The 48,982-nt window shown below is 54.6% G+C and carries 54 protein-coding genes and 1 pseudogene; 23 read left to right on the top strand and 32 right to left on the bottom strand.

Going from position 1 to position 48,982, the window contains the following annotated elements; all coding sequences use genetic code 11:
* On the bottom strand, positions 1–406 hold a 406-nt coding region (locus TRICHSKD4_RS23170; protein WP_040617363.1), incomplete at its 3' end, for an MBL fold metallo-hydrolase.
* An 84-nt stretch (positions 407–490) separates the two neighbouring features.
* On the opposite strand from TRICHSKD4_RS23170, the gene TRICHSKD4_RS23175 reads away from it, so the two are divergent.
* The gene (locus tag TRICHSKD4_RS23175; protein WP_009469427.1) at positions 491–856 is read left to right on the top strand and encodes a helix-turn-helix domain-containing protein; all 366 of its coding nucleotides are present in this window, start codon (positions 491–493) and stop codon (positions 854–856) included.
* Positions 857–920: 64 nt separating this feature from the next.
* Here TRICHSKD4_RS23175 and metG read toward each other — a convergent pair whose 3' ends face one another.
* Positions 921–2,453: a methionine--tRNA ligase gene (gene metG / locus TRICHSKD4_RS23180; protein WP_009469428.1), complete on the bottom strand. Its 1,533-nt coding sequence runs from the start codon at positions 2,451–2,453 to the stop codon at positions 921–923.
* Positions 2,454–2,867: 414 nt separating this feature from the next.
* On the opposite strand from metG, the gene TRICHSKD4_RS23185 reads away from it, so the two are divergent.
* Together TRICHSKD4_RS23185 and TRICHSKD4_RS23190 are read left to right on the top strand one after the other, a co-directional pair.
* Positions 2,868–3,071, top strand: coding sequence for a hypothetical protein (locus TRICHSKD4_RS23185; protein WP_009469430.1), 204 nt, complete (start codon positions 2,868–2,870; stop codon positions 3,069–3,071).
* A 71-nt stretch (positions 3,072–3,142) separates the two neighbouring features.
* Positions 3,143–4,612 (top strand): radical SAM/SPASM domain-containing protein, encoded by a 1,470-nt coding sequence (locus tag TRICHSKD4_RS23190; protein ID WP_040617364.1) that lies wholly within the window; start codon positions 3,143–3,145, stop codon positions 4,610–4,612.
* Positions 4,613–4,649: 37 nt separating this feature from the next.
* Here the strand turns inward: TRICHSKD4_RS23190 and TRICHSKD4_RS23195 are convergent, their stop codons facing one another.
* The 3 genes from TRICHSKD4_RS23195 to TRICHSKD4_RS23200 are packed head-to-tail and all read right to left on the bottom strand — an operon-like array spanning position 4,650 to position 6,931.
* Positions 4,650–5,645 carry a YeiH family protein gene (locus TRICHSKD4_RS23195; protein WP_009469432.1) on the bottom strand — a complete coding sequence of 332 codons (996 nt, stop codon included), beginning with the start codon at positions 5,643–5,645 and terminating at the stop codon, positions 4,650–4,652.
* Positions 5,646–5,658: 13 nt separating this feature from the next.
* Positions 5,659–5,976 (bottom strand): hypothetical protein, encoded by a 318-nt coding sequence (locus tag TRICHSKD4_RS31365; RefSeq protein WP_009469433.1) that lies wholly within the window; start codon positions 5,974–5,976, stop codon positions 5,659–5,661.
* Positions 5,948–6,931: a cytochrome-c peroxidase gene (locus TRICHSKD4_RS23200; protein WP_009469434.1), complete on the bottom strand. Its 984-nt coding sequence runs from the start codon at positions 6,929–6,931 to the stop codon at positions 5,948–5,950. The genes TRICHSKD4_RS31365 and TRICHSKD4_RS23200 overlap by 29 nt, the downstream gene beginning before the upstream one ends.
* Before the next feature lie 51 nt (positions 6,932–6,982).
* Between TRICHSKD4_RS23200 and TRICHSKD4_RS23205 the strand changes: the two genes are divergently transcribed.
* Positions 6,983–7,465 (top strand): tetratricopeptide repeat protein, encoded by a 483-nt coding sequence (locus TRICHSKD4_RS23205; RefSeq protein ID WP_009469435.1) that lies wholly within the window; start codon positions 6,983–6,985, stop codon positions 7,463–7,465.
* 35 nt (positions 7,466–7,500) lie between these two features.
* Here the strand turns inward: TRICHSKD4_RS23205 and dctP are convergent, their stop codons facing one another.
* The 6 genes from dctP to TRICHSKD4_RS23235 are packed head-to-tail and all read right to left on the bottom strand — an operon-like array spanning position 7,501 to position 13,071.
* The gene (gene dctP / locus TRICHSKD4_RS23210) at positions 7,501–8,559 is read right to left on the bottom strand and encodes a TRAP transporter substrate-binding protein DctP (RefSeq protein ID WP_009469436.1); all 1,059 of its coding nucleotides are present in this window, start codon (positions 8,557–8,559) and stop codon (positions 7,501–7,503) included.
* A 26-nt stretch (positions 8,560–8,585) separates the two neighbouring features.
* Positions 8,586–9,875, bottom strand: a complete 1,290-nt coding sequence (locus TRICHSKD4_RS23215) for a TRAP transporter large permease (RefSeq protein WP_009469437.1) — start codon at positions 9,873–9,875, stop codon at positions 8,586–8,588.
* Positions 9,875–10,465 carry a TRAP transporter small permease gene (locus TRICHSKD4_RS23220; RefSeq protein WP_009469438.1) on the bottom strand — a complete coding sequence of 197 codons (591 nt, stop codon included), beginning with the start codon at positions 10,463–10,465 and terminating at the stop codon, positions 9,875–9,877. The genes TRICHSKD4_RS23215 and TRICHSKD4_RS23220 overlap by 1 nt, the downstream gene beginning before the upstream one ends.
* A gap of 46 nt (positions 10,466–10,511) precedes the next feature.
* Positions 10,512–11,027 (bottom strand): flavin reductase family protein, encoded by a 516-nt coding sequence (locus TRICHSKD4_RS23225; protein WP_009469439.1) that lies wholly within the window; start codon positions 11,025–11,027, stop codon positions 10,512–10,514.
* On the bottom strand, positions 11,027–11,917 hold the full coding sequence (locus tag TRICHSKD4_RS23230) for an aldo/keto reductase family oxidoreductase (protein ID WP_009469440.1): 891 nt from the start codon (positions 11,915–11,917) through the stop codon (positions 11,027–11,029). Before TRICHSKD4_RS23230 ends, TRICHSKD4_RS23225 begins: the two co-directional genes overlap by 1 nt.
* Positions 11,917–13,071: an LLM class flavin-dependent oxidoreductase gene (locus TRICHSKD4_RS23235; protein WP_009469441.1), complete on the bottom strand. Its 1,155-nt coding sequence runs from the start codon at positions 13,069–13,071 to the stop codon at positions 11,917–11,919. Before TRICHSKD4_RS23235 ends, TRICHSKD4_RS23230 begins: the two co-directional genes overlap by 1 nt.
* Before the next feature lie 105 nt (positions 13,072–13,176).
* Between TRICHSKD4_RS23235 and TRICHSKD4_RS23240 the strand changes: the two genes are divergently transcribed.
* Together TRICHSKD4_RS23240 and TRICHSKD4_RS23245 are read left to right on the top strand one after the other, a co-directional pair.
* Positions 13,177–13,911, top strand: a complete 735-nt coding sequence (locus TRICHSKD4_RS23240) for a GntR family transcriptional regulator (protein WP_009469442.1) — start codon at positions 13,177–13,179, stop codon at positions 13,909–13,911.
* Between the two features lie 9 nt (positions 13,912–13,920).
* Positions 13,921–15,042, top strand: coding sequence for a Gfo/Idh/MocA family protein (locus TRICHSKD4_RS23245; protein WP_009469443.1), 1,122 nt, complete (start codon positions 13,921–13,923; stop codon positions 15,040–15,042).
* Positions 15,043–15,105: 63 nt separating this feature from the next.
* Here TRICHSKD4_RS23245 and TRICHSKD4_RS23250 read toward each other — a convergent pair whose 3' ends face one another.
* From TRICHSKD4_RS23250 to TRICHSKD4_RS23300, 11 genes are all read right to left on the bottom strand, one after another.
* The gene (locus TRICHSKD4_RS23250; protein ID WP_009469444.1) at positions 15,106–16,383 is read right to left on the bottom strand and encodes an NAD(P)/FAD-dependent oxidoreductase; all 1,278 of its coding nucleotides are present in this window, start codon (positions 16,381–16,383) and stop codon (positions 15,106–15,108) included.
* Between the two features lie 50 nt (positions 16,384–16,433).
* A complete protein-coding gene (locus TRICHSKD4_RS23255) occupies positions 16,434–17,210 on the bottom strand; it encodes a c-type cytochrome (RefSeq protein ID WP_009469445.1) in 777 nt (258 codons plus the stop codon).
* Positions 17,211–17,296: 86 nt separating this feature from the next.
* Positions 17,297–18,406 carry a c-type cytochrome gene (locus TRICHSKD4_RS23260; RefSeq protein ID WP_040617509.1) on the bottom strand — a complete coding sequence of 370 codons (1,110 nt, stop codon included), beginning with the start codon at positions 18,404–18,406 and terminating at the stop codon, positions 17,297–17,299.
* On the bottom strand, positions 18,390–19,673 hold the full coding sequence (gene soxC / locus TRICHSKD4_RS23265; RefSeq protein ID WP_009469447.1) for a sulfite dehydrogenase: 1,284 nt from the start codon (positions 19,671–19,673) through the stop codon (positions 18,390–18,392). Before soxC ends, TRICHSKD4_RS23260 begins: the two co-directional genes overlap by 17 nt.
* A 26-nt stretch (positions 19,674–19,699) precedes the next feature.
* The gene (gene soxB, locus TRICHSKD4_RS23270) at positions 19,700–21,397 is read right to left on the bottom strand and encodes a thiosulfohydrolase SoxB (RefSeq protein ID WP_009469448.1); all 1,698 of its coding nucleotides are present in this window, start codon (positions 21,395–21,397) and stop codon (positions 19,700–19,702) included.
* Positions 21,398–21,591: 194 nt separating this feature from the next.
* Positions 21,592–22,458 (bottom strand): sulfur oxidation c-type cytochrome SoxA, encoded by an 867-nt coding sequence (gene soxA, locus TRICHSKD4_RS23275; RefSeq protein WP_009469449.1) that lies wholly within the window; start codon positions 22,456–22,458, stop codon positions 21,592–21,594.
* Positions 22,459–22,513: 55 nt separating this feature from the next.
* Positions 22,514–22,843, bottom strand: coding sequence for a thiosulfate oxidation carrier complex protein SoxZ (gene soxZ / locus TRICHSKD4_RS23280; protein WP_009469450.1), 330 nt, complete (start codon positions 22,841–22,843; stop codon positions 22,514–22,516).
* Between the two features lie 24 nt (positions 22,844–22,867).
* Positions 22,868–23,317: a thiosulfate oxidation carrier protein SoxY gene (soxY, locus tag TRICHSKD4_RS23285; protein WP_009469451.1), complete on the bottom strand. Its 450-nt coding sequence runs from the start codon at positions 23,315–23,317 to the stop codon at positions 22,868–22,870.
* 19 nt (positions 23,318–23,336) lie between these two features.
* Positions 23,337–23,801, bottom strand: coding sequence for a sulfur oxidation c-type cytochrome SoxX (gene soxX, locus TRICHSKD4_RS23290; RefSeq protein ID WP_009469452.1), 465 nt, complete (start codon positions 23,799–23,801; stop codon positions 23,337–23,339).
* A gap of 172 nt (positions 23,802–23,973) precedes the next feature.
* Positions 23,974–24,561 (bottom strand): thioredoxin family protein, encoded by a 588-nt coding sequence (locus tag TRICHSKD4_RS23295; RefSeq protein ID WP_009469453.1) that lies wholly within the window; start codon positions 24,559–24,561, stop codon positions 23,974–23,976.
* A 63-nt stretch (positions 24,562–24,624) separates the two neighbouring features.
* A complete protein-coding gene (locus TRICHSKD4_RS23300; RefSeq protein WP_009469454.1) occupies positions 24,625–25,359 on the bottom strand; it encodes a cytochrome c biogenesis CcdA family protein in 735 nt (244 codons plus the stop codon).
* Positions 25,360–25,471: 112 nt separating this feature from the next.
* Between TRICHSKD4_RS23300 and TRICHSKD4_RS23305 the strand changes: the two genes are divergently transcribed.
* From TRICHSKD4_RS23305 to TRICHSKD4_RS23315, 3 genes are all read left to right on the top strand, one after another.
* Positions 25,472–25,834, top strand: a complete 363-nt coding sequence (locus tag TRICHSKD4_RS23305; protein ID WP_009469455.1) for a regulatory protein SoxS — start codon at positions 25,472–25,474, stop codon at positions 25,832–25,834.
* Between the two features lie 113 nt (positions 25,835–25,947).
* Entirely contained in the window at positions 25,948–26,340 is a 393-nt protein-coding gene (locus tag TRICHSKD4_RS23310; RefSeq protein ID WP_009469456.1) for a helix-turn-helix transcriptional regulator, read from the top strand.
* A gap of 159 nt (positions 26,341–26,499) precedes the next feature.
* The gene (locus TRICHSKD4_RS23315) at positions 26,500–27,600 is read left to right on the top strand and encodes a YeeE/YedE family protein (protein WP_009469457.1); all 1,101 of its coding nucleotides are present in this window, start codon (positions 26,500–26,502) and stop codon (positions 27,598–27,600) included.
* 30 nt (positions 27,601–27,630) lie between these two features.
* Here the strand turns inward: TRICHSKD4_RS23315 and TRICHSKD4_RS23320 are convergent, their stop codons facing one another.
* On the bottom strand, positions 27,631–28,584 hold the full coding sequence (locus TRICHSKD4_RS23320) for an MBL fold metallo-hydrolase (RefSeq protein WP_009469458.1): 954 nt from the start codon (positions 28,582–28,584) through the stop codon (positions 27,631–27,633).
* Between the two features lie 456 nt (positions 28,585–29,040).
* Between TRICHSKD4_RS23320 and TRICHSKD4_RS32080 the strand changes: the two genes are divergently transcribed.
* Positions 29,041–29,421, top strand: coding sequence for a YeeE/YedE thiosulfate transporter family protein (locus tag TRICHSKD4_RS32080; protein WP_256377430.1), 381 nt, complete (start codon positions 29,041–29,043; stop codon positions 29,419–29,421).
* Positions 29,422–29,529: 108 nt separating this feature from the next.
* Here the strand turns inward: TRICHSKD4_RS32080 and TRICHSKD4_RS23330 are convergent, their stop codons facing one another.
* Entirely contained in the window at positions 29,530–31,056 is a 1,527-nt protein-coding gene (locus TRICHSKD4_RS23330) for an IS66 family transposase (RefSeq protein WP_009465942.1), read from the bottom strand.
* Between the two features lie 111 nt (positions 31,057–31,167).
* Here TRICHSKD4_RS23330 and TRICHSKD4_RS23335 point away from each other — a divergent pair, with 111 nt between their 5' ends.
* Positions 31,168–32,520 (top strand): IS1380 family transposase, encoded by a 1,353-nt coding sequence (locus TRICHSKD4_RS23335; protein WP_009466009.1) that lies wholly within the window; start codon positions 31,168–31,170, stop codon positions 32,518–32,520.
* Positions 32,517–32,747: a hypothetical protein gene (locus TRICHSKD4_RS32465; protein ID WP_009469461.1), complete on the top strand. Its 231-nt coding sequence runs from the start codon at positions 32,517–32,519 to the stop codon at positions 32,745–32,747. Before TRICHSKD4_RS23335 ends, TRICHSKD4_RS32465 begins: the two co-directional genes overlap by 4 nt.
* A 39-nt stretch (positions 32,748–32,786) precedes the next feature.
* Here TRICHSKD4_RS32465 and tnpB read toward each other — a convergent pair whose 3' ends face one another.
* On the bottom strand, positions 32,787–33,134 hold the full coding sequence (gene tnpB / locus TRICHSKD4_RS23340) for an IS66 family insertion sequence element accessory protein TnpB (protein WP_009465831.1): 348 nt from the start codon (positions 33,132–33,134) through the stop codon (positions 32,787–32,789).
* Positions 33,131–33,517, bottom strand: coding sequence for a transposase (locus tag TRICHSKD4_RS23345; RefSeq protein ID WP_009465943.1), 387 nt, complete (start codon positions 33,515–33,517; stop codon positions 33,131–33,133). The genes tnpB and TRICHSKD4_RS23345 overlap by 4 nt, the downstream gene beginning before the upstream one ends.
* A gap of 85 nt (positions 33,518–33,602) precedes the next feature.
* Between TRICHSKD4_RS23345 and TRICHSKD4_RS30410 the strand changes: the two are divergent.
* A pseudogene (locus TRICHSKD4_RS30410) lies at positions 33,603–33,956 on the top strand (YeeE/YedE thiosulfate transporter family protein); the annotation flags it as partial.
* 19 nt (positions 33,957–33,975) lie between these two features.
* On the opposite strand, the gene TRICHSKD4_RS23355 reads toward TRICHSKD4_RS30410, so the two are convergent.
* Positions 33,976–34,437 (bottom strand): Lrp/AsnC family transcriptional regulator, encoded by a 462-nt coding sequence (locus TRICHSKD4_RS23355; protein ID WP_009469463.1) that lies wholly within the window; start codon positions 34,435–34,437, stop codon positions 33,976–33,978.
* Between the two features lie 105 nt (positions 34,438–34,542).
* Between TRICHSKD4_RS23355 and TRICHSKD4_RS23360 the strand changes: the two genes are divergently transcribed.
* Both TRICHSKD4_RS23360 and TRICHSKD4_RS23365 read left to right on the top strand, forming a co-directional pair.
* Entirely contained in the window at positions 34,543–36,009 is a 1,467-nt protein-coding gene (locus TRICHSKD4_RS23360; protein ID WP_009469464.1) for an aminotransferase class V-fold PLP-dependent enzyme, read from the top strand.
* A complete protein-coding gene (locus TRICHSKD4_RS23365) occupies positions 36,009–36,788 on the top strand; it encodes a class II glutamine amidotransferase (RefSeq protein WP_009469465.1) in 780 nt (259 codons plus the stop codon). The genes TRICHSKD4_RS23360 and TRICHSKD4_RS23365 overlap by 1 nt, the downstream gene beginning before the upstream one ends.
* 16 nt (positions 36,789–36,804) lie before the next feature.
* Here the strand turns inward: TRICHSKD4_RS23365 and TRICHSKD4_RS23370 are convergent, their stop codons facing one another.
* The 5 genes from TRICHSKD4_RS23370 to TRICHSKD4_RS23390 form a co-directional block, all read right to left on the bottom strand.
* Entirely contained in the window at positions 36,805–37,425 is a 621-nt protein-coding gene (locus tag TRICHSKD4_RS23370; protein WP_009469466.1) for an HD family hydrolase, read from the bottom strand.
* A gap of 5 nt (positions 37,426–37,430) precedes the next feature.
* A complete protein-coding gene (locus TRICHSKD4_RS23375; RefSeq protein WP_009469467.1) occupies positions 37,431–38,006 on the bottom strand; it encodes a TetR/AcrR family transcriptional regulator in 576 nt (191 codons plus the stop codon).
* Between the two features lie 144 nt (positions 38,007–38,150).
* On the bottom strand, positions 38,151–38,819 hold the full coding sequence (locus TRICHSKD4_RS23380; protein ID WP_009469468.1) for a cupin domain-containing protein: 669 nt from the start codon (positions 38,817–38,819) through the stop codon (positions 38,151–38,153).
* A gap of 23 nt (positions 38,820–38,842) precedes the next feature.
* Positions 38,843–39,463, bottom strand: coding sequence for a glutathione S-transferase (locus TRICHSKD4_RS23385; protein ID WP_040617512.1), 621 nt, complete (start codon positions 39,461–39,463; stop codon positions 38,843–38,845).
* Between the two features lie 152 nt (positions 39,464–39,615).
* Positions 39,616–40,242: a chloramphenicol acetyltransferase gene (locus TRICHSKD4_RS23390; RefSeq protein ID WP_040617368.1), complete on the bottom strand. Its 627-nt coding sequence runs from the start codon at positions 40,240–40,242 to the stop codon at positions 39,616–39,618.
* 219 nt (positions 40,243–40,461) lie between these two features.
* Between TRICHSKD4_RS23390 and TRICHSKD4_RS23395 the strand changes: the two genes are divergently transcribed.
* The 8 genes from TRICHSKD4_RS23395 to TRICHSKD4_RS31375 all read left to right on the top strand — a co-directional run.
* Positions 40,462–41,811 (top strand): IS5 family transposase, encoded by a 1,350-nt coding sequence (locus TRICHSKD4_RS23395; RefSeq protein ID WP_009465529.1) that lies wholly within the window; start codon positions 40,462–40,464, stop codon positions 41,809–41,811.
* A 255-nt stretch (positions 41,812–42,066) separates the two neighbouring features.
* Complete coding sequence (phnC, locus tag TRICHSKD4_RS23400; RefSeq protein ID WP_009469471.1) at positions 42,067–42,903, top strand: phosphonate ABC transporter ATP-binding protein; 837 nt, start codon at positions 42,067–42,069, stop codon at positions 42,901–42,903.
* 53 nt (positions 42,904–42,956) lie between these two features.
* A complete protein-coding gene (gene phnD / locus TRICHSKD4_RS23405; RefSeq protein ID WP_009469472.1) occupies positions 42,957–43,880 on the top strand; it encodes a phosphonate ABC transporter substrate-binding protein in 924 nt (307 codons plus the stop codon).
* Between the two features lie 94 nt (positions 43,881–43,974).
* Positions 43,975–44,826, top strand: coding sequence for a phosphonate ABC transporter, permease protein PhnE (phnE, locus tag TRICHSKD4_RS23410; RefSeq protein ID WP_009469473.1), 852 nt, complete (start codon positions 43,975–43,977; stop codon positions 44,824–44,826).
* 10 nt (positions 44,827–44,836) lie between these two features.
* A complete protein-coding gene (gene phnE / locus TRICHSKD4_RS23415; RefSeq protein ID WP_009469474.1) occupies positions 44,837–46,174 on the top strand; it encodes a phosphonate ABC transporter, permease protein PhnE in 1,338 nt (445 codons plus the stop codon).
* A gap of 139 nt (positions 46,175–46,313) precedes the next feature.
* A complete protein-coding gene (locus tag TRICHSKD4_RS23420) occupies positions 46,314–47,519 on the top strand; it encodes a lytic murein transglycosylase (RefSeq protein ID WP_009469475.1) in 1,206 nt (401 codons plus the stop codon).
* Between the two features lie 103 nt (positions 47,520–47,622).
* The gene (gene parA, locus TRICHSKD4_RS23425; RefSeq protein ID WP_009469476.1) at positions 47,623–48,264 is read left to right on the top strand and encodes a ParA family partition ATPase; all 642 of its coding nucleotides are present in this window, start codon (positions 47,623–47,625) and stop codon (positions 48,262–48,264) included.
* Positions 48,265–48,372: 108 nt separating this feature from the next.
* Positions 48,373–48,982 (top strand): PAN/Apple domain-containing protein (locus TRICHSKD4_RS31375; RefSeq protein WP_040617369.1); only part of this gene is annotated, 610 nt, incomplete at its 3' end.

Raw genomic sequence — 48,982 nt, forward strand, 5'->3', positions numbered from 1 at the left:
AAGTGGCAAAGGTGACACCTTCCATGCTGGCAACACCGCCCCAATGGTCCGGGTGCTCATGACTGACATAAGCTGTATGAACTGGCTTGCCGGTTGATTTAATCAATGCGTTGACCTCGGCAGCCGTTGGCGGAAGCATTGTGCTGTCTGCCACAAGCAATTGATCACCGAGCTCAACCACATGGCTGGTCACATTGACCGCTTGCGCAGGCGAGACATAGCTGTGAAAGGTCACGCCGTTTTTGGTGAAACTATGGACCGTCCCGGCAGGCAATGCACCTTGAGCCTGAGCAGGTTGTGGTGCGAAGTTGGCCTTGAGAAGCGCAATGGCGCCAGCCGACAATGCAGCGCCTTTAAGCAAGCTACGGCGTGAGAGGTGATCAGGCATCTTGAAAATGTCCTTCATAATTTGATTTTCCAAACTTACGATGCGATATGTAAGTGATGAATAATATAATGAAGTCAAGAAGTTTCATTAAAGGCACTAGGTATGGTCAAGGATACCATTGAGCGTGATATGGAGATCGAGAACTGCCCAATCCGAAACATTCTGGATAGGGTCGGCGACAAGTGGTCAGTCTTGATTATCAGCATGTTGGCAGACGAGCCGAGGCGCTTTAACGAGCTGAAACGCATGATTGGAGACATAACACAGCGCGTGCTGACATCGACGCTCAGAAAGCTGGAAGCGGACGGCCTGATCTCTCGGCATGTAGAGCCCAGCTCCCCGCCCAAGGTCACTTATGCGCTGACAGATCTTGGACGCGATTTGCTAGAGACCTTGAAGCCCCTGATTATCTGGGCGAAGGATAATTTCGACGATATTCTGCTAAGCCGCAGCCAGTTTGAAGGTTGAGGTTGACGAAATAAAAAACGGCGAGCCTACGCCCGCCGCTCAATAATGAAGTTTAAAGGCGTTGTTACGCTTCGGGTGCTGCGACCCTTGGGAACAAAGAGGTCAGTTCGCCGAGAGTGTTGCCGCCTGGAAGCTTGTCGAGTTCCGCCTTCCAGGGAGCGGCTGGGGCTGGAACGTTCAGCATCGCAAGCGCCTTGGTTGCAGACGCAGGGATGACCTGCATCAGGGCCTCAAACAGGATGCGTTGGCAGTCCAGCGCCACATAGAGCACTGTCGCACAGCGCTCGCGGGTCTCTTCGTTCTTGAAGAGGGACCACGGAGCCTGTTGATCGATATACTCGTTCATGGCGTCCGCGGCGGAAACAAGCGCCTGAATGCGTGCCGGGATATCAGGCATGTTGATCCACTCACCAAAGCCCGAAGTCGCCTCCAGAACCTGCTTGCGCAGCGCTTCGTCTTCGGCGCTCAAAGCACCGGGTGTTGGCACCTTGCCGTCAAAGTTCTTGTTAGAGAACTTGGCAACGCGCGACAGGAGATTACCGATCTTGTTGCCCAGTTCGCCATTATAGGTCTGGCGGATCAACTCGACAGATATCTGGCTGTCGCTGTCAGCGCGCATGTGGCGGGCGAGATACCAACGCAGAGCATCCACACCCATCAGGTCCATGACTTCGTTCGGATCGACAACGTTGCCGATGGACTTCGACATCTTCACGCCGCCTTCACCCGTCCAGTGACTGTGAACCGAGAGTTTCTTCGGTAGAGGCAGACCGGCGGCCATGAGCATGATCGGCCAGTAAACCCCGTGGGGCTTGAGGATATCCTTGCCGATCAAGTGCTCACACTCGGCCCACCAGGCGGAATAGTCACCGTCCGGCCAATTGATATTGGTCAGGTAGTTTGCAAGCGCATCAAACCAGACATAGGTCACAAAGTCCGGATCAAACGGAAGGTTAACACCAAGCGTGACGCGGGCCTTGGGCCGTGAGATACACAGATCTTCCAACGGCTCGGATAGCATCTGCTTCAGCTCGTTGCGGAAGGCTTTCGGCTGCACGAAATCCGGATTGTCCTCAATGTGTTGCAGCAAGCGCTCGCGGAACGGTTCCATCTTGAGGAAGTAATTGACTTCCTTGCTTTCCTCGATCTCCATGGTCGGGTGCAAAGCGCATTTCCCATCCTCTGTCAGATCGGTGTCGCGCTTGAACTCTTCGCAGCCTTTGCAGTACTTGCCGGTGTATTCCTTCTTGACGATCAGATCCTTGTCGAAAATCGTCTGCTCCATGGCAGCAACGGCCTGTTTGTGGCCGTCGCGGCTGGTGCGCACGAAATAATCGTAGTCGACATCAAAGAGATCAAAAACCTCGCGGAATTCCTTACAGCGCATGTCGAGATACGCTGCCGCATCCATACCAAGAGCAGCTGCAGCTTCCTGGTTCTTCTGGCCGTGCTCGTCCACACCGGTGGACAGCATCATCTCATACCCCAAAGCGGTCCGGTTGCGCTTCATGATATCGGCGACAATCGACGTGTAGGCGTGGCCGATATGCGGCGAGCCATTGACGTAATAGATCGGGGTCGTGATGTAACTTTTCATCTGACGCTTTCAGGTTTGGGGAACGGCGACGAATAAGCCAAGTGCCACAAATGGGCATCGGCTTCAATGCAATCAACCGGTCCGGAAAATCTCGTGCTGGCTATATTCCATAGACAGCAGGCAATGAAAAGGTCCGCAATGGGTATGAGACTTGCTGATTACGGGTTATCGAGCGAACTGTGAACCTCTATTTTTGATTGAAGTACTTCGTTATTTAAATAGCCGAAATCAGTCACTTTTAGTTGGATGAAATCTGCACTATTCCAGAGGGTCTCCGGTGTGAATTTGCACACTCATTTCACAGTGAATTCACTTAGTATTTCTTGCGATGAGTGTTCCCATCATTGCGGGTTTTGAGTGGTTTAAAACCCATTCCTACCCGTTTCTCAATGGAAGTATTTTAGGAGAAATATTATGTCACAACGTGAGACACCGGATCTTTCACACCTGTCCGGACGCGAAGTTGAAAAAGTTGCTGAAGCAATAGGGGCCGGCCCGCTTCGGTCATTGCTTGCAAACAAAGATGCAATTGCTGCACTCAATGTAGACGATGTGAACAAGCTAGCCGAACTAGCAGCAGCATCACGGGCCAACTGTGGCGGTATTGGTTGCGGTTAATTGTGATGAGCGGCACCTGTTTCGGGTGCCGCTTTATTTTTGTAGGATCTTTTTAAGAATTTAGGTGTCCCATGTCTTTTGAAGTGAAAAATCCGCAAGGTATCGGTGAGAGATTCACTATTGTGTCCGCTGGCAATGATGATTTTTTATTCTTGCCTTCCGTCACAGGTCTTTACTCTTTGCCTTCGCAGTTAAAGTCTGAACTGGCGGGCTTTCGATCTGACAGTTTTTTGCAGAATTTGCCCGGTGAAAGAGAATACCAGGCCGGAATTCAAGCATTTTTTTCCGACTTTCTCGCTTCTCACAATGCGCCGAGTACCAATGACGTCTCGTGGCCAACCGAAAATAAAATAGAAGACTTGGTGCTCAACATCAGCCAGATATGCAATCTTGCATGTAGCTATTGTTATGCTGACGATTTGAATAGCGCAGGCAAAATAATGTCGAAGTCCGTGTGTCAGGAGGCATTGGACAGAGCTTATCAAATGAGTGACACCGGCCTGAAAAGCCTGAAATTTCTGGGCGGAGAGCCGACACTGGCTTTTGAAGAAATCAAGTATGCAGTTGAATATGCAGAGACCATATGCGCCGCTGAAGGTTATCGGCTGCCATCCTTTGTAATTGTTACAAATGGCACGAAAATAAATGCGGAAATGGCTCAGTTTTTTGCGAGCAAGAATTTCTATGTGCTGGTCAGCATGGACGGCCCACAAAGTATCCATAATCTTTTGAGGCCCTTTACTGGAGGGCGTGGTTCATATTCCAAGGCGTTGGATGCAATCGTTGAATTGAAGAAAAAGAATGTTGAGGTCGCCATTGAGGCTGTTTACACGCAAACGCATTACAAAAATGGTGTCTCAATCCGCTGCCTTCTCGACCATTTCCTCGAGATTGGCATTCGCGAGATGCAGATTACTTTGGCTCTTGGGACTTGGCATGGCGAGAATACGCAGTCGGAGATAAAAGAGGTTGCGTCTGACTTCGCGGCCGCTGCTCGCCGCTGTATCAGGTCTTTTCTGACAGATGATCCGTTTTTGCTACGCGGAATTCAATTCGTTATCGACGGATTTGCAAATAAAAAGAAGAATTCGCATGTCTGTGGAGCAGGTCGCACGTTTATGGCTGTAAACTACGATGGCGCCGCCTATCCATGTTACCTTTTGGAGACATCGGAAACGGCATATGGTTTCGTGGGTAAAGAATGGAATGAAGAACGCTACGCGCTCATTTCTTCGAAATTCATGGAAAATGGCAAAGAGTATCATGACACTTGCAAAAAATGCTGGGCGAAAGAGATATGCCAGTCCTGTTTAGGGTCGTCTTTTCTAATCGACAAGCAGATCTCTAAACCCCCAGCTTGGTTCTGTGCCACGCAAAAAACACTGATATCAAGCGTATTGGGTGAAATTGCTTCCGCTCTTCAAGGTGAGCAGAAAGAAGCATTTTTGGCAAACCTTTCCCATTTCTTGAAACCTCGTAAATTTGAGGAACGCGGAGAGGGTACAATTAAAGATCAAACGTTCGACAAGGCCATTGTTTAAAAAAATACTGCAGGAATAGGCGTTCGGTCATCCTTAGCTACCCAAACAGCCAGATGCCGCCGAGCACAAAGAGTGCAAGAAACGCGGTTTGTGTGATCACCAGCCAGATGGCAGGGCCGCCGACTTCCAGCAGTTTCGGGATTGAGGTTTTCATGCCGACCGCTGCAATGGCCGCCAATAAAGCCCAGCGGGAGATATGACTGGCCGCATCGCGTACGACTTCGGGGATCAGCCCGAAGGAGTTTAAAGTTGCAAGTGCCAGAAATGCCAGCACAAACACCGGAATGAGAGGCGGGCGCTTTGTGCCCGGCTCCACTTGGCTGCGCAAGAGAAGAGCTGCAATGAAAACCACCGGGGCCAGCAAGGTGACCCTGATCAGTTTCACCAAGGTTGAAAGGTCTCCGGTTTCTTCGGACACCGAAAAGCCAGCCCCGACGACCTGAGCCACATCATGGATCGTGCCGCCCAAAAAGACCCCTGTTTGTTCGATTGTCAGGCCCATTGAGGCGGTCAGGAGCGGGTAGATAATCATGGCAAGCGTGGAGAGTACCGTCACGGTGATGACAGTGAAGGCAAGGTCGCGCTCCGCATGTTCCCGTTTTGGCAGGATCGAACCTATAGCCATGGCCGCTGAGGCCCCGCAGATCGCAACTGCCCCGCCAGAAAGGAAGGAGAACAAGCGGTCCCGGCCGAATAAACCGCCGATGATAAGGGAAAAGCCGATGGTCGCTGCAACACCGGCAATGATAACCATCAACATGGGAAGACCGAGCGTTTGCACCATTTCCACGCTGATCCGCACGCCCAACAGTGCCACCCCGATCCGCAGCAGGGTCTTGCCGGAAAAGGCAATGCCGGCTGCGGTTTTTTGCCCCTCTTCGGAAAGAAAATTGAGTGGCATGCCCAAAAGGATGGCCATCAGCATGGCTGGCGCACCGTAATGCTCGTTTAGGAACTGCGCCGAAATCGCGACCAGTCCGGCAATGGCGATACCAGGAAAAAGCTCTGCTACCTGTTCTTTGAGGGAGGGCATGGATTGGATACCTTTACTCAGGCTGATCGATGGGCAGGCCGCTTGGCACCCGGGCAGGCACACCAAAGGGCGGTGTGTCGACTGTGGAACCGGTAAGACCATTCAGAAACGCAATCAGGTCGGCAATTTCCGGATCGGACAGGGCAACCGGATCTATGTCCAGTATGCGCTTCTGGCGCTCCATCTCCAACCGGTCCTTCCAGACCACGAAATCAATTGCCTCCAGCCACGGGCCGAGGCAATGCGCAAGTTCTCGTGTCAGCTTGCAAAGGCGTCTTTCGATCAAGGTGATGCGAGATACTTCAGCGTCGATAAGCGCCGTTGTGACCATAGGGAGCTGTCAGGGCCACGTTCCGCAGCATGGGTGTGCGAAAGCGGTAGGAGTCTTCCAACTGGTCACTTTCCCCCATGCGGCCCACATCGCGGACCATTGGGTCAAAACGCCGTGTGCGTCCCGGCCCAAATGGCGGCAAGCCGAGTGCATGAAATCTTTGATCACTCATGAGTTTACCGGAATGGCAGGCCGCGCAGTTGGCCTTGCCATAAAAGAGCAAGAACCCCCGTTTTTGTGCCTCCGTCAGAGCTTCCTTCTCGCCGCTGAGATACGCATCAAAAGGGCTGTCATAGCTGGTCCATTCCAGCGCCATGAAGGCAGCAAGCGCGTTGGCAATCTCGGTGATTGTCACCTGATCCGGACTGTTGATGTGATCGAAGGCTTCGACGAACATCTCACCATATTCAGGGATGACGCGCACGCGTTTGGCCAAGATTGGCCATGCTGCATCAATCCGGTCATGGATCGCTCCGGCGATCTCGTTTTCCTTAGGGTTGCCCGCCATTTCAAACTGGGCAACGAGCGGAAAGATCGCCTGTGTGGCAAGGATCGAATTGAAGCCTTCTGGAAGCCACTCTTCAGCTGGTGAGTTGAAGCCGTTCTCAAAGGTCTCCGCAACGGACAGGCGGCCATCATGGAAAAAGACCCGAAGATCTTTGGCGCCAAGGTTCCAAAGGCCCGGCGCATTGCGCGGGATGCGTTTTTTGATCCGGTCATCCCCTGTCCCGGCTGTGCGGGTGGGGCCAAGGCCGACACCGCCTTCACCAATTCCAAGGGACAGACCGTCAGACGTGCCGAATTCTGGATGATGGCAGGTCGAACAGGCGATATTTCTGTTTCCAGACAGGATCTTGTCATAAAAGAGAAGTTGACCGATCTTGGCTTGTTGTCTGTCAAAGGGAAGAAAGTCATCGGCGGTCAAGGGCTCGGGCAGGGAGGTTGCCTGAGCCATCGGGGCAGAAGTAAGCCCCAACGCTAAAATGCTGAGGAGGAGCGCCCAACAATGTCTGCCATTCGTCTGCTTTTTGCTGGAGTATTCCTGCTGTGGCTCGCGCCCGCTCATGCGGAAATCGAACATGCGCGTGATTTGATGGAAGAGGGGCAGTTTGAAAAGGCGATGGAAGAGCTTTGGCCCGCAGCCCGCTCGGGCAATGCGGATGCCGAAGAGCTGATCGGCGTGATGTACGCCATGGGGCTCGGCGTTGAACGGGACGATCAGCGCGCGTTTGACTGGTATTTGCGCAGCGCCATGAAAGGCCATCCGGGCGCGCAATCTGGTGTTGGCTGGTATTATGAAGTCGGACGAGGTTTGCCTGCACCCGATCTTGTGCGGGCTTACATGTGGTACACGCTCTCTGCCATCGGAGGTGATCCCGATGCCGCCGTTTCTCTTGAAGAAGTGGTCAAGAAGATGACCAAGGCCGAAATCGAGAAAGCGCATATACTGGTCGCAGATTACAAGGTCTGGATGTACCCGTTTCGATAAGGGGACAGCGGGAGGCCCGCTGTCCTTGTTTGATATTAGTTCAGATCGGCGTCGCGGGCTGCGTTGATTTCGCCTTCCGCTTCTGCGACCGCGTCGGTTAATGCGGTGAAGATTTCATCGCCGCGTGCAACATTGGATTTGAACCAGTCATAGACCGGTGTTGCCGCTTCCTTGAACGCTGCTTTTTCAGCCGGTGTTGGAACGTAGAGGTCACCACCACCTGCAACAAAGTCTTCATAAGCCTTGATAGACTTGCGCTTCGGTGAGGCGAAAGTTGCCTGTTGAAGGGCATAGAAGCCATCCACGACCACGCGGCGCATGTCTTCCGGCATGCCGGTGAACTTCTCGTTATTCATCCACCACAGCGCACCCATATAGGCGTGGCCATCAAGTGTTACATATTGAAGACCAGCATCCGGGAACTTCATGCCCATGATGTCTGTAATGCCATTCTTGGAGCCTTCAACAACACCTGTCTGGAAGGAGGTGAAGAGTTCCGGCCACGGGATCGGGGTTGGAGACGCACCAAGGGCCTTGACCAGCTCTTGCGGAAGATCGGCAACAACGGTCCGGATTTTCAGGCCTTCCATATCGGAGGGAGACGCAACGCGGCGCTTGGTGTTGGCAAAGTTCCGCCAGCCACCGGTGTTGCCGATGGTCATCAGGCGAACGGCCCCGCCAGAATCTTCCAGCGCCATGTCGCGCATTTTGCGGGTGAAGTCGCCCTGCAGAACAGCTTCTGCAACACGGTCATCCGCCATCAGATAGGGGAGGTCGAGCACCTGCACATAAGGGAAAATGCCTGAAGCGCCGCCAGATGTGGAGATGTAGATATCGATGGAGCCGTCAGCGATGCCTTGCAGGCACTCCGCGCCATTGGAGCAAAGCTGGGTGCCGATGAAGAGTTCAACTTCGATAGCGCCGTTGGACGCGGCTTCCACATAGTTTTTGAAAACAACCAGACCGTCATAGTCCTCGTCATTTTCGTTGGAGTTGGCCGTTGCGCGCAGGGTGTAGTCAGCCGCGGTCGCGCTCAAGGCGGAGCCAGCCAGCATGGCCGCCACCGTCAGGTATTTCAGGGTTGATTTGAGCATCTTGGTTCCTCCCTTGAAATGCTCGGTTAATCCGCAAATCCGGTCAAACGCGGAACTGTCATGGAAATGGCCGGGAAATAGGTCACGAGAAAGATCACCAGCACCTCCACAGCGAGAAATGGCAGAATCGCCTTGGCGATTGTCTCCACTCGCTCCTTGGAGACGGACGCTGCCACAAAGAGAACCAGACCCATGGGCGGCGTTGCAAGTCCGATCGTCAAATTGACACTCATGATGATGGCAAAGTGGATCGGATCAACGCCAAGGCTCAGGAAGATTGGCCCGAGAATGGGCCCAAGAATGATAATCGCCGGACCTGCATCCAAAAACATGCCCACGACAAACAAAAGCAGGTTGATCAGGAACAAGAGGATCAACGGATTTTCCGACAAGCTGAGAATGAAGGCAGCCAGCTGTTCCGGTGCGTGAGAAAGCGACACAACGGTCTTGAAGGCCATAGCAGCCCCCACAAGCAACAGCACAACCGCTGACGTGATGCCAGCCCGGTTCAGAACGTCCGGAATTTCGGAGATCTTCAGTGTTTTGAGAACAAACAGTCCGATCACAAGGGCATAGGCCACGGCAACAGCGGCCGCCTCAGTTGGCGTGAAGATACCGCCCAAAATGCCACCGAGAATGATGACGGGTGTCAGCAGCGGAAAGAACGCTTTGAGGCTGGCTTGACCGCGTTCGCCCCAAGTTGCCTTTTTGGTCGCAACGGGAAAATCATACTTGTCCGCCATCACCTTGACCATCAACATCAGTCCGATGCCAACCATGACGCCAGGCACGATACCGGCAAGGAACAGCGCTGCAACGCTTTCCCCCATGACATAGGCATAGATAATCATGATGCCGGACGGCGGAATAATCGGGCCGATGACCGAGCTGGCCGCCGTAATTGCCGCTGCGAATTTACGCGTATAGCCCTGTTTTTCCATGGCCGGGATGAGCATCGATCCGAGCGCGGAGGTGTCAGCAACCGCAGACCCTGAAAGCCCCGCAAACAACATGGAGGACAGCACGTTGACATGGGCCAGACCACCGCGCAGGTGCCCCATCATGGCTTGTGAAAATTCCACCAATCGCAGCGTGATCCCGCCTTTGTTCATCAGCTCGCCAGCGAGCATGAAGAATGGAATCGCCATGAGAGGAAAACTGTCCATCCCATTGTAAACATTGCGATAGAGAAGAGTGATGTCTTTCTCTTGGCCGTTGAGCCACAACAGCAAGCCGGGAGCGGCCAAAAGGCCAAAAAACACAGGTAGGCCGATTAGCAGGAAGAGGAGGAAGAGCGGAAGAAACCAAACCAGCATTATTCTGCCCCCGCCATGTCAGCATCTGCGATTTGAGGCAGTTTTTCAGAACCACCGAAGAGCCTAATAATTGAGCGCAGCACGAGTTCGATGTTCACAAGGATCAGCAGACCAACCCCCACAAACAGCGACATCATCATCCACTTGCGCGGAACCCGCATCCACTCGGAGAAAGTGACGTCGATGGGCACATAAAGAGAGGCTGTGGCAAAGCGCCCGCCGAAGCCGTTGACCTCAGACCAGCCGATTTGAAAGGCTACCACAAGCACAAGAAGGCTAATCACCAAGAGAAAGAGGTGGACCAGTTCGCCGAGGGCTTTGGGCAACAGATGTCCGAACATGTCGATGGCGACAAAGCCGCCGCGCCGGAACGCGGTTGGAGCCATGAGGCCAGCCATCCAGAGCATACAAAAGCGTGCAGCTTCGTCCGGCCAGGGAAGGGCGTTGTTGAGCACATATCTGAAGAACACTTGAATGAGGATCGCGACAACCATCATCGCAATCGCAAACACGCCTATGCCGCGGCCAATGCGAAGCAAAAACGCGTTCACTCCTCCAAGCAGCGAAACCGCTGCCAACAATGCCCCCATATGGGCTCCTCCCGTCCGTGACTGACTGTTTTGTCAGCCTACTTGGTTATTTCGGCGCGATTTGACCGATTTTACCAGCAAAAAATGTCAGCGCGTCTCCCTCGCGCATTTCTGCCCGTAGTACTCGGCCCAGAACAATCAGATGATCGCCCCCCTCGTAGGCCGCGACACGTTGGCATTCAAATCGGGCCAGACAGCTCCCAATCAGCGGAACGCCCTCTTCGTTCCGTGTCAGATCCAGTCCGTCAAAGGCATGCGCATCTTTCGCAAAGCCATGGCAGAGCGCAGACTGCTCGTTGCACAGCACATGGATGGCATAATGTTCGGCTTGCTCAAAATAGCGAAACCGCCGCGATCCCTTGTCCGGGGCCCAAAGCACGAGCGGCGGGTCCAAAGACACAGAAGAAAAGCTGTTTGCGGTAATCCCGACCGGACCGTCCTCGCTCTGCGTTGTGACGATCGTAACGCCCGTTGCAAATCGTCCGAAGGCATCACGCAGCAGGCGGGTGTTCTCCGCATCCGGTTGAAACGTGACAGGATGATCGGTGGTCTGCATATTCATCAGGGAACCTCTTTCCCAAGCGCGGCCTCATAAAGCCGGAACCAAGTTGGCCGATCCAGCTTGACCTTCAACGCATCGGAAATCCGCGCAATCCGGCCGATGTTGTTGGTGCCGAGAACGGGTAGAATGCCAGCCGGGTGGGCCAGAAGGAATGCGACCGCCACAGCGGCACGATCCACTCCAAAGGCGCCAGCCAATTCATCCAGCACGGATGCCACCTTGCCACTGCCGGTCATCAATGAGCCGCCACCAAGCGGCGACCAGGCCATCAAATGCGTCCCCAGCCGTTGGTGAAAGGCCAGATCGCCATTGGTGAAGGGTGAAATCTCCGAAAGGCTGATCTCGATCTGGTTGGTGACCAGTTTTGCGGTCATCGCTGATTGCAGCAGCTCCCAATCCCAGGGGCGGAAGTTGGAAACGCCGACATTCTTCACCTTGCCGCTTTTGATCACTTCACCCAGTGCAGCGCCGGTTTCATGATGGTCCATCAAGGGGTCTGGGCGGTGGATGAGCAGAAGATCGATTGTGTCGATTGACATCTCCGACAAAGAGGCGTCGACCGACTTCAGGATGTGCGCGCGGGACGTGTCATAATACTTGCCCGGTGCATCCGCATAACGTCCGGCAGGGGCAACGATATCGCACTTGGTGACGATCTCCATCTTGTCCCGCAAGGACGGATTTGCTTTCAGAGCTGTGCCCAGCACACCTTCCGCTTCATAGCCGCCATAGATATCGGCCTGATCGAAAGTGGTGATGCCCTGATCCAGACAGGTCTGGATTTTGCGCTCCACATGAGCGGCCGACGTATCGGTATCATCGCCAAGGCGCCACATCCCATAAACAAGGCGGCTCATTTCCAGCGACGGGGACAGCGAAACACGTTGCATTAGCGGCGAACTCCATTGCCGAGAGGGGTGGCCGGCGTTTGGGCCGGGACCCTGTTATACGCATGGGGCAGGGAACAGGTTTTCAGGTTTGGCAAAACGCGTTTGCCGAAATGCTCTGCCTCGTCAAGGTGAGGGTAGCCGGAGAATATGAAGGCACGAATACCCATCTTCTGATAGTTCTCGATCTTGCTCATCACCTGATCGGTGGAGCCGACGAGCGCAGCTCCACAGCCAGATCGGGCACGCCCCACGCCCGTCCAAAGATGCGGCTCGATAAAGCCGTATTCGTCGGCAATATCGCGGTTTTTCGATTGGTGGCTGACACCGAGAGACTTGGCATCCAGGGCGCGTTCGCGAATGCTGGTGCCTTTGTCATCGTCCAGCTTGGAGACGATGTAGTCGGCGTATTCTTTCGCCTCAGCTTCTGTGTCGCGCACGATCATATGCACACGAAGACCATAATCGAGGGTTCGTCCGTATCGTTCAGCCACCGAATGAACGGCCTTCATGCGGCCTTCCAGTTCCTCGACCTTTTCCGGCCACATGAGATAGACATCGCAGTGCTCGCCGCAGAGCTTCAGTGCATCAGGTGAGTAGCCACCGAAATAGAGCAGGGGGCCGCCAGTCTGATAGGGCTTCGCGGGATCGGCCGTCAGATTCTCGAACTGGTAGACCTCGCCCTTGTGGTTTATTTCGTCCTGGGTCCAGGCCTGTTTGAGGATTTCGACCACTTCGCGGGAACGCTGATAGCGGTATTTGCTATCCTCCTTTTCACCCGGAAAGTCGGATGAGATGATGTTGACCGTCAAACGGCCCTCCAGCATGTGGTCCAGCGTTGCAATAGTCCGCGCCAGCATGATGGGCTGCATCTCACCGCATCGAACAGCCGCCAGCATGTTGATCTTGTCCGTAATCGGTGCGCAGCCTGCCACAAAGGACAGGGTGTCCTGTCCGACCTGATAAGACGACGGGCACAGAATGTTCCTGAAGCCGAGGTCTTCCGCCTTTTTCACGATGGACGAGCAATGAGCCCAGGATGAGCGCAAGTCGCCGTCTGGAACACCGAGAAATTGATAGTCATCGGAGCAAAGCGCGGCGAACCAGGACACTTCTGCGGCATCCAGATCCGGTGATGTGACCGGTACGACCGTCATCCAATTTCCTCCAAAACGCCGTCTGCTTTTTTTCTTGCGTATCACCCGCAATGATGTAGATCAATAGTGTATCAATTTTTTATTTGGCCGCATCTGAGGATGCCGATGACTGACCAGAAAACCGCAAGCCATAATCCGAATGCGCTGCCCCTCTACGTTCAAATCAGCGAATTGTTGATCCGCGATATTGCTGCCGGGCGTCTGATTGATGGAGAGCGCCTGCCGCCAGAACGGGAAATGGCCGAGGGCCTTGGAATTTCTGTCGGAACTCTGCGCAAGGCTCTGGCTGATTTGACGAAACGCGGATTGTTGATGCGCATTCAGGGGTCAGGAAACTACATTCAGCAGGGTGGGGAAACCGACAGCGTTTACGGCATGTTCAGGCTGGAGTTGCATTCCGGTGGTGGCTTGCCCCGCGCGACTTATCTTGATGTGTCCCGGCAAAATATCCCAAAGGGGCTTGCGACGTTGGGGCCTACATCATTCGGTAAGGAAGCTTGGGGAACGCGCATCCGCCGCCTCCGTTTTCTGAATGATACGGTCATTGCGGTGGAGGAAATCTGGCTGGATGGCAGTGCCGGAGAAGTCGCGCCGGATCTCCTATCCGATTCCCTTTATCGCTACTATCAGAAACAACTCGGTTTCTGGATCAACCGTGCCGAGGATCGGGTCGCGATTGGGCAATCCCCGCAATGGGCGCCCAAGGAGTTCCCAAGGGCTGCCGGCAGTCCAACAGGATACATTGAGCGCTTGAGCTGGTCTGACGGCCCTGAGCCAATTGAATTTTCGAAAACTTGGTTTGACCCGGACAAGGCGCTTTATGTGCAGCGCCTCAAATAGGAGTACGGAATGTCCGCCACTGTGAATTATGGCGTCATCGGCTGCGGCATGATGGGGCAGGAGCATTTGCGCAATATTGCTCTGCTGGAGGGCGCGCAGGTGCGGGCAATCTATGAGCCTGACGCCAACATGGCTGCCGCTGCTGCTGCAATCGCACCGCAGGCTGAACTGATGTCCTCAGTGGCGGAACTTCTGGACACGCCGGACCTTGATAGCTTGCTGATAGCCAGCCCCAATCACTGCCATATCGATCAGATGGAGGAAATCCGCCGCAAGCGGCCCTTGCCGTTGCTGGTGGAAAAACCGCTTTTCACGGATGCTGCGGATGAGGCCCGGATCAAATCCTTTTCCATGACCTATCCGGCCCCTGTTTGGGTCGCGATGGAGTATCGCTACATGCCGCCTATCAGCGCCTTGATTAAGGAGGCAGGCGAGGCAACTGGCGGCGTTACGATGCTGACCATCCGTGAACACCGCTTTCCGTTTCTGCCCAAGGTCGGTGACTGGAACCGCTTTAATCGGTACACCGGCGGTACCTTTGTCGAAAAATGCTGTCACTTCTTTGACCTGATGCGGCTGATAATCCAGTCAGAGCCAGTGCGGGTCATGGCGTCCGCAGGGCAGGCGGTCAATCATCTGGATGAAACCTATCAGGGCGAAGTGCCAGACATTCTCGACCATGGCTATGTGCTCGTTGATTTCGAAAATGGGGCGCGTGCCATGCTGGAACTCTGCATGTTTGCAGAAGGCTCTCGTTATCAGGAAGAAGTGAGTGCAGTCGGCAGGAACGGCAAGATTGAGGCTTTTGTTCCCGGTCCCGGTCGCTTTTGGCCTTCTCATCTTGGACAGCCGCCCGTGCCGCAAGTCATTGTCAGTCCGCGTAATCCCAAGGGGCCTCGGCAGATGGATGTGCCCGTTGATCCAAATTTGCTGGAGGCTGGCGACCACAATGGGTCAACCTTTTATCAGCATGAGCAATTTCTCGCGCTGGTTCGCGGTCAGCGGACAACACCGGAAGTCAGCCTCGAAGACGGCCGCAAAGCCGTCGCGATGGGCCTTGCCGCACAAGAATCCGCCCGCACGGGCGAAGCCGTTCAGCTGAATCCGGACAGGCTGACTTCAGTAGCATAAAACAAATGCGGCGCCTGAATGAACAGGCGCCGCGTAATTATTAGAAGCGGTATGCTTGACGGATCAAGCGCCGAAGATGTCGGCGGTGATGCCGTTGTACCAGCCAACAGACTCTTCATACGTTCGCTGGCGAAGAGCTGTGTCTTCTCCGGTCTGGCTGATGAACTTCGACGTGGACGCGATTTTCTCGTCGGTCGGGGCGTATTGTGCGCCAACCTTCACACCGTCATTGGTTTCAATCAGGCTCCAGCAAGTGTTGGAGTATTTTGCTGGGAAGACACGAGAACCGGTCAGATCGCCGCGGATGGCCATAGCGGCAACCTTCGCCTGGCTGTTCGCGGAGAAACCAGATTTCGGCATATCGCCCGCGATACACGCGTCACCGATGACAAAGATGTTCTCATCATTTTGCGAACGCATGGACTTCGGATCGATCGGGCAGAATCCGCTGTCGTTGGTCAGACCGGCTTTTTGAGCAATCATGCCAGCTTTCTGAGCCGGAATGACGTTGACCAGATCGCCCTGGAACGTGTCCAGGTCAGTTTCGACTTCACCGGTCGACGGATCAACACCCACGATGCCGCCATGCACGTCCGGGCCGTACCATTCAATCATGCCTGCATAGTGTTTGTTCCAACCTTCCTGGAAGAGGGCCTGTTTGGAGAATTTCGGCTTCGGGTCGATCACGAAGATCTTGCTGTCGGTGAAGCCTTTCTCATTCAGGACGTGCGCAAACATGGACACGCGCTCGTAAGGTCCAGGAGGGCAGCGGTATGGGTTCGGCGGAGCTACCATCACGATGTTCTGGCCGTTTTCCAGAGCGTCCAGCTTGGACTTCAAAAGCTGTGTCTGAGGTCCGGCTTTCCAGGAGTGCGGCATGATTTGCGCAGCTTCTTCGGAATAGCCCTGAACACTTTCGTAAATCAGGTCAATGCCAGGTGCGACGACCAAGCGGTCGTAAGGAACCTTGGAGCCATCCGCCATGATGACTTCCTTGGCGTCCCGATCAACCATTGCCGCCATGCCATTGACGACAGTGATGCCGTAGTTTGACGCGAGCTTGTCATAGCTATGGGTGATGGACTCGTAAGAGCGATAACCACCGATATAAAGGTTGGAAAAGAAGCAGGTCGTGTAGGTCGAGTTTGCTTCAATCAGGGTGACATCAAGATCGTCACCGCCATCCTTGGCAAGATAACGGGCTGCTGTTGCACCGCCGGCACCACCACCGATCACAACCGCGCGCGGTTTGCCTGCGGCACGGGCATAAAACGGCATCGCAAGAGAAGCGGCCCCTGCACCGGCCAAAAGGCCGAAACTGCGTCTGGTAAGTTTGGTCATTCTTCTAGTCCTCCCATATATGTATGGTTGAGATACGAGTTCCATACATATTACTGCGGTTCAAGGGAACCGTAATAGGCAGCCAAAGCTGCAATTTCCTCATTTCCCATATTCACGGTCATGTTTTGCATCACCTGATTGGTGCGCAAATTGACCTTGTATTCAAACAAGGCCCGGATGAAGGCGTCCTTTGGCCAGCCCACAATGGAAGGAATCCCGTCGGCGCGTCCCGACGTTTGATGGCAAGTGACGCATTCGGTCGCAAGGTATTCACCGTAGGCAATATCACCCTCTAGCGCCATCGCAGCCGCTCCGATCTCAGGTCGGGCATCTGTCGCTGGAGCATTTGCCTCATCTGAGGGAGCTGCTTCCGTGCTTTGCTTGAGATAAGTGATCAAATCAGCGCGGTCTTCAGCTTTTTTCAGACCGAGAAAGGACATTCTGGTCCCGGGTACGAACCCACGCGGCTTTTCAAGATAGGCATCAAGACTGGTTTCATCCCAGACCAGACCTTCTTCGCCTTTTTTCTTGAGCGCTGACGAGTATTTGAAGCCTTCAAGGGTGCCTGCTGTCCGGCCAAACAGACCGTCAAGGTGAGGGCCAACCCCATTCTTGGCGCCCTCGCCAAGCTCATGGCAGGCGCGGCACTTCTTGTAGACCGATGCTCCGCGCTCGGCATCCGATGCTGATGCAGCATTCCCGGTTAAGCCAACTGCTGCAGTCACGGTCAAAACATGCAGCAGGTTTTGCGTCCGAATTTGCAGTTCGGAAAATCTGATGTCCGCAACCTTTCTGGAAACGGTCTCCGTCCATGCACCTAGCCTCATAAAGGCTTCCTCCTAGGTGTTTTCATGTGTGGCGGGCACGAAGTGTCCGCCACGATTGTCTTTGTGTTTGGTCCTTTTAGGACGGATCAATCGACTGCGCCAACACCGGCGCTGTCGTCACCCCCATCTTCAGGTGTCACATCAAGGATGGCAGCCCGCATGGTGATTTCGATCGGATCAGCCTTACAGTCTTTCATGCAGGGTTCGGACTTTTCTGCATAATGCGGTTCTTCATAGCGTGCGTCTGGAATGAAGTTTTCCTCATTCGGCAACCGCACTTCCAAGAAGTTCTCATTGGAGAGCACAAATTCCTCATCATCCACGATGTCGTTGAGATAAAGGAGGTAGGCGGTGATGGCGTAAACGTCATCATCAGACAACGACCGTGCATTGCCAAAGGGCATGGCGCGCCGCACGTAATCATAGACAGTCGACAGATATGGCCAATAAGAACCGATTGTCTTTTCAGGGCGATCATCAGTCAGTGTGTCATGTCCACCGGCCAGTATCGGCCAACGGCCAACGCCTTCACCGAAATCGCCATGACAGACTGCGCAGTTGTCTGTGTAGATCGGCTCGCCATCCGCAACGCTGCCCGATCCAACAGGCAGACCTTGACCATCCGGACGGATGTCGATGTCCCAAGCCGCAACCTCCGCATCGGTCGCTTTTCGGCCAAGGCCAAACACACCGCCCTCACGGGTGTTTGAGGTCGGCGCAGAGGTGGCAGCTGCGGTTTGAAGCGCTTCTTTTTCTGCCGTTGGCTCGGCACTGCTACTGTCCGAGCCGGATGATGGGGCCGCGCTGGAGAACGTTGCGAGATACGCAAGAATGTTCTCCATGTCTGCGTCTTTGCGAAGACCGGCAAAGGCCATTTTGGTGCCTTTGACGAAGTCCTTCGGCTTTTTCAGATATTGGGTCAGGCTATCTTCATCCCACACCAGACCATCAGTACCTGCTGCGATCATGGCCTTGGAATATTTGTAGCCTTCTATGGACCCGGCAGCACGACCATAGATTTCGTTCAGCTGCGGACCGACCTTGTTCTTCGCGCCGTCACCGACGGCATGACAGGCCTTGCATTTTTTAAAGACCTTTTCGCCTTTGGCCGCATCGCCTGCCGACGCCGAACCAGCGACCATCGCAGAGGCAACCAGAGCTGAGGTGAGGGCGAGTGACTTAACCAACTTCGACATTTTCAACCGTCCCGTCTTTTTGGACATACCACGTCTGGATGCCGTTATTGTGGTAGATCGAATTCTCGCCGCGGGCGGCTCTGAGTTCGTTTTTGGTGGGCTGATAGAAGCCATGCTCGTCCATCGCGCGGGACTGGAGAAGAAGTTCAGACCCGTCCCAGTCAATGTCGAGATAGAAGCGATGCAGGGACTTGGAGAGGCTTAGCCCGTCAATCCGCGCTGTAGTCCAGTTCCGACCCCCGTCAATGGAGACATCCACACGCTTGATACGGCCGTTCCCTGACCAAGCGAGGCCGGAAATCACCAGCGGACCCTTGCCGTGGGAGATCGGCATTTGCGGGCTTGGCGAGGTGATAACGGACTTTGGATCCATGACCCAGGTAAAGCGACGGGCTTTGCCGGTATCCAGAAGGTCGGTGTATTTGGAAGTCTCTTCGCGGTGATGCCAAGGCTGATCGCCCACTTCGAGACGTCGGAGCCATTTGACCCACATGTTGCCTTCCCAACCGGGAACAACCAGACGCAGTGGATAGCCCTGTTCCGGGCGCAGCGCTTCGCCATTCATTTTCCAAGCAACCAGACAGTCGTCCAGCGCTTTTTCCATCGGCACGGAACGGGTCATGTGTGAGGCATCCGCGCCTTCCGGCAGCACCCATTTGCCGTTGGTTTTGACGCCAGCTTCTTCCAAAAGCGTCTTCAGCTTTACCCCGGTATACATGACGTTGTGCACCATGCCGTGGGTGAACTGGCAGCCATTAAGCTGCGAGCCGCGCCATTCCATGCCGCCATTGGCCGCGCATTCGAGGAAGTAGACGTGGTTTTCACGTGGGAACCGCTTCAGGTCGTCCATGGTGAAAACAAGCGGCGTATCCACCAAGCCGTTGATCATCAGGCGATGATCTTGGGGACGGATTTGGGCAACCCCGCCATGGTGGCGCTCAAAGCACAGGCCGTTCGGCGTGATGATCCCGTCCAGCTCATGAAGCGGTGTGAAGTTGATGGAGGCAACTGCATCAGCGGTCAACCACGGAACATTCCGGCGCACCACTTCTGATTCAAACTCGGACGGCAGTCCGTAAGGGGCTGCATCAACGCCATCACCAAGATAGCGGTTCCAGTCCTGAATTTCGGTGATGACGGGATCGCCCTCAGCGCGGGCACCTGTTGCCGTGACCCCGGCAACAGCAGCGCCGCCAGTGGCAAGTCCGGCCTTGAGAAGCGACCGCCGGGAGAGGGACGGGGAGCCCTTGTCCTTTGTCTCAGTCATGTGTTTGTCCTCAGGTCTTTGAGAAATCAAATGCCAACCACCTTCACGGACTTGTTGTCCGGAAGCTTCACGGTCGGGTTCTTGGTGATGTGGTTTTCGACAACGTCCCAGATGGCCGGACCTTCCGTGCCTTCATTGACAGACGCCCAGCCAGCCACGACATATTCCTTTTGAGGGTCGATGGCTTCGCCGGTCGAGAGCAGGGTCATGTCGGTGATCCGCTCTCCGATATCCCTGTTCGGCGCAATCGTGTAACCCATGCCTCCAACGCGAACCATGTCGCCGCCCTGCTGATAATAGGGGTCCTTGTTGAAGAGGTTGTCGCCAACATCTTCCAGGATTTCCTTCAGCATCTGGCCTGTCATCTTCGACCGATAGGCCGCCGGATATGTCATGGCGCAGGCGTTGTGCAGGTCTTCAAACGTGATGTCTTGTCCCGGCAAGAGCGAGGTGCCCCATCTAAATCCAGGCGAAAGAGCAATCTGCGCGTCCCGCTCTTCAATCAGGGCCTGACAAATCAGATCATCAAATGTGCCGTTGAAGTTGCCTCTGCGATAAAGAAGGCTTTCGGTCGTGCCCAGCTTGCGAGCAAGATCGGCTTCATAAGGCGCGCGCACTTCATCGATCAGCGCTGCCATTTCCGCGTCAGGTGTGATGACGTCCGAGAAAATCGGGATCAGACGATACCCGTACCCGGCAACCTTGCCGTCCTTCACATCGAGGTCCACACGGGAGACGAACTTGCCGTTGGAGCCGGATGCAATGACCAGCGTGTTGTTCACAATCACTGGCTCTGGCAGGGCGTCATGCGTGTGGCCGGTCAGGATCACATCAATGCCATCCACCCGAGATGCAAGTTTGCGATCCACGTCGAAGCCATTGTGGGAGAGGAGAACCACAATATCTGCGCCTTCCGAACGGGCTTCTTCGACATGGGTCGCAATATCTTCCTCGCGAATGCCAAAGGACCAGCCGGGGATCATCCAGCGAGGATTGGCAATCGGAGTGTAGGGGAACGCCTGACCAATGACCGCGACCTTGGAACCGCCGCGTTCAAACATTTTCCAGGCTTCAAAGGCGGGTTCATCCCACTCATTGTCGTAAATGTTCGATCCAAGGAACGCGAAGGGAAGTTCGTCAATCACCTCCTGAACACGGTCCTGACCATAGGTGAATTCCCAGTGGCCAGTCATGGCGTCCGGGTTCAGCGCATTCATCACCGTGATCATGTCCTGACCTTCGGTGACGTTGGACGTGTAGCTGCCTTGCCAGGTGTCGCCGCCGTCGAGCAGCAGCACATTGTCGTTGCCGCGTTCGGCCCGAATGCGCTTGATGACCGTTGCCACACGGTCCATGCCGCCAACCTTGCCATAGGATTGGGCAAGCGCGGCAAAGTCGTCGGAGGTTAATGCGTGTGCATCTGGCGAGCCGGGCTGAATGTTGTAAAGTTTCAAAAAGTCCGCACCGGTCACATGCGGCGGCTTGCCTTCAACATCTCCAATTCCGAGGTTGATGGAAGGTTCGCGGAAATAGATCGGCTTCAACTGCGCATGAATATCGGTGATATGTATGAGTGTCAGGTTGCCGGTTGGCTGCATGGAAAGCAGCGCATCTTCGGTCAATCCCTGTTGCGCCATCAGGCGGGACCAGTTGCCAGCCATACCAGACCCTAGAAGGGCACTTGTGGCCGTCGCAGCCATCAGGAATTCGCGTCTTGAAAACATTCAAGCCTCCGGTCAATCGGCGCACCTGAAAGGGGAGGTTGGTCAGGCATACTTTTCCCGTTAGCGCATAACAAAATCAGCACCTGAAACGGAAAAACCGATGTGTGTTCAATAATTTGGGCTTTGTGCCCGGTTATGGGTGCGGCAGCCTTGCCGCCGCACCATGGACGCGTTTTAGCGCCCAATCTCGCTCGTTACTGGCGAACCGCAGGTGTTTCGACCGAAAGGCCGGCTCCTCGCCATGCCAAGTATAGTTCAAGTGCAGTAAACTCGTCGGAACCCCGCTTGTAGGGCACTGCACGGATGTTTTTCATGCACCCCGAAAAGCGGCGGTGGATGGAGCCGAGCCCTTGCCATTTCAAGCGATAGGTCGGGAACCCGTTGATCTGACCCTGACTTAGGTGGTCAGCCCGGATCATGTTGCCATAATTGTCTTCGTGACAATTGGAGCAAGCCATATCGAGCTGGCCGACACGCGTATAATAGAGGTCCTTGCCCTTATCGAACCACTCGGCAGCCGGACCATCAACCTTGACGTCAACCGCCATGCCTCTGGACTGAAGGCCCAGATACGCGGTCATCGCTAGCATCTCAGAGCTTTCCCATTTCCATGGCTCTGCGCCCTGATGTTCCTTGCGGGACCAGTTGATGTGGTCTTCGAGGGTCATCAAAGTGCCCTCGCCCTCATGCCATTTTGGCATAGATGCGCGAAGACCCTTCATGCTGTCCTCGGCAGCCCCGTGACAGGATGCGCAGGACTTGCCCGAAGACCCTTCAGCTGTGTCCCAGAGCTCTGCGCCATAGTCGACAGCAGTGAAACCTGGGTTGTCGAAGTCGTCTGTCTGCAGAGCCTGCGTTTCAACGGAACGAAACCGCCAGCCCGATAGAATTTCGTCCAGCGGATGATCTTCAGGTGCAGCCGTTTTCGTTACTATTTCCACCCCATCAATGCTGAGTTCAGCATTCTCATCCGACAATGCCGGTTGAACGATGAGCGAAGCGGTCAGCCCGGCGCAGATAAGGGCAACCCACTGACGTCCATTCTTCAAAAGTTTAGTCAAATCGTCTCCTCCCGATCTGAAGCGTCGTCGGGCCGCGTCCTGCCCGCCGCAATCGTCAGTTGACCTTGATGTTCTTTTCGGTCTCGTACACGGAGCCATCATCGTCCACCCAAGTGAACTTGAAGGTGCCGGCTTCGTTGACCTTTGCGTTGAACTGCAAATACGGATTCGCAGAAACCGCCGGATCGAGATCACATGAAAATACAATCTGACCGTTAAACTCGCAGGTGAACTTGTTGATGATTTTGCGTGGAATCAATTCGCCGGTTTTCTTGTCTTTGCGCTGCCCGGATTCCATTGGATGGCTGATCAGGGTCTTGATCGTGATGACTTCGCCCTTGTCTGCCTTTTTTGGGACCTTAACGCGCGGTTTTGGAGTTGCCATAACTTGGTTCCTTTATCCCTGTCCTTAGCCGCCGCAGCCGCCGATGGTGACCTTGACTTCTTTTCGGTCGATGAAGGTCGAACCGTCATTCATTTTCGCGACAGCAACGACGTTTTGCGTCTTGGCCAGACGAATACGTGTTTTCGCTTCGGCATCACCGCTTATGGCGCTGAAGTGGAAGGTAGCCACTGCCGGGTTCGGATTTCCGTCTGCCAGAATGAGTACAGATGCGACGTAGCTGTCGGCCGTCATTGGGCTGTCCACTGTGACGCCAACTGGAACGGTATTTCCGTTTTCAGCGATTTCAGGCGTATCGAGTGAGATTTTGCCTTCAGCAGGAGTTGCCCCGCCAGTGAATTCCATGATTGCAGCTTCGGTTGCGTCGGCATTAGCAAAGCTTACCTTCGTCCCGATGGCGAGGAAGGCTGCGGCACCGGCTGAAAGGCCGAGCGCTTCGCGTCTTGTGAGGGTCATCCCTTACTCCTTGTGAGCCTTAGTTTTCTTTCAGTGTGAGCAAGTAGGCCACGACGTCTTCCACCTCTTGAGCGGAAAGAATGGTCTTGCCCTGAAACTTGTCGGTTACGCGAACGCCGAGGTCTGTGGTGTAGAACCCTGGCATGATCGTCTGATCACCGAATACTTCCTTGCTATTTATCACAATGGCGCGCAACTGTTCTGCCGACCACCGGTCTGCCGCGCCGTTTAGTTCAGGGCCGACTTCACCATGAAACAGCTGTTCAGAAAGATCAGCATTTGCATGGCACGCCAGACAGTTACCTTTCTTTCTGTCCGCAAAGGTCTCGCGTCCGGCGCCAGGGTCACCAGCCGCGCCAGTTAGCGAAGCTTTCACTTCCATGTCGACGATCTCGACTGTGTCCGGCGCTACAGTTCCTGCCTGAGCGGTGAGCCCAAACGTCATTGTTGCGACGGCGAGCGAATAAATCAGGCTCTTTGTCATTGTGTCGGTTTTCCTCCTCAAAACGGATAATTGTCTCCGTTCCAATGCCGATTATTGAGTCTCGGCACTCTCCTCATTTAGAAAGATATGAAATTTTGAATGTGTTGTCGAGGCCCTTCGTTTGGCCGATGCGAACGCAGGTTAAACAACGCCCTATTTCTGCCAATCGGACTTATTCACCCGACAGTCGACCTTCTTCCCGCAATTGGTTGATGATGCGAGCATGGTACTTCTGGAAGTGCTCGTCGCTCTCATAGCCCTTTTCATTGACCCATTTGAACATGTTCAAGAAGGTCCATTTTCCGAAGGATCCGGGCATAGTTGCAACGGCCGCTTCGGCAACGGTCTTGTCCTCCGGAACGTCTTCCGGCAGAAACACGACAGTTGGCGTGAAGACAAAACCCCATTTACGAGCCGCCGATTTTTCGGAAAGTTCCGAGCCATCAAGGTCAATGACTTCCTCGTCGCCAAACATGTTGTATTGAACGACAATGAAGTTCTCTTTGATGTAGTCGGCGACTTCGGGATCGGAGAGGACTTTCTCATGCATCTTGGCGCAGTAGATGCAGCCCCGCTGTTCAAAGACCAGAGCTAGTCGCTTTCCATCTTCTTTCGCAGTTTCAATATCTTCAGCGATATCCTTGAATGTGATTGTGAACCAGTCCTGCTTGTGCAGTCCATCTTCGCCCATGGTCGCGGCGGACAACGGGCTGGCCACCACAGCAAATGCGAACATCAATCCAGCAAGTGTCTTCCACATCAATCAACCCTCCTCAAAGATCTGCAGTCGTTTGGACTGATGATCGGGTCTCCACAAAAGTCCTCAGCCGACCTGACTGAAGATCGGAAATGTATCGAGCAGCCAATAGGCAATTGCTGACATTTGACCTGTCACGAACAAGATGCCGGTGAGCACCAGAAAGCCGCCCATGATCTTCTCAACGGTGCCCATGTGCTTGCGGAAGTTGCCCGCCCATTTGAGAAATCGACCCGCGAAAGCGCCGGCAAGGATGAATGGAATTCCAAGGCCCATGGCATAAACGAACAGCAGCCCGGCACCATTCCAGATGGTCTCGGATGAGCCAGCGACAAAGAGAACCGCAGCCAGAACAGGTCCAACGCACGGCGTCCATCCGAATGCAAATGCAAGGCCCATCACAAAGGCTCCAACGAGCCCGGCAGGCTTACTATCCACCTGAACACGCGCTTCCCGATACAGAAGACCAATGCGAAAAACGCCGAGGAAATGAAGGCCCATGATGATGATGATGATGCCGGCAATGATTGAGAGCGTATCGAAGTGCTGGGCAATCGACTTGCCCACGACGCTTGCTGTTGCGCCAAGCGCCACGAAGACAACTGCAAAGCCGAACACAAAGGCGATGGACGAGTAAAGCACCCGCCGACTGGTCTCAGCTGTTGCCGCTTCTCCCTTGAGCTCTTCAACACTGACACCGGCAAGATAGCAGAGATAAGGTGGGACAATTGGCAATACACAAGGCGAGACGAAAGACAAAAGCCCCGCCAGAAACGCCGCCCAGATGGAAACATCCAGCATTTTGTGCCACTCCTCACGCACCACACACAATTGTATGAGTTCAAAATATTCAAAAACTAATATATATTGCAATCCAAGAATTGTTCCGGGCCGTAGAGGCTTGAAATTTCAAATGGCGACGATGATGCGAAACTGGATTTACGGACTGGTTTTTCTACTCTGCTCAAGTTTTGGTGCTGGCGCAGCTGAGTTGCTGATTCTGGAGCAGCCGGGATGCCACTGGTGCGAGCGCTGGGATGAGGAAATCGGTCAGGCCTACCCGAAAACCAACGAGGGGCAGGTTGCCCCTTTGCGCAGGGTGGATATCACAGACCCTTGGCCGGATAATTTGGCCGATGTTCGACCGGAGCGCATGACGCCTACCTTCATTCTGGTCGAAAACGGAAAGGAAGTTGACCGTCTGCGCGGATATCCAGGAGAGCATTTCTTCTGGCCGATGCTGCAGCAGATGCTGGCAAAGCTTCCGTCCAACTAGGTATTCGATGCGGCTGGCTCACCTCATAACCTTTGACGGGTAACGAACTGATCCGGCCACCTAGCATTATATTAATCGAAAGTGTTATAGTTATCGCCTTCGGAACAAACGATATGGACACACCGGCAAATCGTATGAACTTCCCCGTCCTGAACAAGGATATCGAGCCCGCAGAGTTTGACGCACTTGTCGAACAGGCTCGCAAGGCAAGTGATCTGTTAAAGGCGCTTTCTCATGAGGTGCGCCTGCTGATCCTGTGTCTGCTGTCCGAAGGCGAGAAGTCGGTTTCCGAGCTTGAAGATGTGCTGTCCATGCCGCAGGCCGCTGTCTCTCAGCAATTGGCGCGCTTGCGTCTAGAAGGACTGGTCAAGTCTCGCCGTGAAGGCCGGATGATCTACTACAGCCTTGAAAACAAGGAAGTCAGTTCGATCATCTCCACGCTCTACGAGTTGTTTTGCCGGGAAGTTAGGCAGCCTGCCGAAGATATGCCTCTGGCCGCAGAATAAGCGTAAAAACAGCCTCTTATCCAATCGTCTAAGCTGCACTGCACCACGGCAAATGTTTGCCGGGGGCATATCATCTTGCTAGTCTCCGCTACGGAATATTTCCACTGTCGGGCGTGAGGATGCCAGACAAGTGAATAGAGGAGGCGACAGGGCGCTGATATGGATTGGCTGGACCCTCTATATGTTTTGCCGTTCGCAGGAATTGCGGCAGGGGCCGTGATCGGGTTTCTCGCGCGCCGAAACCATTTTTGCACCCTTTCAGCCTTGGAGAGACACTGGTACGCAGGTGACAGCACAGGCCTGCGGACTTGGGTCTTGGCGGCCATGACCGCGCTGTTGACAACACAGGTGCTGGTGCATTTGGGGTTGGCCGATACAGCTTCTTCCTTTTACCTCTCTTCGTCGTTTCCCCTGACAGGTGCAATTGCAGGCGGTGTCATGTTTGGTTTTGGCATGGCGCTTGTTGGAACCTGTGGGTTTGGCGCGGTCATTCGCCTTGGAGGCGGTAGCTTGAGAGCACTGGTTGTGCTGACCGTCATTGGTCTTGCTGCTCTCGCAACACAGCGCGGTATTCTGGGCGTTGTTCGGGTTCCTCTGGTGGACGATATGGCGCTTGATCTGAGTTCCGTCGGCGGGCAATCAATGGGCAGCCTTGCGTCCTATATGGTGGGCGCGGACATAACGTGGCTCGTCGCTCTGGCGGTCTGCGCAGCTGGTTTTATCTGGATTTTTCGATCACGGACCTATCGATCAGAGTGGACGCATATCGGTACCGGCGTTGCAATTGGTCTGGCCATCTCATTTGGTTGGGTGGCAACGACTTGGGCATCAAAGTCAGCACTAGACCCCGTACAGATCGAGGCTGGCTCCTTTGTGGTACCGGTGGGCGATACGATCTTGCAATTGATCACGTACACGGGCGTCTTGCCCGACTACGGCGTCGGCTTGATTGTGGGTGTGCTTTTCGGCGCTGTCACCGCAGCCGTGTTGAAAAAGGATATTCGCTGGGAAGCTTGCGATGATGCGCGGGAACTGGGGCGGCACATTCTTGGTGGCACGCTGATGGGTATCGGTGGTGTTGTGGCGATGGGCTGCACAATCGGGCAGGGCATCTCAGGCTTTTCAACCCTCGCAATTTCGGCACCAATCGTGTTGCTCTCCATCGGGCTTGGGGCACGAATGGGGCTTTCTTGGCTTCTCGAGGGGTCAATTCTTGCAGCTTTCCAGCTAAACAGTGGGAGCACGTCAGCGGCGGAATAAACCGCCGCCTCACAGGCGCGGTCTCGCTACTCAACCAGCGACGAATTTATAAGCATCACCATTGCGCTCAGCATAGCCGTGTCCCGGATGGGGCAGGTGGTAGCCAATCAAGCGTGTCTTGTCGGCGGCAAGGCGGTCCAGAAGGACCTTGCGGGTTTGAATGCCTTGGGCGGTATCGTGATCTGAACCGGAGTTCCAACCGGGCTTTTCAAACGAAATGATAGCGTTGCTGATCGCATCGCCAATTACCATGGCACTCTCACTGCCGCCATGAATGACATAGGACATATGGCCGGGCGTATGGCCTGCAGTGTCCACCGCCTCAACGCCCGGAACTACTTCCGTGCCCGGTGGGACCATTTCAACTTGATCGGCAATGGCCTCAAAGCGGCTTTGAGCTCCAACCACGAATGATTTCCGTTCATCTGGCATGTTCTCCAGCGTGTTGGCATCCATCCAGAAATCCCATTCACCCTGTGGCACCCAGTATTGGGCTTCGTAGAACAGCGGGTCGTCAAAGTCATCCAGAACGCCCCAAAGGTGATCTGGATGAGCATGCGTGAAAATCACATCTGTCACGTCACCCGGATCAATACCAGCGTCTTCCAGATTAGCGAGAAGTTGACCGGCGGAGGACATGAAGTTTGCGCCGGAACCAACGTCAAACAGGACGAGGCGATCACCGCGGCGCATGAGTGTGACGTTACAGTCTGGCGTCAAGGTTTCAGTGCTCAGTACGTGCGGTGACAAAAGCTCTTTGATCTCTTCCTCGCTCCGGTCAGGCAGGATGAAATTCATGGGCATGCTCAGCGTGCCGTCACTGAATACGGAAATCTCCGCATCTCCGAGCGTCAAGGTCGGAGAAGAGGCGAGTGACGGTGTGCCGGAAAGCAGGCCAGTGCCAGCTGCCGCTACGGCTGTTGTTCCAGCAACACCTTTCAGGAAGTTTCGTCGGTCAAGCCGATAGGAATTGATATCTGACACGCTGCTCTCCTCCACATATTCAATTATTTGAATTTATCCATGCTTCCTTGAGGGACGTCAATGCGAAACCGGAGTTCAAGCGGGATGAATGCGCAAGAGCCGCAGCGTCAGGCGCGGTGCGCAATCATAACTGAGATTGAACAATGGACCTCACATATTTCCTTGAACATTATTCCGAGCCCCAAATTCTGGCTGCCGGTGGATTGCTTGTCGGGATTGTGTTTGGCGCGTGTGCCCAGCAGAGCCGGTTCTGTTTGCGGGCAGCCGCGCTGGATTTCGCGCATGGGGTCTTTGGAATACGGCTGTCGATCTGGTTGCTCGCGTTCTCATCTGCCGTGCTGGCCACGCAGGTTCTCGTCGCAACCGGTTTTGCGCAGGTGCACGAAGCGCGCCAGCTTGCATTCCCACAAAGCCTGTCAGGTGCTGCCATCGGCGGGCTGATGTTCGGGGGCAGGGATGGTTCTGGCGCGCGGATGCGCAAGTCGGTTGCTTGTGTTGTCCGCAACTGGAAACTTGAGGGCGCTACTGTCCGGTTTGGTGTTTGCAGTGGTGGCTCAGGCCAGTTTGCGGGGGATTTTGAAGCCGGGACGCGAATGGGTCGCGGGATGGTGGACGACAGCAGATATAGGTGGCAATGACTTGGCGGCCCACCTCTCATTATCCTCCTCCTTCACCATTGGGTTTGCGCTTGTTTGGTTTGCTACAGGAGTGTTCTTCGTTTTGCGCGCCAAGACCCCGTTCTGGCAGGCTGTGGCAGCGTGTGGGGCAGGTCTCGCCATTCCCCTTGCGTGGAGCTTCACATCATCCATGGCGTCGCAAGCTTTTGATCCTGTGTAGGTCGAAGGCGTGACCTTCACTGGCCCATCGGCTGATACACTCATGCTCTTTCTGTCTCCACCGTGACCGTCCGGCGAAGGCGCTCTGGCGCGACACCGATGCGGCCTGTTACGCTGCCTGAGCAGCGTAACGCCAGGGCAGAAGTTCGTCGAGGCGTGTGATTTTGTGGTCGGCGACTTGACCGAGGACCCAGGTCAGCCAGGCCTGAGGGTCAACACCGTTGAGCTTGGCCGTTTCGATCAGGGTATAAGCGATAGCCATGGCTTTGCCGCCGCCTTGGGAGCCTGAGAACATCCAATTTTTGCGTCCGATGGCGACGGGTTTAACGGCGCGCTCGGCGGTGTTGTTATCCAATTCCAGATGGCCGAGCTCAAGGTATGGGCGTGCTTTCGGCATTCGGCCCAAGGCATAGCGGATGGCCTGCGCGAGTGGTGACTTTCCCGAGATTTTGGGCAATTGCGTCTGCAACCATTCTTCCAAGGCGTCAAAGATCGGTTTTGCCCTAGCCTGCCGGATGGTAGCGCGGTCTTCGGGGGGCATGCCCCTGATCTCTTTCTCGATAGCGTAAAGCTCAGCAATCCGGCGGATGACTTCTTCGGCAATGGCGCTGCCCTGCGAGGAGAAGACATCCACGAACTTGCGTCGTACATGCGCCATGCAGGCCATCTCATCGGCTTTGTCGTCACCGAACACACCGTTGAACCCGGAATATCCATCCGCATGGACCCAGCCCTTGTATCCCGACAAATGAGCAACGGGATGCTCTCCTTTGCGATCCACCGTGAACTGATACCATGCACAGGGTGGCGATTGGCCAGACCAGGCACGCTCATCCCGCACATAGGTCCAGACCCGCGCCGTTTTGGTCTTCTTGTTGCCGGGGGCCAGCATTTTGATGGGCGTATCGTCGGCAAAAAGCGCAGGTCCTTGCCGCACCATCCGTCCGATGGCATCGGCAAGAGGTTCCAGCAGGGCCGTCGAGCGACCAACCCAGTCGGCCATGGTCGAGCGGTCCAGATCGACGCCTTCACGGGCAAAGATCTGGCTCAGGCGATAGAGGGGTAAATGATCGGCATATTTGCTTACCAGAACATGGGCCAACAATCCCGGTCCGGGCCGCCCACGCTCAATGGGGCGCGATGGCAGCGGCGCTTGCACAATCGCCTCGCACCATGAACAGGCTTTGCGGGGCCGGATGATCCGCTTCACCTTGAAGCGTCCCGGCACGTATTCCAACTCTTCGGTGACATCCTCACCCAGGGTGCGCAAGTTGCCACCACAACGACCGCATTCATCACCGGGAGAGAGCTCCTCGTCTTCCCGATCCAGATGATCCGGCAAGGGCTTGCGGCTGTGTTTGCGCTTCGGCTTTGGATCAACTCCCTCCTGCGACGGGGCGGGCTGTTTTGCCTGGTCTTCAGCGGCCTCAACAATCTCGGCGTCCTCGAGCAGATCGAGATTGAGCTGATCCAGACCCTCAGACTTGGAGCCGAACCGATGCCGATTGGCCCCGTGCAACTGGTGTTGAAGCTGCTCGACCTTGAGGCTCAGAGCCTTGACCTCGTCGGCCAGAAGGCGGTTCACCGCCCTCAATTCGGCGGGGTCCTCCGGGGTGATATCAAGGTCCTTCAGCATCTTCGATCTTATATCAGCCCGGATTTCCCAAGTAGTCAGCTGATTTAGCTTCTTCTATCCTATTTTTCTCTTTATATTACAGCGTGTTACTTGATGACGGAGGGCTGAAAAATGGCACACCCAACGGGTGCGGGTTCTGAGAGCGATTTTCGGCTGGATTTTGACCCTCGGGTGCGGTTGGAATTCCACGGTTCAAAGATCAGTTCTGATGGCGGTCTTCTGCTTTACCGGGAGCTTGATGACGCCCTTGGCCTTTTCGGCAAAGCGGTTCGGTTCCTTCGGGATACCCGCAAAGGTAAGAATGGCGTTCACACCTTGATGGGCCTGCTGCGCCAATCGATATTTGGTCGCCTTGCGGGCTATGAAGATGTGAATGATGCCGTGCGTCTGTCGCGTGACCCGGTAATGCGCCAGATTATCGGGGGCCGTGCCGTTGACACTCAGGCGGCATCCTCCTCCCAGATGGGCCGCTTTGAGACTGAGGTGCTCGCGACTGCCGCCAACAGGGAAGCCTTGGCCGATATGCCCGGTCAATGGATTGATGCGGTGCATGGTCGCCAAGGACTGAACTACATCACCTTGGACATGGATAGCTCTGTCAGCCCCACCCATGGCGCTCAGGAGGGAACCGCATGGAACGGGCATTTCGGCTGCAACTGCTATCACCCATTGTTCATCTTCAATCAGTTTGGCCACTTGGAACGCTGTGCCCTGCGCAATGGCAGCGTCCACAGCGCGGATGACTGGAAGGCTCTTCTGATACCCGTCATTGCGCGCTATGCAGAGCGCGACATCATGCGCTTCTTTCGCGCTGATGCCGCCTTTGCCATTCCGGAACTTTACGAGACTTTAGAGGCTGAAGGGTACCGCTACGCCATCCGCCTCAAAAAGAACGCTGTGCTGGAAGAGAAGATCAGCCATCAGCTGACCCGCCCCGTGGGACGTCCCTCAAAGACAAAGATCAAGCGCTTCTATGAGGTTTTTGAGTATCAGGCTGCTTCATGGAGCAAGCCCCGTCAGGTGGTTGCCAAGATCGAATGGTATCCCGGTGATCTATTCCCTCGCGTGGGTTTTGTCGTCACCAACTTGCCGATGGAGCCGGAATGGATCATCCGCTTCTACAATCAGCGCGGCACAGCCGAACAGCACATCAAAGAAGGCAAGAACGCCATCACTTGGACCCGCCTGTCCTGCAAGCGGTTCTGTGACAATGAGGTCCGGCTTCAGCTTCACGCATTGGCGTATAACCTTGGTGTCTTCCTGCAAGGGCTAGACCTCCCGGAAGAGGTCGCCGACTGGTCGCTGACAAGTATCCAGAGCCGCCTCATCAAAATCGGGGCAAAGGTCGTACGCCATGCGCGCAAAATCACGTTCCAACTGGCAGAGGTGGCTGTATCAGGCTACGTCTTCGGACGAATCCTCGCCGCAATCCGCGCCCTCAAGCCCCCGCCGAGGCCTGCATGACGCTCCAAACAACGAAACCAACACAAATGCGGCTCCACAGCTGTGTCTTGTCGCAGCCCAAACGGGATAAAGTCCACGAAAAGCTCAAAAACCGCGCTTACGTAACCGTCAAAATCGATAATCGCCCCGACAACGCTGCCGTCAGAGTTGCAAACGTCCGTGAAAACGGTCAACCTCGTCGCAACACACAGTTACTTGGGAAATATCCGATCAGATCAAGGGCGTAAGTTGAATCCCGAGAGGCGCGCAAACGCCAATATATTGGCCTATCCGACGCTCAGGGGCCGCCATGTTTTTTGCGGCATCCGCCAGTCTATGCCTTCAAGCAACATCGACAATTGCGCGGGCGTCACGCTGACCTTACCGTCCTTCGCAGCAGGCCAAACAAACCGGCCCTTCTCAAGGCGCTTGCTGAACAGGCATGCGCCCTGTCGATCCCACCAGATGATCTTCAGCAGATCACCGCGCCGTCCCCGGAACACAAACAGATGTCCAGAATAGGGATCAAGCTCCAGAACCTTCTCCGCCTGAGCCGCCAAAGTGTTGAACCCGCGCCGCATGTCCGTCACCCCGGCAGCCAGCCAAACCCGCGCGTTGGACGGCACGGGGATCACGGCATTAGACCTTCAACCAAAGCCAGCACCGTCGGCAGCGCCGTCGTCCCTTCCACCAATACCCGCCGCCCGTCCGACAGCGTGATATCAACCCGCTGAGCCGACAACGGCATATCCGAGGCAAGCGCCGCGATCTGGTGGCCTGGTGCGGCCTGCGGGCCCTCTATCTCCACTGGTAGAAACGCCGCTCCATCAAGGACGCAATCGCTGTCTTCTGGCGCAAACCGCTCATCACGCAGCCAGTTGTGGATCAGGTTCGCATTCATCGCAGAGCGGCGCGCAACCTGCGCAACCGAAACCCCCGGCACTCTGGCCTGCAAACAGATCGACCGCTTCTCGTCATCCGACCAAAACCGCTTCTTGCTGCCCTTCTTCGTACCCAAAATGTGCCTCACAATGTCCATTAACGAAAATGGACATTATCACCCCACCGCGCTCCCCGTCAGAGCGGGAATACCGAACGCTCACTCTCCACCCGGGTCCGTATTTGATTTTGATATCGGTTTGGTGCCCGGCGTATTTCTGGGATCGTTTTTGGCAGCGCTGCTGACACGAGAACTTGCGCTTCAAGGCTTTGAAGGTGGTCGCTCAATGGCGCGATATCTGACGGGGGCCGCACTGATGGGCTTTGGTGGCATGTTGGCCGGTGGCTGCGCCGTTGGTGCTGGTGTTACAGGTGCTTCCATTTTTGCTGTGACCGCCTGGATCACGCTCACAGCCATCTGGCTCTCTGCTGCTGTGACGGACCGAATAATCAATCGTCCATCGAAAGCTTCCACGACATCTCTATCCTCCAAGCCGGAGGTTCAGCCTGCCACTTAGGCGCAATGGAGACTGCCTCTTAGACTGGCAGAGGCCGCGCGTCAGCGATAGCTTCCATGGTCATGTAGGATGTGACCGTGTCCAGATCGACCTTCTCGATAATCCGTTGATAGACCCGGTCAAAGGCGTTCATGTCCTTTACGGCGACTTTCAGCATGTAGTCGTAGTCACCCGCGATCCGGTAAAAGTCGATGATATTCGCGATCGCCAGAATTTCCTTTCGAAATTGCTCAAGCCATTCTTTTGAATGGTGACGGGTGCGGACCATCATGAAGACGGTGAGCGGTAATCCCACTTCTGCCGAGTCCAGACGCACGGTGTGGTTTTTGATCAGCCTTCTTTCATCCAGCGCCTTGAGGCGGCGCCAGCAGGCATTTTGGGAAAGCCCGATTTTGTCAGCCAGGTCGCGCTGCGACAGGCGCGAATCTTCCTGAAGTGCATTCAGGAGGCGACGGTCAATTTGATCTAGTTCCTTCATCATAATCGTTCATATGACACAACATTAGTAAAAGTTCGATCAAAATAGGTGAGGAATTCAACGTGAAGCCTATCATAAATTCTCCCCACTAGATGAGGGGTAGATCAAATGACACATATGGCCGGTACAGCGCTTGATGATTTCAAAGCCAGTCTAAAACGAGATGACCTGGTGGAATGGCTGCGCGCTGGTCTCATTGGGGACGGCATTGAGTTTGAAACGCCTTTTGGCCCCAAGGAACTGATCTATGCCGATTATGTGGCGTCGGGCAGGGCGCTGCGCCAAATCGAAGATTTCGTCATGGAACGGGTTTTGCCGTTTTACGCCAACAGTCACACCGAGGCGTCCCATGTTGGTGGGACAATGACCCGGATGCGCGAGCAAGCCCGCAGAGAGATTGCTCGCATTGTTGGTGCGGATGACGACACTGTTGTGGCCTTTGCAGGCTCAGGTGCAACGTCCGGGATCAACCGGTTGGTGCATCTTCTGGGCGCGTCGGACGCAAGCGGTGGCGCTGAAAGGCCTTGGGTCGTAATCGGGCCCTACGAGCATCACTCCAACATCTTGCCATGGCGCGAAAGCGGAGCGGAAGTGGTTGAAATTGCGGAGGCTCCTACTGGTGGGCCCGACCTTGATGAACTGGAAAACGTGCTTGCAAGTGCCGGACAGTCTCGGTTGAAAATTGGCGCGTTTTCCCAAATGTCCAATGTCACAGGCATTGTCACTGATGTGGATGCAGTGACCCGAATTTTGAACAGGCACGGCGCACGCAGCTTGTGGGACTGCGCAGGCAGCGGATCCTATTTGCCGATTTCTATGGACTTAGCGAAGGACACCCAAAAGGATGCTCTTGTCTATTCGCCGCATAAATTCATCGGTGGGCCGGCTGCAACGGGGGTCATCGTTTTGCGCAAAGAAGTCGTGATGCGCGCGCAGCCGGTGTTTCCAGGCGGCGGGACTGTCCGCTTTGTGTCTCCGTGGGCGCATGATTACAGCGACAATATCGCAACGCGTGAAGAGGCGGGCACACCGAATGTCGTCGGTGATATCCGTGCTGCGCTTGTGTTTTTGGTGCGTGAAGCTCTTATGAAAGCTGGAATGCATGAGCGTCACAAGGCTTTGAGAGCGCGTGCTATGTCTGTCTGGGCGAAAAACCCTGCGATAGAAATCATGGGCAATGAAGATGCGGACATGCCATTGCCGATCTTTTCGTTCCGGGTGCGGGATATGAAAAAGGGGGGATACCTCCACCAACAGCTTGTCACTCGCATGCTATCGGATCTTTATGGTGTTCAGGCACGCGGTGGTTGCGCCTGTGCTGGGCCCTATGCGCACCGCTTGCTTGGAATGAATGAAGCGGAATCGGAAAAATTGCGTGCCGAGATCTTGTCAGGAAAAGAGACCCTCAAACCCGGATGGACCAGATTGAACCTGAGTGTCTTGCATAGCGGTGAAAAAGCGGACCGGATCATTCATGCAGTGGATGAACTGGCGACCGATCCCTATCCAATGTGCGATTGGTATGAGTGCGATCATACGACCGCGCGGTTCCGTCCTGTTGTGGAGGCAGCTTAATGTGCCGTTGGGCCGCTTGGCACGGTGAGCCGAAATACCTCGAAACCCTGATTTACGACCCGGTTCACTCCCTCGTCGATCAGAGCAAAAACGCGCAGGAATGCAAGACCTCCATCAACGCTGATGGATTTGGATTAGCCTGGTACGGTGAACGTGAAACACCGTGTGTTTACAAGGATATCCGTCCAGCCTGGTCTGATGCCAATTTGTTGCAGTTGGCGGGGCATGTGTCCTCGCCATTGTTCCTGGCCCATGTGCGAGCGTCGACGGGCACGGCAACAACACGCGACAATTGCCACCCTTTTTCGGTCGGTCGCTGGTCATTCATGCACAATGGGCAAATCGGCGACTATGATCGCATTCGCAAGCTATTGGACGGTCTGATCCCGGACGAGCTTTATCATGAGAGACAAGGCACGACAGACAGCGAGGCACTGTTCTTGATCGCGCTTGGCGAGGGACTGGACGACGATCCGATTGGCGCCATGTCCCGAACTGTTTTGAAATTGCAGAAGGTCGCTGAAGAAAAGGGTGGTGTGCCAGCAATGCGCTTTGCTGCGTGCTGGTCAAATGGTCGGCAAATCTTTGCAGCGCGTTATGCCTCGGATCATCTGGCCCCAAGCTTGTTTTACCGGCAGTTTGAAGAAGGCGTCAGTGTCGTGTCAGAGCCTTACGACGAAGTGCTTGGGTGTTGGGAAGAAGTCCGTCCGGGTGAGGCGATAGAAATATCAAACCAAACGGTGACTGTTCACCCGTTCTTGCCTATGAGCCAAACCTAAGGTCAGACCCCCAAAATCAGCAAGAGTTAGACTTGGCTTTTTGGGTGTCCGCGATTTTTGCGGTAACTCGGTCGACCTGTTCGCGAATTTGCGCAAGCACAGGATGGCGGCTTGTCTGACTGGTTCCATAGCCAAGATTGAACGCGAAATCGATGTCCGGGTTTTCGGGCGTCAAATTGTGCTGGAGCATGGTTTCGATCTTGTCGAGCCCCTTCGCTACAACAGCTTCCGGCGTTGAACCATCACTATATTCCTGCCAGAGATCGAGAATTTCGTTTCTCAGCTCCACAGGCAGCGGCGCGCATAAGGTTTCAAGGTCCTGCCTTTCGCGTGCGTCTCGGTCGTCGCTCGCTTCCTGCGCGATGGCCGGGATATCGCCGCGCAAGGCTTCACCGAGGTCATGGACAAGGCAAAGCTTTAAAAGTTTCAGTTGGTCAATGGAGGTGTCACCTTGGGTGACCACCGTGGCAAGCAACGCCAAACGCAAGGAATGGTCTGCAACGCTCTCACGCCTGCCACCGCGTGTTGAGCCGGATCGCGTTTGATCCTTCAACCGTTCCGCTTCTTGGATAAAGGACAAAAGCCCGGTCAGTTTCTCATTAGTAAAAGGGGTGCCCGAATGGTTGTAGGTTATCATGCAATCTAGGTATCTGAAAGGCGGGCGAGGAACATTTGTACAGCTAAATCAAAGCTTTCCGGGTTTTCGTTTAACCGAGCAGAGATTTGAGCACCTTCGACAAGCGCCAGCGTACTGGCAGCCTCCAACGCGGGGTCTTCAAGGTTTTTAATGCTGCCAGTTTTCAGGGCTTCTTCAAAGCGCTGTTGCAGCCAGGACAGTACCCGTTTCCTGAAATGCCCAATGGCTTGTTGAGTGCCTTCAGCCAATTCACTCTTCGTGACCGTATAGGCCACACACATGCAAAGCGTATCTCCACCCTGCAGAGCATCGCGGTAAAAGGACACAAAATCGCGCAGCTGTTGTGCGGTGCTGGAGCCGTTTGCGGTGTAGCCCTCCAGTGTGTCCATCACGCGTTGGTCATAGCGTTGCATAATGGCAGTGAGCAGATCTGCTTTCGCTGGGAAATGGTGATGAATACTGGCCTTGCGAATGCCAACCACATTGCTCAAATCCGAATAGCTGAAACCGTCGGCTCCCTTGTGGCGAACAAGGTGCTCGGCAACGTCCATCAATTTGGTTTTAGTGTCTTTTTTCGTCATTCGGATCGCATCTGGGCAGTGGTTACGAATGGAATCGGCTGAATTTCAGTTTGAGAAACTAGCCAATCCCATTCCTGTAACTTGATGTCAGATGAGACAAAAGGTCAATTCGTGCAGAGCACCAATTGTGGAGAGTTCTGACAATCACACATCTGGAGCTTCAGCAAAGGGCAGATGGCCGGTTTTGACCCAAATACGAGTGCCGTCAGATGTTGCTTTTGCGCTCAGGTGCTCTCCAACGGGAATCCGAATCCAGCTGCCTTTTTCCAGATTGTCGGGACCGGCGTTTACCGAGCCTGAGAGAACCAGCGCTTCGAGTCCGCCCTCTGCAGTGATCTCCAGTTCCGCATCCTTGTTCAGGCCGTAAAAGGTGACAATTTCACGGTCATCCTTGTGAAGCTCGGCTTTAGCGACGCCATTTTCAAAGTTGCTAAGCTCCGCTTCCATGTCTTTGCGAAATTGGGTGCGATCATCCATGTCGAACTGCCAAAGTTTCACAAAGATCACACAACCATCATCGGACCGTGGTGTATGGCTGGTGGTTGGCGGGTTACGGACATAGGTGCCAGCTGGGAAGTCACCGTGTTCATCCTGAAAAACACCCTCCAGAACAATGAATTCCTCACCGCCGGTGTGCGTATGCGCTGAAAAGTGGCTTCCGGGAGCATAGCGCACAATGGTCGTGGCTCTGGCAACTTCCTCGCCAATGCGATCCAGCATCCGGCGCTCAACGCCCTTCATGGGGGAGGCATGCCAAGGTTCTTGTTCGGAGTGAACCAGCTCCTTTTGGGAAAAGTCTGAGCGAATTTCCATGGTAAGTCTCCATCCTGATAGGATTACGCGTTGATGCTTGGGCGAGCTGCAACCTTTTTGCGCCAAGCCGACAGATGTGTAAGTTCCGCGGGAATTTCGATTTTTGCAAAATCCGCAAAAGCCAGACCGGCAAAAACCGTGATATCGGCCATGGAGAAGGTATCTCCCGCGACGTAAGTACGGCTCTTCAGGGTGTCATCAAGATACCGCATGGTCTCTATCGCTTTGCTCTTCCGCAATTTGCCCCAATCTGCAACCTGATTGGTTTCCAGTGTAGGTCCGAGGCCCGGAGTGGCGTGGTGAAAATAGTCTCCAACAGCGTCCAACAGGCCATTTTCTGCGCGCCTGTTCATCATATGAATGATAGCTCTTTCCTTGGGCGATTGACCACATAAGCTGGCCCCTGAATAGGTGCCGTCAATATACTCGGTAATGGCTGTGCACTGGGATAGGTACGTGCCATCGTCAAGCTCAAGAAGCGGGACGGATGCATCCGGGTTTTTGGAGACGTATTCGGCTGACCGATGCTCTCCGTTCATCACATCAACAGAAACGAACTGGACATCATCAACCGCTCCTTTTTCAGCCAAGGCAATTCGAACTCGTGCCGGATTTGGAAAGCCTTCAACATCGTACACTCTCATAATGTTCTCCTTCAGTTCAAAAAACAACCAACTAGAAGGTAGTGAATTTTCCAGAAATTGAAAGAGAAAATTTTGTAAAACTCAAAAGACAAATTAGATCAGTTGGTTGTGGTGCTTTAGTCAGGTGATGAAATGATCATCTGCGCTCAGCGCTATCGGTACTTCTCGATGAACGCGTCAATGCTCAGCGACCGGAAATCCGGTAGACGGCTTTTCAGGGTCTCGTGATCCCAGTCCCACCAGGCCATCTCCTGAAGCGCAATTGCCTGGGCTTCGGTGAAGCGTCGCTTGATTTCCTTGGCAGCAACACCGCCGACAATTGTATACGGCGCAACGTCTTTTGAGACGACAGCCCCGGCAGCAAGGATCGAACCTGTTCCAACCGTAACGCCTGCAAGGATTGTCACACCGTGACCGACCCAAACATCATGTCCTAATGTCACCCAGTCCTTTTTGCGCCACTCAAAAAAATCCTTGTCATCGTCTCCAAGGTCATAGGCGGCTGCTCGATAGGTGAAATGGTGTTGCGAGGCGCGCCATGTGGGGTGATTGCCGGGGTTCATCCGCACGTTTCGGGCAATGGAGCAGAATTTTCCAATTGTGGTCCATACCACGTCGCCGCCCTGAACGATGTAGGAATAGTCATCCATTGACGACTGCCGCATTTCGGTAAAGGCGCCAACTTCAGTCCAATAGCCAAGCTCGCAATCCAGAACAAGAGCGTCCGGATGGATGGACGGATCAGACGATAGGGAAGGTTTCTCAGCGGGAGATGACATCACGGACTTTCCGGAAAAACAGGGCGATTTCGCATAACTGGGCGTAATTGCAGCGAGCAGTGTTACAGCTTCATGACAGTCTACGGACTGGTGTTTAAAATACAGAGTTCGCGCTGAAAAACCCCTTAACTGATTGAAGAGTATGGATACCCATTGGGTTTTGGATGTGTGAATATGCCGGTTAGTTGATCCGAAGCACGCATTTTCTGGCATATTCTCATGAGACCTTCAAAACGCAACAAACGGTGTGGCGATCTGTTCAAGGAACGCCTGGCCGCAATCATCGATATGAACCATTCGTTGGTGCGGCTGTCTGGTCTGATGCCTTGGGATGAATTTGATGCGGAGTTCGGCAGGCATTATCGCCCCTTGGGACGACCGGCCAAACCAACGCGTCTGATGGCCGGGCTGCACTTTCTCAAGCACATGTACGATCTTTCCGATGAAGAGACGGTTGAGCGTTGGGTTGAAAACCCCTACTGGCAGTCTTTCTGCGGTTTTGAGTTTTTCCAGCACCAATTCCCCATTGATCCCTCAACCATGACCCGCTGGCGCAAACGGATTGGTCCTGAGGGAATGGAAAAGCTTCTTTCTGCTACGGTAGGTGTTGCGATTGAGAGCGGGACGATCAAGAAGAGCAGCCTTGAGCGGGTCTTGGTTGATACGACCGTTCAACCCAAAGCCATTGCCCATCCCACCGATAGCCGTCTTTATCACAAGGCCTTGCAGCTTCTGGTGCGCCAGGCCAAGAGGGCCGGCATCATCTTGCGTCGCAGCCATACCAGAGTTGCCAAAAAGGCGGCCTTGATGGCGGGCCGTTATGCCCATGCCAAACAGTTCAAGCGGATGCGCCGGGAACTCAAAAAGCTGAAGACCTATCTGGGCCGGGTCTATCGCGACATCTCCCGCAAGATCGCAGGCAACGAAGGTCTTGAGCACCGGTTCTCCCGTCTGCTGGGACTGGTGGAGCGGCTTCTGGCCCAGACCCCCAAGGACAAAAACAAGATTTATTCCATGCATGCGCCGGAAGTGGCCTGTATTGCCAAGGGCAAGGCGCGAACACCTTACGAGTTCGGGGCCAAGGTTGGCATTGCCACGACCAATCGGGAAGGATTGGTTCTTGCGGCGAGGGCTTTTGAGGGCAATCCCTATGATGGGCACACCTTGAATGACACCATCAGTCAGGCTGAGAAAGTCTGCGGCACCAAAGCTGAGCGTGTCTATGTGGACCGTGGCTATCGGGGGCATGATTATGAGGGCGACGCCAAGGTCATGATCTCCGGCCAGAAGCGCGGGCTGACGGCACAGATGAAGCGTGAGCTGAAACGACGATCAGCGATCGAGGCCACCATCGGCCACATGAAAACAGATGGACGACTTGACCGGAACTTCCTCAATGGCAAAAATGGCGATGCCATCAACGCCCTGCTGGCCGCAGCCGGTCATAACCTGCGTCTGATCCTCAATGCACTGATCATTTTGCTGCTCTGGATCACAAACCCCATCCCCAAACCGGTCAAATCGAATATTTGCGTATTGCTTCGGCCACGCGCAACATCAATGGCTTAGACGTTGTTCAGGGCGGACTACAGAGTTCGCAAATCTGGGGTGTCTGGTGTTTTTGAGGCGCTTATTGAAGTTAAAGAGGTGTTTAATAAGTTTAGTCGACAAAATGAATATCGTATTTCCCTCCTATACTTCAAATAATGATCAAAACAAGACAGGCGAAATTTCACAGAACAGACGAAAACCTGTCATTTATATGTAACACAACCATGGCTCTTGTCTTCGCTGGATAAGCAAAACAACGGACAGGGCCATCCCTTGATTCAGTTCGATAACGTTACAAAGACCTTTGGCGCTCGCACAGCGGTGAACAAAGTCAGCTTCACGATCGACAAGCCGCAGATGATTGGTGTGATCGGACGCTCCGGGGCGGGTAAATCGACGCTTTTGCGTATGATCAACCGTCTGACGCCAGCCACATCAGGTCAGATCCTGTTCAACAACATGAACATTCTCGCGCTGAAGGGCGCACAGATGCGGCGCTGGCAGCGGGATTGCGCCATGGTTTTCCAGCAATTCAACTTGGTCCCGCGTTTGGATGTTGTAACCAACGTCATGCTGGGACGCCTAAACGGTCACGGTGCGTTCAAGAGCCTTTTCAATGTGTTCAGCGCAGACGACGTAACGACGGCGCTGAATGCTCTGGACCGCCTCGGCATTGCGCAAGAAGCCAGCAAGCGGGCTGAAGAATTGTCCGGCGGGCAGCAACAGCGCGTGGCCATTGCCCGCGCGCTCATGCAGGACCCGCAGATGATTTTGGCCGATGAGCCTATCGCGTCGCTGGATCCGATGAACGCCAAGATCGTTATGGACTCGCTGCGCGAAATCCACGAGCGCGACAACAAGGTCGTGCTGTGCAATCTGCATACTCTAGACACCGCACGGGCCTATTGCGACCGCGTCATTGGCATGCGTGATGGGGATATCGTGTTTGATGGTGTGCCTGAAGCCCTGACAACAGACGTCGCCAGAGACATCTACGGCGCCGACGAGAGCTTTAATGAAGCGGCCACTTCGACAGCCATCGAAACCGACACCTCCAGAACCACCCATTCCGCCGGGACAGTGACCCCGGCGGTCGCCGTCGCAGTTTGATCTGCGTGAGCGACATAGTCATTGTTTCCAATTACTTACGGGGAGTCTCCCAAATGAAACGCGTCTCCAAACTTGCTGCGCTCGCCGCAGTCAGCATGCTCGCCTTGAACGCCACATCTGCAGCAGCAGATGATCAGAAGATCAACGAATTCCGCATTGGTATCCTTGGCGGTGAAAACGCGTCAGACCGTCTGCGCGCCTACACTTGTCTTGAAGAAAAAACAGCTGACCTTCTTGGCGTAGACGTCAAACTCTTCGCTCCGGCTGACTATAACGGCGTTATTGAAGGTCTTCTCGGTGGCAACCTTGATCTGGCATGGCTGGGCGCGTCTAGCTACGCCAAAGTTTACCTGACTGACCCAGAAGCCGTTGATCCGGTACTCGTCAAGGTCAATGTTGATGGTGGTTACGGCTACTATTCTATCGGTTTTGCCCGCACAGACAGCGAGATCAACTCTCTGGACGACATGAAGGGCAAGGTTTTCGGCTTTGGTGACCCGAACTCCACATCCGGTTACCTGATCCCGTCCATCGCCATCCCGCAGCAGGGCTACTCCATGAAGCCGGGCGAATACTTTGGCGAAGTGAAGTTCACTGGTGGCCACGAGCAAACCATCGTTGCGGTCGCAAATGGCGACATCGATGCTGGTGTTACCTGGGCGGACGGTCTTGGTGAGTGGGAAGACGGATATAACTCCGGCGCCCTGCGCAAGGCTTCTGATGCAGGTCTGGTTGACATGACCGAGATGACACAAATCTGGCAATCCCCGGTCATCCCGGAAGGCCCGATCGTTCTGTCCAAGAAGCTGCCGGAAGACGTTAAAATCAAGATGACGGGTCTGATTGCGTCCATGAACTCTATCGATCCAGACTGCGCATACAACATTGCAGCTGGTGAGACCAAGGGCTTCATGCCGATCACACACGATGCTTACGTGAACATCATCGAAGCTCGTAAAGCCAAGAACAAAAACTAAGCTCTTTTGTTTGGTTTGAACGCGGGTCGGACGTCTGACCCGCGTTTTCTGTCTTGACGTTTCAGTTCCTAAATTTGCCCCGAAGGAAAATCCAATGGCCGGTGTTGCCGCCCTTGAGCAGGAAATCATGTCGCTCCGCAAGCGGCGTCAGCTTTACTCCCTGATTGGAGTGTTGCTGGTGATCGCGGTTCTTGTCTCCGGCTATTCGAAATCCAACACAATGAACTCCGGGAATTTTCTGGACGGGCTTTCAAAATTCTTCGACTACCCGAGCGAAATTGTCATAGAGGCCTGGGAGGCGGGGCCAGCGTTCTTTGGCCTGATTCTGACTTATCTTCCAGCCATGCTCGAAACGCTCAATATCGCGGGTGTTGCAACGCTTTTGGGCGGAGCTATGGCCGTAGTTTTGGCGATGGCGTCATCTCGCAATGTAGACAGTTGGGGGCCGGGTATTCCGGTTGTGCGCCGGGTGATGGATATCATGCGCGCGTTTCCCGAGCTCATTATCGCTTTGTTTTTGATTTTTGTTCTGGGCTCTAGCCCTGTTCCTGCGATGATCGCCGTTGCCTTTCACACCGCGGGCGCGCTTGGAAAGCTGTTCTCTGAAGTAAACGAGAATATTGATCGCAAGCCGATTGAGGGGCTGTCAGCCTGCGGGGCCAGCTGGATGCAGCGCATTCGCTATGCGGTCATGCCACAGGTTGCGCCGAATTATCTCAGCTATTTCCTGCTTCGCCTTGAAATCAACGTGCGCGCTTCTGCTATTCTGGGCTTTGTTGGCGCTGGTGGGATTGGTCAGGAACTCCGGCGGACCATTGGTTGGGGGCAGGGGGCTGGCGATGAAACGGCGGCCATCTTCGTTCTCTTGTTTGTCACCATCATGCTGATTGATCAGGCCTCGTCTTACCTTAGGGGTAAGCTGGTAGGATCTGGCCGTGCGCACTGAGGAGGCCGAGATGAGCATTGATACTTTCAACGAGCCCGTAATTGACCGCGCGGACGTTCTGGCAGCCGTCAGAAAGCGCGCCAGATGGACAATTGCGGTTCCGCTGTTGATCCTTGCCTATTTGACCTACACGTGGTTTGCCTTTGGTGTGCCTGACCTGTTGTCACGCGCCCAACCTGACCGGGCCTTGATCCTTGCAACGGACTCAGTTGCCTACAAGGTACATGTCACCAAGTTGCTGCGCCGGGACATTCTGGAAGTCGCGATTGAGGGCGAGCGCCGGGCAACCTATGGCGATGAGGATTTACCTGAATGGGTAACGGTAGACGGAACCAACTCTGTCATTGATCTCGGTGAGGGCTACATCGTCGACATTGCCGGCAAGGTGATGCAGTTCACTGTTCCGGACTATGGTGTGATCAAAGTGACAGCCACCAACTCTGGCGTCACAACCGAGTTGCCACCCGGAGACGTCCCGGACTGGGTGTCTGATAATCCGAAGAAGTTTGACGCCCGCCCAACGCTAGACCGCCGTGTGCAGGTCACCCGCACCAAAATCGAAGTGCACAACTACTTTGGTGGCTGGGAGAACTTCTGGTTCCCGTTTGGATCACCTGTTTACGGCATGTCTTTCGGTGAGGTTGTTGCTGCGGTCTTCAGCGATGTCCGCATCGATCCGGACCAATCCAATGCCAGCCTGATCCTGCACGAGTTTTGGGAAAATCCTGACTGGCAGCATGGCGCAGTGTTTATCGCACTTCTTGAAACCATCATGATGGCCGTATTGGGAACCTTGACGGCAGCAGCCTTTGGTTTGCCGCTGGCGTTTTTGGCAGCCCGCAACTTCACACCATCCATGATCTTGCGGTTCTCGACACGGCGTCTGTTTGATTTCCTGCGTGGGATCGACATGCTGATCTGGTCGCTGATTTTCATTCGCGCTTTCGGCCTTGGGCCGCTCACAGGAGCCCTGGCAATCGCTTTCACCGATACCGGTTCCTTGGGCAAACTGTTCTCCGAGGCACTGGAGAACATCGACAACAAGCAGGTAGAGGGCGTGCGTGCCACCGGGGCCACCCAGTTGCAGCGCTACCGTTATGGCGTCATCCCGCAAATCTTGCCGGTTTTCGTGTCTCAGGTGCTCTACTATCTGGAGTCCAACACACGCTCGGCAACAGTCATCGGAGCATTGGGCGCTGGCGGCATTGGCCTCATGTTGGTTGAGACGATGAAAACGTCTCGCGACTGGGAAAACACCAGTTACATTATCATCCTGACGATTGTTGTCGTCATCGCCATGGATCAGGCATCCGGTTGGCTGCGCCGCAAACTGATTCAAGGCAAATAGAGGCAATTTTCCTGAGTTTTGACCGTGATTGTGAGAAATCTAAGCGCCGCTGCGGGGAAACCTCCACAGCGGCGTTTTTTTGCCGCAATTCACCTCACCATGGGGAAGGAATTCAGGTTTCTGAATCTTAGGGGGCAGTATGCCGAATTTCGCGCCACGCCAATTGTCTCGCTTCACGCTCGCACTGCCGCTTGCGTTCGGCCTCACAGCTCTTTCTCAGCCTGCGAGCGCGATTGAAAACTGCGTTGCATCCTTGAAGAAGCAGGCAATAGCATCGGGCGTAAAGCCGTCAGTTGCGGAAAACATGCTTGCAAAGGCGACTTACGACAAGAAAGTCGTTCGGTTTTCCAAAAGCCAACCCGAATACAAAACCCCGATCTGGGACTACATGGCCTTTCTGGTCGACCCAAAACGGATTGAAGATGGCAAGGCGCGGCTGAAACAGCATCGCTCGACGCTCTCTTCCATTGAAAAGCGCTATGGTGTGTCGGGCAATGTCGTCGTGGCTGTATGGGGTATTGAAAGTGACTTTGGTCAGTTTCGAGGCGATTTTTACACCCCCCACGCGCTGGCAAATCTTGTGTGTGCAGGTGGGCGGCGGTCGAAGTATTTCCGGGGTGAACTGATCAAGACCCTTCAGATTGCGTCCCGTGGAGACGTGCCAGCGCGTGATTTTCGCGGCTCCTGGGCGGGAGCTTTTGGTCAAACCCAATTCATGCCGACGACCTACACGAAACTTGCCGTGGATCATGACCGGGACGGTCGCAAGGATCTGGTGAATTCAGTGCCGGATGCACTCGCGTCAACCGCCAATTTTCTCAAGGATGCCGGATGGCGCAATTCGCGGCCTTGGGGCTACGAGGTCAAGGTGCCAAAAGGCTATTCGGGGCCTTCTGGACTTAAAAGAAGAGCGTCACTTAGCACATGGGGCAAGCGTGGTTTTGCGGATATGTCCGGAAAGCGTATGTCCGGTAAAACGGAGGCCGCTCTCATCGGTCCAGCAGGGGCAAGTGGGCCTGCTTTTCTTGTAACCCGAAATTTCAATGCGCTGCGCAGCTACAATGCCTCGACGTCTTACGGCTTGGCGATAGCCTTGTTATCTGAATTGATTGTTGGCAATGAACCGTTCAAGACACCATGGCCGACGAACAATCCTGGTCTATCTCGTGCGCAGCGGCTGGAACTGCAGCATCTTTTGAACCGGAACGGGTTCGATGTTGGAGAAGCCGATGGGAAGGTTGGACCTGCCACCCGAGCTGGCATCAAAAAGGCGGAATCCAAATACGGCATGCCTGTCACCGGTCGGCCTGCATGGAACATCTACTACGCTTTGGGCGAGCGCTAGCCAATATTATCTCATCGGATATTGGCTTGGTCCAAGGTGGACTTGCTAAGTAAATTGTTGCAGTGCAATATTCTCTTCATCAACCTTTGAGGAAGGGATTCGCATGTCGGGCCGGATATTGACTGTTGCACAGCAAAAAGGCGGGTCAGGCAAAACAACCTTGAGCGCACACCTGGCTGTTGCGCTGGCTCGCAAAAGCGGGGAACCTGTCGCTATTCTGGATGTTGATCCGCAAGGCTCGCTCGGTACTTGGTTTGAGGCGCGGGAAGAAACGCTGGGCGAAGATGCCACCGGCCTGTCCTTTCGCACAGCTTCGGGGTGGGGTGCGCGCCGGGAAGCTCGTTCCTTAGCCAAATCACACGGTTTCGTGGTGATCGACACGCCGCCGAAAACTGATACGGACGCGCGGCCGGCGATTGAGGTGGCGGATTATGTGTTTGTTCCGATCCAGCCCACACCGGTTGATGTGTGGGCGACAGAGCAGACGATTGAGCTGGCTGCACGAGAAAAAACACCCGCCTTACTCGTTTTGAACCGTGTTCCGTCCCGAGCATCCCTGACACATGAAATGGAAGAGGCCATTCGGTCCTCCGGCTATCAAGCGCTGACCAGTCGCTTGGGCAATCGCACAGGCTTTGCTGCCTCCATGGGGCAGGGGATCACAGTGATGGAGCAGGCCCCATCGTCCAAGGCCGCCGAGGAAATGTCTCTCCTGATTGACGAGATTCTCGGGCACATCGAATAACTCGGTTTAGAGAAAACGTTGCGTCCGCCCTGTTGCCATCCGTTCGACACGATCTCATGATGGGATCAACAAGCATGAGTTGTTGAACGACGCTGGGAGGAACAGGTCGTGATCGGTTTTCGTTTCAAAAAGCATTTTTCCATCAATCATTTGAATCTGGCGGGCTATCTTGCAGCCGTGGCCTTGATTGGCGGCGTTGCAACCGCCGATGCTGCGGAGCGGCGCATTGTCACCATCGAAGATGCGGATTATTTCGGGGCAGATTACCGAACCGTCAAAGATGTCGACCTGGAGGCCTGCAAAGCGGTTTGCCTTCAGGACAATCAATGCCGTGCCTTTACATTCAACACATCAGCCGGTTGGTGTTTTCTGAAATCAGACACCGGGCATTTGCAGAGCTTCGCAGGCGCGGTGGCAGGCCGTGTTCTGGAAGTAAGTGCGCCGCGCGAAACTGCTGAGGCCGAGCGCAGCAAGGAACTGACCTTCCTGACTGCCAGCCAGCTGCAAGCAGCCAAAACCTTTGAAGTCAAACTCAAGGACACCATACGGCCCGGAGCTGCCTCAGCAGAAAGCCTGAAACAGGCAGGAACCACTGCCTTGTCACAAGGCGATGGACGAGCCGCAGAAAACGCTTTTTCTGAGTTGGCAGTCCTTCAGCCCAGCGAAACTCTGGCGTGGGTCGGTCTAAGTCGCGCGTACGCAATCCAGTCTCCTGACA

The organism is Roseibium sp. TrichSKD4 (assembly GCF_000148725.1).
Classification (GTDB): domain Bacteria; phylum Pseudomonadota; class Alphaproteobacteria; order Rhizobiales; family Stappiaceae; genus Roseibium.

Bases quoted from the DNA above. Each gene is read 5' to 3' on its own strand.
- TRICHSKD4_RS23300 (WP_009469454.1), bottom strand. From the start codon at position 25,359: ATGCTGGATGTTTCCATCTGGGCGGCGTTTCTGGCGGGGCTTTTGTCT.
- TRICHSKD4_RS23205 (WP_009469435.1), top strand. From the start codon at position 6,983: ATGTCTGCCATTCGTCTGCTTTTTGCTGGAGTATTCCTGCTGTGGCTC.
- TRICHSKD4_RS23385 (WP_040617512.1), bottom strand. From the start codon at position 39,463: ATGAGAGTGTACGATGTTGAAGGCTTTCCAAATCCGGCACGAGTTCGA.
- TRICHSKD4_RS23245 (WP_009469443.1), top strand. From the start codon at position 13,921: ATGTCCGCCACTGTGAATTATGGCGTCATCGGCTGCGGCATGATGGGG.
- TRICHSKD4_RS23250 (WP_009469444.1), bottom strand. From the start codon at position 16,383: ATGACCAAACTTACCAGACGCAGTTTCGGCCTTTTGGCCGGTGCAGGG.
- soxX (WP_009469452.1), bottom strand. From the start codon at position 23,801: ATGACAAAGAGCCTGATTTATTCGCTCGCCGTCGCAACAATGACGTTT.
- dctP (WP_009469436.1), bottom strand. From the start codon at position 8,559: ATGCTCAAATCAACCCTGAAATACCTGACGGTGGCGGCCATGCTGGCT.
- parA (WP_009469476.1), top strand. From the start codon at position 47,623: ATGTCGGGCCGGATATTGACTGTTGCACAGCAAAAAGGCGGGTCAGGC.
- TRICHSKD4_RS23240 (WP_009469442.1), top strand. From the start codon at position 13,177: ATGACTGACCAGAAAACCGCAAGCCATAATCCGAATGCGCTGCCCCTC.
- TRICHSKD4_RS23215 (WP_009469437.1), bottom strand. From the start codon at position 9,875: ATGCTGGTTTGGTTTCTTCCGCTCTTCCTCCTCTTCCTGCTAATCGGC.
- phnD (WP_009469472.1), top strand. From the start codon at position 42,957: ATGAAACGCGTCTCCAAACTTGCTGCGCTCGCCGCAGTCAGCATGCTC.
- soxZ (WP_009469450.1), bottom strand. From the start codon at position 22,843: ATGGCAACTCCAAAACCGCGCGTTAAGGTCCCAAAAAAGGCAGACAAG.
- TRICHSKD4_RS23200 (WP_009469434.1), bottom strand. From the start codon at position 6,931: ATGGCTCAGGCAACCTCCCTGCCCGAGCCCTTGACCGCCGATGACTTT.
- soxB (WP_009469448.1), bottom strand. From the start codon at position 21,397: ATGTTTTCAAGACGCGAATTCCTGATGGCTGCGACGGCCACAAGTGCC.
- TRICHSKD4_RS23190 (WP_040617364.1), top strand. From the start codon at position 3,143: ATGTCTTTTGAAGTGAAAAATCCGCAAGGTATCGGTGAGAGATTCACT.
- TRICHSKD4_RS23255 (WP_009469445.1), bottom strand. From the start codon at position 17,210: ATGAGGCTAGGTGCATGGACGGAGACCGTTTCCAGAAAGGTTGCGGAC.
- metG (WP_009469428.1), bottom strand. From the start codon at position 2,453: ATGAAAAGTTACATCACGACCCCGATCTATTACGTCAATGGCTCGCCG.
- TRICHSKD4_RS23420 (WP_009469475.1), top strand. From the start codon at position 46,314: ATGCCGAATTTCGCGCCACGCCAATTGTCTCGCTTCACGCTCGCACTG.
- TRICHSKD4_RS23295 (WP_009469453.1), bottom strand. From the start codon at position 24,561: ATGTGGAAGACACTTGCTGGATTGATGTTCGCATTTGCTGTGGTGGCC.
- TRICHSKD4_RS23260 (WP_040617509.1), bottom strand. From the start codon at position 18,406: ATGTCGAAGTTGGTTAAGTCACTCGCCCTCACCTCAGCTCTGGTTGCC.
- phnE (WP_009469473.1), top strand. From the start codon at position 43,975: ATGGCCGGTGTTGCCGCCCTTGAGCAGGAAATCATGTCGCTCCGCAAG.
- TRICHSKD4_RS23225 (WP_009469439.1), bottom strand. From the start codon at position 11,027: ATGAATATGCAGACCACCGATCATCCTGTCACGTTTCAACCGGATGCG.
- soxY (WP_009469451.1), bottom strand. From the start codon at position 23,317: ATGACCCTCACAAGACGCGAAGCGCTCGGCCTTTCAGCCGGTGCCGCA.
- TRICHSKD4_RS23370 (WP_009469466.1), bottom strand. From the start codon at position 37,425: ATGATAACCTACAACCATTCGGGCACCCCTTTTACTAATGAGAAACTG.
- TRICHSKD4_RS23330 (WP_009465942.1), bottom strand. From the start codon at position 31,056: ATGCTGAAGGACCTTGATATCACCCCGGAGGACCCCGCCGAATTGAGG.
- TRICHSKD4_RS23195 (WP_009469432.1), bottom strand. From the start codon at position 5,645: ATGCCCTCCCTCAAAGAACAGGTAGCAGAGCTTTTTCCTGGTATCGCC.
- TRICHSKD4_RS23315 (WP_009469457.1), top strand. From the start codon at position 26,500: ATGGATTGGCTGGACCCTCTATATGTTTTGCCGTTCGCAGGAATTGCG.
- TRICHSKD4_RS23185 (WP_009469430.1), top strand. From the start codon at position 2,868: ATGTCACAACGTGAGACACCGGATCTTTCACACCTGTCCGGACGCGAA.
- TRICHSKD4_RS23365 (WP_009469465.1), top strand. From the start codon at position 36,009: ATGTGCCGTTGGGCCGCTTGGCACGGTGAGCCGAAATACCTCGAAACC.
- TRICHSKD4_RS23310 (WP_009469456.1), top strand. From the start codon at position 25,948: ATGGACACACCGGCAAATCGTATGAACTTCCCCGTCCTGAACAAGGAT.
- TRICHSKD4_RS23335 (WP_009466009.1), top strand. From the start codon at position 31,168: ATGGCACACCCAACGGGTGCGGGTTCTGAGAGCGATTTTCGGCTGGAT.
- soxC (WP_009469447.1), bottom strand. From the start codon at position 19,673: ATGACTGAGACAAAGGACAAGGGCTCCCCGTCCCTCTCCCGGCGGTCG.
- TRICHSKD4_RS31365 (WP_009469433.1), bottom strand. From the start codon at position 5,976: ATGGTCACAACGGCGCTTATCGACGCTGAAGTATCTCGCATCACCTTG.
- TRICHSKD4_RS23355 (WP_009469463.1), bottom strand. From the start codon at position 34,437: ATGATGAAGGAACTAGATCAAATTGACCGTCGCCTCCTGAATGCACTT.
- TRICHSKD4_RS23395 (WP_009465529.1), top strand. From the start codon at position 40,462: ATGAGACCTTCAAAACGCAACAAACGGTGTGGCGATCTGTTCAAGGAA.
- TRICHSKD4_RS23390 (WP_040617368.1), bottom strand. From the start codon at position 40,242: ATGTCATCTCCCGCTGAGAAACCTTCCCTATCGTCTGATCCGTCCATC.
- TRICHSKD4_RS32080 (WP_256377430.1), top strand. From the start codon at position 29,041: ATGGTTCTGGCGCGCGGATGCGCAAGTCGGTTGCTTGTGTTGTCCGCA.
- phnE (WP_009469474.1), top strand. From the start codon at position 44,837: ATGAGCATTGATACTTTCAACGAGCCCGTAATTGACCGCGCGGACGTT.
- TRICHSKD4_RS23305 (WP_009469455.1), top strand. From the start codon at position 25,472: ATGGCGACGATGATGCGAAACTGGATTTACGGACTGGTTTTTCTACTC.
- TRICHSKD4_RS23230 (WP_009469440.1), bottom strand. From the start codon at position 11,917: ATGCAACGTGTTTCGCTGTCCCCGTCGCTGGAAATGAGCCGCCTTGTT.
- TRICHSKD4_RS23235 (WP_009469441.1), bottom strand. From the start codon at position 13,071: ATGACGGTCGTACCGGTCACATCACCGGATCTGGATGCCGCAGAAGTG.
- TRICHSKD4_RS23380 (WP_009469468.1), bottom strand. From the start codon at position 38,819: ATGGAAATTCGCTCAGACTTTTCCCAAAAGGAGCTGGTTCACTCCGAA.
- TRICHSKD4_RS23375 (WP_009469467.1), bottom strand. From the start codon at position 38,006: ATGACGAAAAAAGACACTAAAACCAAATTGATGGACGTTGCCGAGCAC.
- TRICHSKD4_RS23360 (WP_009469464.1), top strand. From the start codon at position 34,543: ATGACACATATGGCCGGTACAGCGCTTGATGATTTCAAAGCCAGTCTA.
- TRICHSKD4_RS23175 (WP_009469427.1), top strand. From the start codon at position 491: ATGGTCAAGGATACCATTGAGCGTGATATGGAGATCGAGAACTGCCCA.
- TRICHSKD4_RS23220 (WP_009469438.1), bottom strand. From the start codon at position 10,465: ATGGGGGCATTGTTGGCAGCGGTTTCGCTGCTTGGAGGAGTGAACGCG.
- TRICHSKD4_RS32465 (WP_009469461.1), top strand. From the start codon at position 32,517: ATGACGCTCCAAACAACGAAACCAACACAAATGCGGCTCCACAGCTGT.